The 57,152-nt window shown below is 54.3% G+C and carries 56 protein-coding genes and 2 pseudogenes (2 of these 58 running past the window's edge); 35 read left to right on the top strand and 23 right to left on the bottom strand.

The genetic code is table 11. The features are described from left to right. The 6 genes and pseudogenes from PYW49_RS04185 to PYW49_RS04160 all read left to right on the top strand — a co-directional run. Positions 1-74, top strand: partial view of a peptide ABC transporter substrate-binding protein gene (locus PYW49_RS04185; protein WP_320385769.1) — the 3' end only. 1,543 nt of this gene lie to the left of the window's left edge; only the last 74 of its 1,617 coding nucleotides appear in the window; its start codon lies beyond the left edge, outside the window; the stop codon is at positions 72-74. Between the two features lie 423 nt (positions 75-497). After that, complete coding sequence (locus PYW49_RS04180) at positions 498-734, top strand: peptidase associated/transthyretin-like domain-containing protein (RefSeq protein ID WP_320385768.1); 237 nt, start codon at positions 498-500, stop codon at positions 732-734. Positions 735-1,047: 313 nt separating this feature from the next. Continuing rightward, positions 1,048-1,539: a type VI secretion system contractile sheath small subunit gene (gene tssB / locus PYW49_RS04175; protein WP_320385767.1), complete on the top strand. Its 492-nt coding sequence runs from the start codon at positions 1,048-1,050 to the stop codon at positions 1,537-1,539. A gap of 36 nt (positions 1,540-1,575) precedes the next feature. After that, positions 1,576-1,968, top strand: a pseudogene (locus PYW49_RS04170) (type VI secretion system contractile sheath domain-containing protein); the annotation flags it as partial. Between the two features lie 22 nt (positions 1,969-1,990). Then, positions 1,991-2,719 (top strand): VasL domain-containing protein, encoded by a 729-nt coding sequence (locus PYW49_RS04165; RefSeq protein WP_320385766.1) that lies wholly within the window; start codon positions 1,991-1,993, stop codon positions 2,717-2,719. Positions 2,720-2,983: 264 nt separating this feature from the next. Continuing rightward, a complete protein-coding gene (locus tag PYW49_RS04160) occupies positions 2,984-3,463 on the top strand; it encodes a hypothetical protein (protein ID WP_320385765.1) in 480 nt (159 codons plus the stop codon). A gap of 66 nt (positions 3,464-3,529) precedes the next feature. Here the strand turns inward: PYW49_RS04160 and PYW49_RS04155 are convergent, their stop codons facing one another. From PYW49_RS04155 to PYW49_RS04140, 4 genes are all read right to left on the bottom strand, one after another. Next, a complete protein-coding gene (locus tag PYW49_RS04155) occupies positions 3,530-4,093 on the bottom strand; it encodes a DJ-1/PfpI family protein (RefSeq protein WP_134350778.1) in 564 nt (187 codons plus the stop codon). Positions 4,094-4,310: 217 nt separating this feature from the next. Beyond that, positions 4,311-4,451 carry an Ecr family regulatory small membrane protein gene (locus PYW49_RS04150; protein WP_166790970.1) on the bottom strand — a complete coding sequence of 47 codons (141 nt, stop codon included), beginning with the start codon at positions 4,449-4,451 and terminating at the stop codon, positions 4,311-4,313. A gap of 74 nt (positions 4,452-4,525) precedes the next feature. Continuing rightward, complete coding sequence (locus PYW49_RS04145) at positions 4,526-5,758, bottom strand: sensor domain-containing diguanylate cyclase (RefSeq protein ID WP_320385764.1); 1,233 nt, start codon at positions 5,756-5,758, stop codon at positions 4,526-4,528. A gap of 92 nt (positions 5,759-5,850) precedes the next feature. Next, positions 5,851-7,980: a putative bifunctional diguanylate cyclase/phosphodiesterase gene (locus PYW49_RS04140; protein ID WP_320385763.1), complete on the bottom strand. Its 2,130-nt coding sequence runs from the start codon at positions 7,978-7,980 to the stop codon at positions 5,851-5,853. A 455-nt stretch (positions 7,981-8,435) separates the two neighbouring features. Between PYW49_RS04140 and PYW49_RS04135 the strand changes: the two genes are divergently transcribed. The 4 genes from PYW49_RS04135 (at position 8,436) to dbpA (ending at position 12,575) form a co-directional block, all read left to right on the top strand. Beyond that, positions 8,436-9,578: a methyl-accepting chemotaxis protein gene (locus PYW49_RS04135; RefSeq protein ID WP_320385762.1), complete on the top strand. Its 1,143-nt coding sequence runs from the start codon at positions 8,436-8,438 to the stop codon at positions 9,576-9,578. 156 nt (positions 9,579-9,734) lie between these two features. Further along, positions 9,735-10,718 (top strand): zinc transporter ZntB, encoded by a 984-nt coding sequence (gene zntB, locus PYW49_RS04130; RefSeq protein WP_134350491.1) that lies wholly within the window; start codon positions 9,735-9,737, stop codon positions 10,716-10,718. A gap of 273 nt (positions 10,719-10,991) precedes the next feature. Continuing rightward, positions 10,992-11,174: a proline-rich small protein YnaL gene (gene ynaL, locus PYW49_RS04125; protein ID WP_134350777.1), complete on the top strand. Its 183-nt coding sequence runs from the start codon at positions 10,992-10,994 to the stop codon at positions 11,172-11,174. 27 nt (positions 11,175-11,201) lie between these two features. Beyond that, a complete protein-coding gene (gene dbpA / locus PYW49_RS04120) occupies positions 11,202-12,575 on the top strand; it encodes an ATP-dependent RNA helicase DbpA (RefSeq protein WP_320385761.1) in 1,374 nt (457 codons plus the stop codon). 42 nt (positions 12,576-12,617) lie between these two features. Here the strand turns inward: dbpA and ttcA are convergent, their stop codons facing one another. Both ttcA and PYW49_RS04110 read right to left on the bottom strand, forming a co-directional pair. Beyond that, complete coding sequence (gene ttcA / locus PYW49_RS04115; RefSeq protein WP_320385760.1) at positions 12,618-13,553, bottom strand: tRNA 2-thiocytidine(32) synthetase TtcA; 936 nt, start codon at positions 13,551-13,553, stop codon at positions 12,618-12,620. Between the two features lie 15 nt (positions 13,554-13,568). Next, a pseudogene (locus PYW49_RS04110) lies at positions 13,569-13,679 on the bottom strand (site-specific integrase); the annotation flags it as partial. Between the two features lie 94 nt (positions 13,680-13,773). On the opposite strand from PYW49_RS04110, the gene PYW49_RS04105 reads away from it, so the two are divergent. The 7 genes from PYW49_RS04105 to PYW49_RS04075 all read left to right on the top strand — a co-directional run bounded on the left by PYW49_RS04105 (position 13,774) and on the right by PYW49_RS04075 (position 17,298). Beyond that, positions 13,774-14,100, top strand: coding sequence for a hypothetical protein (locus PYW49_RS04105; protein WP_320385759.1), 327 nt, complete (start codon positions 13,774-13,776; stop codon positions 14,098-14,100). Between the two features lie 121 nt (positions 14,101-14,221). After that, complete coding sequence (locus PYW49_RS04100; protein ID WP_134350487.1) at positions 14,222-14,566, top strand: DUF1294 domain-containing protein; 345 nt, start codon at positions 14,222-14,224, stop codon at positions 14,564-14,566. A 122-nt stretch (positions 14,567-14,688) separates the two neighbouring features. Beyond that, positions 14,689-15,138 carry a hypothetical protein gene (locus PYW49_RS04095; RefSeq protein ID WP_320385758.1) on the top strand — a complete coding sequence of 150 codons (450 nt, stop codon included), beginning with the start codon at positions 14,689-14,691 and terminating at the stop codon, positions 15,136-15,138. 268 nt (positions 15,139-15,406) lie between these two features. After that, on the top strand, positions 15,407-16,438 hold the full coding sequence (locus PYW49_RS04090; RefSeq protein WP_134350485.1) for a methyltransferase: 1,032 nt from the start codon (positions 15,407-15,409) through the stop codon (positions 16,436-16,438). A gap of 90 nt (positions 16,439-16,528) precedes the next feature. Then, entirely contained in the window at positions 16,529-16,726 is a 198-nt protein-coding gene (locus PYW49_RS04085) for a hypothetical protein (protein ID WP_023312007.1), read from the top strand. A 3-nt stretch (positions 16,727-16,729) separates the two neighbouring features. Continuing rightward, positions 16,730-17,152 carry a GFA family protein gene (locus PYW49_RS04080; RefSeq protein WP_134350484.1) on the top strand — a complete coding sequence of 141 codons (423 nt, stop codon included), beginning with the start codon at positions 16,730-16,732 and terminating at the stop codon, positions 17,150-17,152. Positions 17,153-17,220: 68 nt separating this feature from the next. Further along, on the top strand, positions 17,221-17,298 hold the full coding sequence (locus PYW49_RS04075; RefSeq protein ID WP_223239581.1) for a hypothetical protein: 78 nt from the start codon (positions 17,221-17,223) through the stop codon (positions 17,296-17,298). Positions 17,299-17,635: 337 nt separating this feature from the next. Here the strand turns inward: PYW49_RS04075 and ompC are convergent, their stop codons facing one another. Beyond that, positions 17,636-18,745, bottom strand: a complete 1,110-nt coding sequence (ompC, locus tag PYW49_RS04070) for a porin OmpC (protein WP_134350483.1) — start codon at positions 18,743-18,745, stop codon at positions 17,636-17,638. A gap of 387 nt (positions 18,746-19,132) precedes the next feature. Continuing rightward, positions 19,133-22,657: a pyruvate:ferredoxin (flavodoxin) oxidoreductase gene (gene nifJ, locus PYW49_RS04065; protein WP_134350482.1), complete on the bottom strand. Its 3,525-nt coding sequence runs from the start codon at positions 22,655-22,657 to the stop codon at positions 19,133-19,135. Between the two features lie 271 nt (positions 22,658-22,928). Here nifJ and PYW49_RS04060 point away from each other — a divergent pair, with 271 nt between their 5' ends. Next, positions 22,929-23,195, top strand: coding sequence for a putative hemolysin (locus PYW49_RS04060; RefSeq protein ID WP_032658293.1), 267 nt, complete (start codon positions 22,929-22,931; stop codon positions 23,193-23,195). Here the strand turns inward: PYW49_RS04060 and hslJ are convergent, their stop codons facing one another. The 4 genes from hslJ to PYW49_RS04040 all read right to left on the bottom strand — a co-directional run bounded on the left by hslJ (position 23,196) and on the right by PYW49_RS04040 (position 26,299). Next, positions 23,196-23,633 carry a heat shock protein HslJ gene (gene hslJ / locus PYW49_RS04055; RefSeq protein WP_134350481.1) on the bottom strand — a complete coding sequence of 146 codons (438 nt, stop codon included), beginning with the start codon at positions 23,631-23,633 and terminating at the stop codon, positions 23,196-23,198. It lies immediately after the preceding gene. A 127-nt stretch (positions 23,634-23,760) separates the two neighbouring features. After that, a complete protein-coding gene (locus PYW49_RS04050) occupies positions 23,761-23,889 on the bottom strand; it encodes a DUF2474 domain-containing protein (RefSeq protein ID WP_045354196.1) in 129 nt (42 codons plus the stop codon). Beyond that, positions 23,889-24,899, bottom strand: coding sequence for a cytochrome d ubiquinol oxidase subunit II (gene cydB, locus PYW49_RS04045; protein WP_134350480.1), 1,011 nt, complete (start codon positions 24,897-24,899; stop codon positions 23,889-23,891). The genes PYW49_RS04050 and cydB overlap by 1 nt, the downstream gene beginning before the upstream one ends. Next, positions 24,899-26,299 carry a cytochrome ubiquinol oxidase subunit I gene (locus tag PYW49_RS04040; protein ID WP_134350479.1) on the bottom strand — a complete coding sequence of 467 codons (1,401 nt, stop codon included), beginning with the start codon at positions 26,297-26,299 and terminating at the stop codon, positions 24,899-24,901. Before PYW49_RS04040 ends, cydB begins: the two co-directional genes overlap by 1 nt. 392 nt (positions 26,300-26,691) lie before the next feature. Between PYW49_RS04040 and ymcF the strand changes: the two genes are divergently transcribed. The 7 genes from ymcF to patD all read left to right on the top strand — a co-directional run bounded on the left by ymcF (position 26,692) and on the right by patD (position 34,014). After that, positions 26,692-26,880 (top strand): cold shock small protein YmcF, encoded by a 189-nt coding sequence (gene ymcF, locus PYW49_RS04035; protein ID WP_320385757.1) that lies wholly within the window; start codon positions 26,692-26,694, stop codon positions 26,878-26,880. Positions 26,881-26,962: 82 nt separating this feature from the next. Continuing rightward, complete coding sequence (locus PYW49_RS04030; RefSeq protein WP_134350477.1) at positions 26,963-28,372, top strand: aminotransferase-like domain-containing protein; 1,410 nt, start codon at positions 26,963-26,965, stop codon at positions 28,370-28,372. A gap of 274 nt (positions 28,373-28,646) precedes the next feature. Beyond that, positions 28,647-29,792 (top strand): putative ABC transporter substrate-binding protein YdcS, encoded by a 1,146-nt coding sequence (ydcS, locus tag PYW49_RS04025; protein WP_320385756.1) that lies wholly within the window; start codon positions 28,647-28,649, stop codon positions 29,790-29,792. A gap of 17 nt (positions 29,793-29,809) precedes the next feature. After that, positions 29,810-30,823: an ABC transporter ATP-binding protein gene (locus PYW49_RS04020; RefSeq protein WP_134350475.1), complete on the top strand. Its 1,014-nt coding sequence runs from the start codon at positions 29,810-29,812 to the stop codon at positions 30,821-30,823. A 7-nt stretch (positions 30,824-30,830) separates the two neighbouring features. After that, positions 30,831-31,769 (top strand): ABC transporter permease, encoded by a 939-nt coding sequence (locus PYW49_RS04015; RefSeq protein WP_407057601.1) that lies wholly within the window; start codon positions 30,831-30,833, stop codon positions 31,767-31,769. Further along, positions 31,759-32,565 carry an ABC transporter permease gene (locus PYW49_RS04010; protein WP_008501291.1) on the top strand — a complete coding sequence of 269 codons (807 nt, stop codon included), beginning with the start codon at positions 31,759-31,761 and terminating at the stop codon, positions 32,563-32,565. Before PYW49_RS04015 ends, PYW49_RS04010 begins: the two co-directional genes overlap by 11 nt. 24 nt (positions 32,566-32,589) lie before the next feature. Then, positions 32,590-34,014, top strand: a complete 1,425-nt coding sequence (patD, locus tag PYW49_RS04005) for an aminobutyraldehyde dehydrogenase (protein ID WP_320385754.1) — start codon at positions 32,590-32,592, stop codon at positions 34,012-34,014. Positions 34,015-34,051: 37 nt separating this feature from the next. Here the strand turns inward: patD and PYW49_RS04000 are convergent, their stop codons facing one another. Genes PYW49_RS04000 through PYW49_RS03990 form a run of 3 tightly spaced genes read right to left on the bottom strand, consistent with a single transcriptional unit; the run spans position 34,052 to position 34,946 of the window. Next, a complete protein-coding gene (locus PYW49_RS04000; protein WP_320385753.1) occupies positions 34,052-34,234 on the bottom strand; it encodes a DUF1869 domain-containing protein in 183 nt (60 codons plus the stop codon). Between the two features lie 4 nt (positions 34,235-34,238). Beyond that, complete coding sequence (locus tag PYW49_RS03995) at positions 34,239-34,592, bottom strand: DUF1971 domain-containing protein (RefSeq protein WP_134350471.1); 354 nt, start codon at positions 34,590-34,592, stop codon at positions 34,239-34,241. Positions 34,593-34,619: 27 nt separating this feature from the next. Continuing rightward, a complete protein-coding gene (locus tag PYW49_RS03990) occupies positions 34,620-34,946 on the bottom strand; it encodes a DUF1971 domain-containing protein (RefSeq protein ID WP_063956740.1) in 327 nt (108 codons plus the stop codon). 244 nt (positions 34,947-35,190) lie between these two features. Here PYW49_RS03990 and PYW49_RS03985 point away from each other — a divergent pair, with 244 nt between their 5' ends. Both PYW49_RS03985 and PYW49_RS03980 read left to right on the top strand, forming a co-directional pair. Further along, on the top strand, positions 35,191-35,364 hold the full coding sequence (locus tag PYW49_RS03985) for a GhoT/OrtT family toxin (RefSeq protein WP_003856960.1): 174 nt from the start codon (positions 35,191-35,193) through the stop codon (positions 35,362-35,364). 86 nt (positions 35,365-35,450) lie between these two features. After that, on the top strand, positions 35,451-36,206 hold the full coding sequence (locus PYW49_RS03980; RefSeq protein ID WP_320385752.1) for an alpha/beta fold hydrolase: 756 nt from the start codon (positions 35,451-35,453) through the stop codon (positions 36,204-36,206). A gap of 96 nt (positions 36,207-36,302) precedes the next feature. Here the strand turns inward: PYW49_RS03980 and PYW49_RS03975 are convergent, their stop codons facing one another. Genes PYW49_RS03975 through PYW49_RS03965 form a run of 3 tightly spaced genes read right to left on the bottom strand, consistent with a single transcriptional unit; the run spans position 36,303 to position 42,803 of the window. Continuing rightward, positions 36,303-38,480, bottom strand: coding sequence for a virulence factor SrfC family protein (locus PYW49_RS03975; RefSeq protein ID WP_320385751.1), 2,178 nt, complete (start codon positions 38,478-38,480; stop codon positions 36,303-36,305). Then, the gene (locus PYW49_RS03970) at positions 38,477-41,458 is read right to left on the bottom strand and encodes a virulence factor SrfB (RefSeq protein ID WP_320385749.1); all 2,982 of its coding nucleotides are present in this window, start codon (positions 41,456-41,458) and stop codon (positions 38,477-38,479) included. The genes PYW49_RS03975 and PYW49_RS03970 overlap by 4 nt, the downstream gene beginning before the upstream one ends. 4 nt (positions 41,459-41,462) lie before the next feature. After that, positions 41,463-42,803, bottom strand: coding sequence for an SrfA family protein (locus PYW49_RS03965; RefSeq protein WP_320385748.1), 1,341 nt, complete (start codon positions 42,801-42,803; stop codon positions 41,463-41,465). 283 nt (positions 42,804-43,086) lie between these two features. Between PYW49_RS03965 and PYW49_RS03960 the strand changes: the two genes are divergently transcribed. Further along, the gene (locus tag PYW49_RS03960) at positions 43,087-44,685 is read left to right on the top strand and encodes an ABC transporter substrate-binding protein (RefSeq protein ID WP_320385747.1); all 1,599 of its coding nucleotides are present in this window, start codon (positions 43,087-43,089) and stop codon (positions 44,683-44,685) included. A gap of 96 nt (positions 44,686-44,781) precedes the next feature. After that, the gene (locus PYW49_RS03955) at positions 44,782-45,015 is read left to right on the top strand and encodes a YdcY family protein (protein ID WP_134350465.1); all 234 of its coding nucleotides are present in this window, start codon (positions 44,782-44,784) and stop codon (positions 45,013-45,015) included. A 3-nt stretch (positions 45,016-45,018) separates the two neighbouring features. Here PYW49_RS03955 and PYW49_RS03950 read toward each other — a convergent pair whose 3' ends face one another. Then, a complete protein-coding gene (locus PYW49_RS03950) occupies positions 45,019-45,468 on the bottom strand; it encodes a DMT family transporter (protein ID WP_134350464.1) in 450 nt (149 codons plus the stop codon). Then, the gene (locus PYW49_RS03945; RefSeq protein ID WP_320385746.1) at positions 45,465-45,983 is read right to left on the bottom strand and encodes a GNAT family N-acetyltransferase; all 519 of its coding nucleotides are present in this window, start codon (positions 45,981-45,983) and stop codon (positions 45,465-45,467) included. Before PYW49_RS03945 ends, PYW49_RS03950 begins: the two co-directional genes overlap by 4 nt. 146 nt (positions 45,984-46,129) lie before the next feature. On the opposite strand from PYW49_RS03945, the gene PYW49_RS03940 reads away from it, so the two are divergent. The 3 genes from PYW49_RS03940 (at position 46,130) to PYW49_RS03930 (ending at position 48,734) form a co-directional block, all read left to right on the top strand. Beyond that, complete coding sequence (locus PYW49_RS03940; protein ID WP_008501301.1) at positions 46,130-46,705, top strand: helix-turn-helix domain-containing protein; 576 nt, start codon at positions 46,130-46,132, stop codon at positions 46,703-46,705. Positions 46,706-46,770: 65 nt separating this feature from the next. Further along, positions 46,771-47,811: an NADP-dependent oxidoreductase gene (locus PYW49_RS03935; protein WP_320385745.1), complete on the top strand. Its 1,041-nt coding sequence runs from the start codon at positions 46,771-46,773 to the stop codon at positions 47,809-47,811. A gap of 254 nt (positions 47,812-48,065) precedes the next feature. After that, positions 48,066-48,734 (top strand): GntR family transcriptional regulator, encoded by a 669-nt coding sequence (locus PYW49_RS03930; protein WP_320385744.1) that lies wholly within the window; start codon positions 48,066-48,068, stop codon positions 48,732-48,734. Positions 48,735-48,853: 119 nt separating this feature from the next. On the opposite strand, the gene pqqU is transcribed toward PYW49_RS03930, so the two are convergent. Further along, entirely contained in the window at positions 48,854-50,968 is a 2,115-nt protein-coding gene (gene pqqU / locus PYW49_RS03925) for a TonB-dependent receptor PqqU (protein ID WP_320385743.1), read from the bottom strand. A 243-nt stretch (positions 50,969-51,211) separates the two neighbouring features. Between pqqU and yncE the strand changes: the two genes are divergently transcribed. After that, on the top strand, positions 51,212-52,273 hold the full coding sequence (yncE, locus tag PYW49_RS03920) for a 7-bladed beta-propeller protein YncE (RefSeq protein ID WP_320385742.1): 1,062 nt from the start codon (positions 51,212-51,214) through the stop codon (positions 52,271-52,273). A gap of 91 nt (positions 52,274-52,364) precedes the next feature. Here yncE and ansP read toward each other — a convergent pair whose 3' ends face one another. Then, the gene (ansP, locus tag PYW49_RS03915) at positions 52,365-53,861 is read right to left on the bottom strand and encodes an L-asparagine permease (protein ID WP_320385741.1); all 1,497 of its coding nucleotides are present in this window, start codon (positions 53,859-53,861) and stop codon (positions 52,365-52,367) included. Positions 53,862-54,296: 435 nt separating this feature from the next. Then, entirely contained in the window at positions 54,297-55,832 is a 1,536-nt protein-coding gene (locus tag PYW49_RS03910; protein WP_320385740.1) for a methyl-accepting chemotaxis protein, read from the bottom strand. Positions 55,833-56,177: 345 nt separating this feature from the next. Between PYW49_RS03910 and PYW49_RS03905 the strand changes: the two genes are divergently transcribed. Then, positions 56,178-56,717 carry an AAA family ATPase gene (locus PYW49_RS03905; RefSeq protein ID WP_134350456.1) on the top strand — a complete coding sequence of 180 codons (540 nt, stop codon included), beginning with the start codon at positions 56,178-56,180 and terminating at the stop codon, positions 56,715-56,717. 110 nt (positions 56,718-56,827) lie between these two features. Then, positions 56,828-57,152 carry the 5' end (the start) of an LLM class flavin-dependent oxidoreductase gene (locus tag PYW49_RS03900; protein ID WP_320385739.1) on the top strand. The gene runs 677 nt beyond the window's last position, so 325 of the gene's 1,002 nt are visible here — the first part of the coding sequence; its start codon is at positions 56,828-56,830; its stop codon lies beyond the right edge, outside the window.

Here is a 57,152-nt window from a genome sequence, read left to right as displayed (position 1 = left end):
GGGTGAAAGGTTATCCTATTAATAACCCGGAAGACGTGGCGTATAGCCGGACAATGTATATTGAGAAGCACTGACGGGTACTGGCCACCCGCTAATGCCTGCAACCATCGCTAAACCCACAACTGGCGCGGCTTACAGCGCCAGTTATTCCTTCTGAATAGCTCCCGCTACAGTTTGTCTGAACGACTAATACCAGGCTTAAACCTCTGAAAGCCAGAGAGAATAACAGACCGTGGTGGCCTGTATGTTCTGGTAACGACTGCAGGCTCAGTGACATTTCGGTACGATTACCGAATCAATTTCATGATTGTACAAATAATATATATATGACGAAAATTTATTACGACGTAAAAAATAACTCCCATGAATAAATTCTAAAAATCAGTGTCGTTAGTGTCGAATAGCTTGATAGATGGCTGGTCTCTTTGTTACGGTACCCTTTACAGGGATTATGAACTTACTTCCAATAAATTAAAAAAATACTCAAGGTATAGAAAATGAGATCTCATGTTGTTGAGGGAATGGTCAGTAAAATAGAAAAAATCGCTGAAGATGTTGGACTAACCGAAGATGAATACATGCTAGCGTTAGCTTTTTCGATGTCGATATTGATGGAACACAAAGGCAGTAATCTAATGAATATAGATATAAATGAACTGACGCTGCTTGTTGGTTTGAGGAAAAATAGTGCAGGTAACCCACCAACAAAAGAAGGCAATAGCCCAGTACATTAACTTTGCAGGCCGATATCTCTGCTTTCACGTATTGATATATCAATAAAATGAATGCATTCAGGTCTGAAGTTGCGATTTTCATTAGCGATAGATATTTAATTTTTATTTATGTAAAAAAATAGTTACCGCTTTTTGTTGTTAGTTAGGGTGTCGTCTCACTCATTGTTCATGTTTAGTTTAAAATTCTTAAGAAAAGTCCAGTAATGGACTATTGATCTAAATTGTTGATCATTAGTGGCATTTTGTACTAACATGCTTTTGTAAAGAAATGTCGTTCACTTAACAATCATTCCTTAAAAGGAAAGGGATCACTATGGCCGATACGTTCCAGAACGAGGTGCCCAAGGCACGCATTAATTTAAAGCTTGCATTACACACAGGTGGTGCGCAGAAGAAAGTTGAATTACCGCTTAAGCTACTCACCGTCGGTGATTTCAGTAATGGAAAAGAAGACCGTCCATTATCTGAAAGAGAGAAAATCAACGTCAATAAAAATAACTTCAATAGCGTACTTTCGGAATTTAACCCGGAAGTGAATCTGACGGTTCCGAATACGATGGCCGATGATGATTCGGAAGAGAGCGTGAAACTGAATTTCTCTGATATTAAAGATTTCGAGCCTGAACAGGTGGCCCGCCAGATCCCTCAACTCCGCGCCATGCTGGCCATGCGTAATTTATTACGCGACCTCAAATCCAATCTCCTTGATAACGCCACTTTCAGAAAAGAGCTTGAGAAAATTCTCAGAGATCCGGCGCTGTCTCAGGAGTTACGCGACGAAATGAGTGCCCTGGCCCCGAAATAAAACCCGGGTGCGTCTTTTAATGGATTAAACGAGAGAATGCAGATGTCTGTTAATACTGAAAATGGCTCCGCACAGGGGCAGACCACCGTACTGGAAAAAGAGAGCGTCTACGCCTCCCTGTTTGACAAAATTAACCTGACCCCGGCATCCAGCCTGGGTGATATTAATGCGTTTCTGGACGATGCCGCGATGGCGGACGCCACGGCGGGCGAGCGCCTGACGGCGGCGATGCAGGTGTTTATGGACTGCATCCGTAAATCCGGCCAGCCCGTGGAAAAACTCGACAAGACCCTGATTGACCACCATATCGCCGAACTGGATTTCCAGATCAGCCGTCAGCTGGATGCAGTGATGCACCACTCTGAGTTCCAGAAGGTGGAATCCCTGTGGCGTGGCCTGAAGCAACTGGTGGATAACACCGACTACCGCAGCCCGCCCCAGTGAAGAGTATGTGAAACGGGTGTATGTCGTGCAGCCGGAGCCACCGGCAACGTTACCGGCTGTGACAGAACACGTCGCCCGGCCCCTGAAGCCGTTTGCCGCCGGCATGCTGACGATGCTGGTTGCGTGCGGCGCTGCGGTAGGGGGATGGCAGGTGACGCACCGGCCGGACCCGGTGCAAGTGCAGTTTGCCGCCACGCTTGCCCCGTTGCCCGCCGCCTTGTCTGCAAAACAGTTACAGTCGCTGCGGCAGATGCTGCCGTCAGCGGAAACGGGGCTGAAACAGACGCAACAGCAGCTGGCGAGGATTACGCAGTCGTCACCGGACCGGGCAATCCGCTACGCCGACAGCCTGGTGCAGCAGGCGCTGACCCTGTGGCCGGAAGAGGCGAAACCGCTGGCACAACAGTGGCAGCAGCAGCTGGCCGCCGCCGCGCTCCCGCCCGAAAACCTCAGCGGCTGGCATCAGGGAATGACACAGCTGCAGCAACTGGCAAACCGGCTTAACGCGCTGGATGAGCAGCGGGGGAAGTACATGACGGTCAGCGAGCTGAAATCAGCGGTGTTTACCATGATGCAGTTATTTAACAGTGCCGTGCCGGCAGAGGAGCAGCTGCGACAGCTGTCAGAACTGCCACAGAACCAGCCCTGGCCTGCCGCGCAGCAGAGCCAGACGGAGCAGCACCTGCAGCAGCTGACGGCCCGCTATGCTCTTCTGAAGCAAAAAACGGCGCAATAATCCGGGTATACTCAGGTGCCATTTTTCCCCTGATTAAGACTGCCATACGGAACTGTACCTGATGAACCTTTCCCGCTACCCGATGGGCTGTTCGTCCAGCAACAAAACCTGCAGACCCTGGCGCGAGGAAGAAAAGGGCATCGGAGCCGTCAGTCGGTAAAGAAGGTGAGGGAGCGGCTGAGAAAAAGAAAGAGACTGGCCGGGCAGTGCCTGTCGCGTTGAATCCGGCTTAACAGAATGTGAAAAGATAACAGGGACGACAACGTGTCAGCCAGAGAACGATTTTTCAGGAAAGTGCAGCAGAATATCACCCGTATCCCGTCCGGCAAGAAAACGGCGGAAGCCGAAATTCAGGTATTCCGGCAGCGGATGGATGACCTCGCGCAACAGGTCAGCCAGTGGCTTACGGGGTCAGGGATTGAGGTCATCCTGTCGACGAAACATATCCACGACCTGAGCACGCCGGGCTACAGCCTGAACAGCGGCATCTGCCGTTATGACATCACCACTGTCCTGCTGCAGAACGGCGAGCGCAGCGTCAGCATCGTGCCGGAGCAGCTCTGCCGCGGTACGGAAATGGGATGTGTGACCCTGCGAATTAATGTATCCGGCGTCGCTCAGGTGTATTACTTGAGCATGGCGCCGGAAAGCGGCTGGTTTATCCGCAGTGAACATCAGGGTGCGAAAGAGAATGTCATCATGACGGAAGAGCGTTTTTTCCAGGCGGTCGACAGGCTGGCCTAAGCCCCCCTGTGGGGCTTCGGCGCGATATCGCGCCCGCTTAGGCTGAGCTGGCGGGAGCAGGTATCGCTATTCTAACAGCGCATTAAACTTTGCCAGCCACTGTGGATGCGCGGGCCAGGCGGGAGCCGTCACCAGGTTGCCGTCTACGTGTGCCTGATCGATGCCGATGCTGGCGTAGTGTCCGCCGCTGAGGCGGACCTCTGGCGCACAGGCCGGGTAGGCGCTACAGGTTCGTCCTTTCAGTATGCCCGCGGCAGCGAGCAGCTGTGGGCCGTGGCACACCGCGGCAATCGGTTTACGCGCGGCGTCAAATGCCTGTACCAGCTTTAACACGTCCTCATTTAACCGCAGATACTCGGGCGCTCTCCCGCCGGGGATGAGCAGCGCATCGTAGTCCTGCTCCTTTACGGCGGAGAAGTCGGCGTTGAGGATAAAACGGTGGCCGGGTTTTTCGCTGTAGGTCTGGGCGCCGTCAAAATCATGGATCGCCGTCATAATGTAGTCGCCCTTCGGTTTGTCAGGGCAGACCGCATCCACCTGGTGGCCTACCATCTGTAACGCCTGAAAAGGCACCATCGTTTCGTAATCTTCGGCGTAATCGCCAACCAGCATCAGGATCTTCTTGCTCATCATTCCTCACCTTTATCAATAACGATGATTAAGATATAGCCTGGCGTGGCTGAATTGCCGGAAATAAAAAAGCCCGTCAGAGCACGGGCAACATAAGCAAGTGAATAAGTGATTCGTTATCAACGTTGTTGGAGGATAACGCCGCGTATCTTACGCGGCTGTCAGGCATGCAGGTACCTGACAAATTCGGTAGGTGAAACAATAAATTAAACGTGCGTTAGGGCGCATCAAAAGTGGGGTAAAGGCTATTTTCAAGAAACTCGACCAGATACCAGACTTCACCGCTAAAGATAAACCAGAAGCCAAATATAATAAGAAGCAAAATAATTATGGTGAGTATTATTTCTGTTTTTCCCATTGCAGACTTTACCCACCTGACATCAATTTACTCAAGGCAGGCATTGTATCCGGGCTTTGCCAGATACACCAGTTTCATGCTGCAAGCACTTTATTGCGTCCGTCATTTTTAGCGCGATAAAGCGCATCGTCGACACGCTTAAACAGCTCATCAATACTCTCCCCCTGATTATGCCGTGCCACGCCAATGCTGACGGTAAAGCGAGGCAAGCCAGGAATAGTGATACGGGCAACTGCCGCACGAATCGACTCGGCAATCTGCAATGCGGTGTCGAGGGAGGTATGCGGCAGCAGGATGACGAACTCTTCGCCACCCCAGCGGAACACCAGGTCGTCTTTCCGGCTACAGGCTTCGAGCGTTCGGGAGAGGGCGATAAGCACCTCATCGCCTTTAAGATGACCGAACAGGTCATTGATGTTCTTGAAATGATCGGTGTCCACCAGCAGCAGGCTAAACTGCTGTTGTGCCGGAAGATGATTCAGGTTGCTTTGATCGGTAATGGTGTAGAACTGGCGACGGTTGAGCAGTCCTGTCATGGAGTCACGTAACGCAGCATGTTCCAGCTCCTGCTCCAGCCTTTTTTGCTCGGTGATATCGTGGATGATGCACAGCATCAGCTTGTCACCGTAGATCTCAATGGGCCCTGCGTACGTCTGGACATGGCGGGTGGAGCCATCGGCAAGTCGATGAACAAAGTTGAGCGGCTTATGGCCACCGGGCAGCGCGGCAATCGCAGTCATAATGGGCATGACATCTCGCCCCAGGGTGTTTATTTCCCAGGTATGTTTACTGCACATATCATCATGCGAATAACCATAAAAGTTGAGCGCGGCCAGGTTAGCATCGACGATATGGCCATCGCGTGCAGGATCGATTAACAACATGGGGGCGCTGTTGGTCTGAAAAAAACGCGCGTAAAACCCCTGTTTTGTCCGCCGGTAGTTTGCGGAGCGGCTGGCCTTTAATCCTGAGAGTATTTGCGGGTTGAGCCCCTCGATGACAATCACATCGCCCCAGGGAGCGTAGTGGGTAAGCGAGAGACGACAGCTTAACGGCGTGTCGTTTCCATCCCGGCTGATTGTCCAGATTTCGACGATCTCCTGCTCTGTTTTCAGTTCAGGTACATACATCGCCAGGAGAGTTTGCGCATTTGCGGAATAGATGCCTTTGCGCAGCGCATCGAGCGTTTTATCCCCCATAACCTGCGTAGCGGATACATTCGCAAAAATAACCTGTTCCGACACGGGTGAGATGAGCCACACGGGTGTTTTAATTACATTCAACGCATCAAAACAAGGTTGCGACATAGGCGTTTCCTGTTCATCGGCACCCTGTGCCTGACAATCATGACCGAATGGACTCGCGTGTACTCTTTTGAAACATACTCTACTTGACCCCGTCAGGCATGATTTTTTTGTGAAATAAATGCGGGGTCCGTTTGAATTTTAGTAATGGGTATAATTTGCTTGTCTGAGTTTTTCTGCAGAAGCAGCCACGGTACCTGTTCGGCGGGTAATGGACGGGAGAAAAGGTAACCCTGCAGGTAGTCGCAGCCGAGACGGGTAAGGACCGCCTGCTGTTCTTCCGTTTCGATCCCTTCTGCCACCACATTCATCTCCATGGTTCGCGCAATACTCATAATGGTTTCGACCAGCTTGTAGCTTTTTTCATTCTCCAGCATCGACGTGACAAAGCTTCTGTCAATCTTGAGTTCTTTTGCCGGGAGGACGCTCAGCATCAGCAGGTTGGAATAGCCCGTGCCAAAATCATCAATCGAGACGGTGATCCCCGCACGATTGAACGCATCGAGCAGCTCAATGCTGCGGTCGAGATTTTTAAGTGCAGTGCTCTCCGTTACCTCAAGGATCAGCCTGGAAGGCGACAAGCTATATTTTTCCAGCATCGACGAGACGATATGGAAGATGTCCGGCTGTTCGAACTGGACGGGGGATAAGTTGAGCGACAGCGTCCACTGGCTGAAGCCTTGTTCAGTCCAGAAATGAAGCTGTCGGCACGCCGCTTCAATGGCCCAGTTACCCACCGGAATGATCAAGCCTGTTTGTTCCAGCGAAGGGATAAACAGATTAGGCAGTAAAACGCCTTGCTCGGGATGCCGCCAGCGCAGAAGGGCCTCAAAGCCATGAATAGTCTTATCTTCCGCATGCAAGGTTGGCTGGTACCACAGTTCAAACTGATCGCGCTCAAGCGCCTGAGAGAGTTCCTGTAGAAAACCGGGTTTAGCCGGGACTGCAGTTGACATCTCGGTTCTGTAAACCGCCCAGCCGTTGCGGCCCTCTTCTTTAACGTGATGTAACGCTGCATCCGCCTTGAGTTTCAGCTCATGCAGCGTTTCGCCATCCTGAGGATAGAGGCTGACACCCGCACTGATTGTCGTGCTCAGCGTATGTCCGCAGAGCGAAAGCGGACGTCGCATATCGTCGAGCAGCGAGGTAAGCAGGGCGTTGAGTTTGTCGTCGTCACATTCAGGCACCAGCAGGATAAAGGCGTCTCCGCCCAGCCTTGCCAGGGTCATCTCACGCGTGAGCCGGGCCGTGATGCGCTGCGCAACGGTGATTAATAGCTCATCCCCGACGCTGTGACCCCAGGTATCGTTAACACGCTTGAAGTGATCGACATTCAGGAAAATGACGGCAAATGGCTTATTACTCAGCAGCGCGCTGCGCAGACAATCCTGCATGCGGATATCCATCTGGTGGCGGTTTGCTAGCCCGGTGAGCGCGTCAAAGCGCGCCTGTAGCTCAAGCTGGCGGTTGAGCTGCCGCAGGTTATCCGTCAGCCGGCCGGTACGCCAGTGAGAATCGATAAGCGAAATAATTAACATCACGCCGAGCAGGCAGAGCGTGGTGACCGACACCCAGATGGATAACCCCAGCTCGCCGATACCGCCGGGGAGAGTATGCGACATTTCCTGAAACTGAGCGGCACTCATGCCGGTATAGTGCATCGCACAAATGGCCGCGCCCATGATGAAGGCCGCAAGAAGGCGATCGATAAAGACACCTTTGTGTTTATCACGCAGACGGAAAGCGAGCCACAGTGCCGTGCCGGAGGCAATGATGGCAATGACCACGGACAACGCCACAATGCGACGATCCCATATGATGCTGCCATCCAGCATCAGGGCAGCCATACCGGTGTAGTGCATAGAGACCACCCCAGCGCTCAGGAGCGCCGTGGCAAGGATCAGTCGTAAGGGAGAGAGTTTTTTGCCCGTGACGGCAATATTAATGGCCGTGGTCGAGGCAACCACCGCGACGCCCAGTGAGGTAAGGGTTAACCAAAGGTCGTAGCTCATCATCATTGGCATTTGCATGGACAGCATGCCGATAAAGTGCATCGACCAAATGCCGATGCCCAGCGTGACCCCTCCGGCAATGCGCCAGAACAGGGCAGCCTTGCGGCTGGAAAGGGGGATTTTTCCGGCGCTGTCCAGCGCCACAAAGGAGGCAATAAAAGCCACCAGATAAGATATAGCGATCAACACAGGGTCCCACGATATATTGAGCATTATGCAATCCCACGCCTCAGAGGGTTACCGATTTCGCCTGCCGGCACATCTTAATCTGGCAACGAACATGCGCATTCAAACAATATTAGTTATTTATCGTGAAAAATGACCAGTCATATTAATACTCTACAACTCATTAAGAATATAAAATATATTCCATTTGTTAACGTATTAAGCATTGCTAAACAAAACGAATAATAGTAGCAAAGCACCTTAAATATGAGGGCGATCGTGTCGTCTCACCGCAGGGAATGGTATCGCTTAACATGGCTGGAGACCAGTATCGCAGCATGCCGAGAAGAACATTTTCACTAATACGCTTTTTTTCTCTGACTTAAGACAAATCTCAGGTTGCTAACGGCGAAACAAAAAACCAGCGTCGTTTGCGAGGAAAAACTTCTGAGCCAATGCTATAAGTTTTAATGCCGACCAAAATATAAAATGTGGGTATCATTATGCTAAGAAATATTAGTGTCAGGACCTTTATTATCGGGTTCCTGTTATCTCTTTTTTTGGTAAATGCAGGTGTCGTTGTTCTATTTTCCAGCAATCCCTCTCTCTTTATTTCCCTTAACGTAATCAACTTCGTTGCGCTATTTTTGCTGTGGGTCTACATGACGAAGTATCTTGTGACGCCGATCAATACGGTGAAGAAAAGTATTGAAGAGGTGACAGAGGGCAACCTGGGTGTGTCTATTCCTGAGTTTGGCAATAACTGTGCGGGTCGACTCATCCCAGGGATCAATAGCCTTTCCGGCAACATCGCGACGCTGGTACGCGAGATCAGGGCGTCATCGCAAACAGCTATGACATTATCGGATCAACTCTCGCAACGTAGCGCACAGCTTTCGGTGAAAACCGAGCAGCAGTCTGCGTCTTTAGTGCAAACCGCAGCCAGCATGGAACAAATGGCGGCAAGCACCAAAAACAATGCCGATAACACCCGTCTGGCGAGCGAGCAGGCCAATGTGGCGACGCTGCAGGCGCGCAAGGGCGGGGAGCTGATGGGGCTGGTTGCCACCAATATGCAGTCCATTACTGAATGCGCACAGCAGATGACGGAGATTATTTCGCTGATCGACGGCATTGCATTCCAGACGAATATCCTGGCGCTCAACGCGGCCGTTGAGGCGGCGAGGGCGGGAGATCATGGAAAAGGTTTTTCTGTGGTCGCGGAAGAGGTCAGAAACCTGGCGCACCGCAGCGCAGAGGCGGCGAAGAACATCAAAACGCTGATTGAAGTGACCAGCAGTAACGTTACGCAGGGCGTTACCGTTGTGTCACAGGCGGAAAAGAATATGCATGAAATCGTGACGGGCTCGGGGAACGTCAGCCGGTTAATGGACGACATTTCCGCGTCAACGTCAGAGCAGGAGAAAGGCATTTCTCAGATCACGCTGGCGCTCTCGGAGCTCGAGCGGGTCACGCAAAGTAACGTGGCGATGGCAGAGGAACTTAATGGCTCCTCTGATGTGCTGCGTAATCAGGTGATTGAGCTGCAGGCCCGAACGCGTAATTTCAGACTTGACCCGGGCTCTACTTCTTCATTACCTGGCGGTTCGCCATCCTTCCTTCATCGGCCAGAACACTCTCTCTGATTGAACCTCAAAGCCTGGCGTGCCAGGCTTTTTTCTCGCCTCTCGTGAGCATGTACAATTCCTGAGCGATTTCAGCGCGATGGGAAACATAGTTGTTGCTTAAGCCCTGATGAAAGCTAGACTGACACCGAAAGAGCTAAAAAAGGTGGAGGCGCTGTGGAAAGCATTAAAGGATCTGAACTTAACGTTCCTGACGCAGTTTTTGCGTGGGTGCTGGACGGTCGCGGCGGTGCACGACCGCTGGAAGACAATGATGTGATCGATAATGCGCATCCCTGCTGGCTACATCTGAACTATACCCACACGGACAGCGCTGACTGGCTGGCCTCGACTCCGCTCTTGCCTAATAACGTGCGCGATGCGCTGGCGGGTGAAAGCCTGCGACCCCGCGTGAGCCGAATGGGTGACGGTACGCTGATCACCCTGCGATGCATTAACGGCAGCACGGATGAGCGTCCGGACCAGCTGGTTGCGATGCGTGTCTATATGGACGATGGGCTGATTGTTTCAACCCGGCAGCGTAAAGTCCTGGCGCTGGATGACATCGTGAACGATCTGAAAGAGGGCACCGGGCCAATCGACTGCGGCAGCTGGCTGGTGGACGTGTGTGACGCGCTTACCGATCACGCGAGTGAGTTTATTGAAGAACTGCACGACAAAATCATCGACCTGGAAGATAACCTGCTCGATCAGCAGATCCCGCCGCGCGGTTTTCTGGCCTTACTGCGTAAGCAGCTCATTGTGATGCGCCGCTATATGACGCCGCAGCGCGACGTGTACGCGCGTCTGGCCAGCGAAAGGCTCGCCTGGATGAATGACGATCAGCGACGCAGAATGCAGGATATCGCCGACAGACTGGGTCGCGGGCTGGATGAAATTGATTCCTGTATTGCCAGGACGGCGGTGATGGCGGACGAAATCGCGCAGGTGATGCAGGAGTCGCTGGCGAGAAGAACCTACACCATGTCCCTGATGGCGATGGTATTTTTGCCGAGCACGTTTCTTACCGGGTTGTTTGGCGTGAACCTGGGCGGAATTCCAGGTGGGGCGTATCGCTACGGCTTTACCGCATTTTGCGTCATGTTAGTTGTTTTGATTGGTGGTGTTGCATGGTGGTTGCATCGTAGTAAATGGCTGTAAATTTACGCTTTTTTCACCTTTCACTGAGATCAAAACGCTCTTTTAATTGAGCGAAGTCAATAAACCTCTACCCCGTAAGGTGCAATATTACTCCCGCAGGTGAATGCAACGTCAAGCGATGGGCGTTGCGCTCCATATTGTCTTACTTCCTTTTTTGAATTACTGCATAGCACAATTGATTCGTACGACGCCGACTTCATAGTCGGCTTTTTTTTGCCTCCTGATTCTCAGCGTCTACCCTAAAAGGGACGACAGCAAATTCTGGAGGGAATGATGAGCATCCTTAACGCTCTGCTACTGCCACTATGGCGTCAATCCGATCCCATCCCCACCGATCCGGTGCCGATGCCCGATCCCATCCCGCGTCCTCAGCCGATGCCCGACCCGCCGCCTGATGAAGAACCGATTAAATTGTCGCATCGGACCGCGAGATCTGCGAGGATACGCGCCATCTGACTGCAAAGATGACCACGAGAGACTACTGTGACCGCTTTTTCTACCCTGAATGTTCTGCCCACCGCCCAACTCGATAACCTCAACGAGTTGGGATACCTCACGATGACGCCTGTTCAGGCGGCCGCCTTGCCCGCCATTCTTGAGGGCCGTGATGTACGCGTACAGGCGAAAACGGGCAGTGGGAAAACGGCGGCGTTTGGCCTTGGTCTGTTGCAGCATATCGATGCGGCGCTTTTTCAGACCCAGTCTCTGGTGCTGTGCCCGACCCGCGAGCTGGCGGACCAGGTCGCGGGCGAACTGCGTCGCCTGGCGCGTTTTCTGCCTAATACCAAAATTTTAACCCTCTGCGGCGGACAGCCGTTCGGCGCGCAGCGTGATTCGCTCCAGCATGCGCCGCACATTATTGTCGCGACGCCGGGCCGCCTGCTGGATCACTTGCAAAAAGGCACCGTCTCGCTGGATGCGCTACAAACGCTGGTGATGGATGAGGCAGACCGGATGCTGGATATGGGCTTCAGCGATGCAATTGACGAGGTGATCCGTTTCGCACCGGCCGATCGCCAGACGCTGCTGTTCTCTGCGACCTGGCCGGAAGCCATCGCCGCCATCAGCGGGCGCGTGCAGAAAAATCCGCTTACCATTGAAATCGACAGCGTAGATGCGCTGCCAGCAATCGAACAGCAGTTTTTTGAAACCTCGCAGCAGGGAAAAATTGCGCTCCTGCAGAAGCTGCTGAGCCAGCATCAGCCCGCGTCCTGCGTGGTGTTCTGTAACACGAAGAAAGACTGCCAGTCGGTTTGTGATGCCCTGAATGCCGCCGGACAGAGCGCATTGTCGCTGCATGGCGATCTGGAACAGCGCGATCGCGATCAGACGCTGGTCCGTTTCGCCAACGGCAGCGCCCGCGTTCTGGTTGCAACCGACGTTGCCGCGCGCGGCCTGGATATTAAATCGCTTGAGCTGGTTGTGAACTATGAGCTGGCATGGGATCCTGAGGTCCACGTCCACCGTATTGGCCGTACCGCGCGCGCCGGAAACAGCGGCCTGGCCATCAGCTTCTGCGCGCCGGAAGAGGCGCAGCGCGCCAACATTCTCTCTGAGATGCTGCAGATTAAACTGAACTGGATGAATGCCCCTGTCGGCGTCAGCCTGGTGCCGCTGGAGGCTGAAATGGCGACGCTGTGTATCGATGGCGGTAAAAAAGCCAAGATGCGCCCTGGTGATGTATTAGGTGCGCTGACCGGGGATATAGGTCTGGACGGGGCGGATATCGGTAAGATTGCGGTCCACCCGGCGCATGTCTATGTGGCGGTTCGCCAGGCGGTTGCCCATAAGGCATGGAAGCAGCTGCAAAACGGGAAAATCAAAGGTAAAACCTGCCGCGTACGTCTGCTGAAATAAGGAATGGCGCGTCTCAGAAGGTCCTTCTGAGACGCTAATCGCTTACTTCACTTCAAGCACGTTCAGACGCAACTCTTCAAACTGATTGTCATCTTCTTCCGGCTGCCAGCCTGCAGGCTGCATGGGGATATCTTCCCGGTCAAACGCCAGGTCACCGCCGTTCACCACGTCTGATTCGTGGTTGATTCCTTTGAAGTCGAACAGCTCAACATCCGCGAGATGTGAAGGGACAACGTTCTGCATCGCGCTAAACATGGTTTCGATACGACCCGGATAACGCTTATCCCAGTCGCGCAGCATGTCGCCAATCACCTGACGCTGCAGGTTTGGCTGAGAGCCGCAGAGGTTACATGGAATGATCGGGAACCCTTTAGCCTGAGAGAAACGCTCAATGTCTTTTTCGCGGCAGTAGGCAAGAGGGCGGATCACGATGTGTTTGCCGTCATCGCTCATCAGTTTAGGGGGCATGCCCTTCATCTTGCCGCCGTAGAACATATTGAGGAACAGCGTTTGCAGGATATCGTCGCGATGGTGGCCCAGCGCAATTTTGGTCGCACCCAGCTCCGTCGCGGTACGATACAGAATGCCGCGGCGCAGACGAGAGCAAAGAGAGCAGGTGGTTTTCCCTTCCGGGATTTTCTCTTTCACAATACCGTAGGTATTTTCTTCTACGATTTTGTACTCAACGCCCAGATTTTCGAGGTATTCCGGCAGAATGTGCTCCGGGAAGCCCGGCTGTTTCTGGTCAAGGTTGACCGCCACCAGGGAAAACTTCACCGGTGCGCTTTGCTGAAGATTACGCAGGATTTCCAGCATGGTGTAGCTGTCTTTACCCCCTGACAGGCAAACCATGATGCGGTCGCCTTCTTCAATCATGTTGAAGTCTGCAATGGCTTCGCCCACGTTACGGCGCAGTCGCTTTTGCAGTTTGTTCAGGTTGTATTGCTCTTTTTTGTTAATCTCTTGATTCTGTTGCATTGAGTACTACCTTCGGAGCCAGCTGGTGCAAAAATTTGTCTGCCGCGTATGGTACGGATTCCGGCGACGAATACCAGCACGTTTTACAGCGGCGTTAAATCTGACGCAGACGCCCGATAATGAGTAGTCGGCTTACTGTTCTCCCTGGCGCACAGAGGCGTATGAAAACAAAGGGTTGCCTGTATTGACCGTGTGAATATATCCTGATGGTGTTATCTGTGTGGTGAATTTGCTGCCTGCAGCCAGACGCGTGACTTTTTATAACAAAGAAAAGTCACCGGGACACAACCGGCACCACGCTTTTTCTGTAACTTTTATCCCATTGGAAGGGGTTAACGTGTTCAAGCTTAATTTATCTCTACTGGCGGTTTTGGTGCTGTCAGGCTGTAGTTCCGATCTTGTTCTCAGTCCACCTAAGCAACCTGAATACAAGTCAATGCCTGAAATAACCCAGTCTGTGACGCCATCACAACAGCGTGCAATCATGGCTGGCGAGCGGCCAGACTGGTCAGAAAGAACGCCGGTCAACACAATAAAGCGATATTAATAAACACTTATTTACCAGGGCTGCCATTCGGCGGCCATTTTTCCCCTTGTTTTGAGAGGTGCACAGATGCAACCTGTTTTATGTGTCTTCGAAAACCGCTTATTAACCCGTGGCTAGTGTTATGACCCTCAATCGCTTTTGTTATTTACTGTTGATTTTCGCTGCGCTCGGTAGTCTTCTTACCTCGCATCCTTTGGCCATGTGGTTTCTGCTGATTAATGTGCTCACGATGAGCATGTATGGCGCCGATAAAATGGCTGCGCGTAAAGGTTTACGCAGGGTTCCGGAAGCTACTTTGCTGGTGTTTGGCGCGACAGGCGGCTGGCCAGGCGCTATTGTGGGCCAGCAACTCTTTCGCCATAAAACCCAAAAGCAACCTTTTAAAACATACTTTTTCATCAGCGTCGTCGCCAGCACCGCTGTGATGGCGGCTGTTTATGCTTTCTTGCCTTTTTCTCCTTTATGACTATATCGCACGTCGCTAATTAATCCTCCACCACTGCCAATAGTAGTAGGACTATTCTTAAGGGGTTGCTGTTTTTTGCACAATCTGAATAATACGTGCAACAACACGGACGACAACATCCCATGAAAATAGAATCTATTACACTGGCAGTGTTGGTGGCCTTTTCTGCGCCTGCCTGGTCCGCTTTTCAGGAGCGGGAATATAATACCTGGTATATGAAAAATGCCGTTCTTTATGATATGACGCAGACCTCTGAAGGTTTTCCTGTCATGGTAAGCGTCTCTCAGCCAGGAAGAAAATCCGCTAATTTGCTGGTGTCATATATTACTGAAGGGCGTTGTGGTGAGAATAACCTGCCGCTTAATGTGAATGGTAAAGTGCTGCCCGCCAAATATTACTGTGTTCAGGTTGGGCAGAACAGAATTGAACATTTTTCGGTAGTGGATGCGGACAGCGTCAATGGCATGGTGACGCATTTGAAATCAGATTTCACTCTTCTGCTGCAAAACGATATCAAGATTTGGGCTGCAAATATCAAAACGCCGAAATACGGATTGGCGCCAAGATTCTAAATATGAAAAGCCTGTCTTACGACAGGCTTTTTTGGATGCAAAAATAATTATTTTTAAAATGATATTTTCAGCATGTTATTAATCAATGTGAAGAGTAAGTGGCCGTGCTTTTTTACGTATTTAAATGTGCTGTATGCTAAACGGTACAAAAGAACATAAATGAACGTTGCTGAATGTTCATTATATTATGGATAAAACTCACTACCAGACTTACGCTTGCTAACAGCTTTTAGTTGTTCAACATATCTTTATTGGTAAGGAGCAGCAAATGTCACAACGTAATAGTCTGGATTTACTCAGCCGCAAAGAAGGAATGTATTTGCTAGAGCAAAGCATGGGGTTTGTCTGGCAAGCGGCACTCCGGGCGGTCGCGGTATTGGGTGTCGCAGACCTTTTGGTCGAAGGGAAAAAATCCGTTACGCAACTGGCGAAGGAGCTTAATGTCGACGGCGACTATCTTCATCGAATCATGCGTTTATTGTCTTCTCGTGGGGTTTTCAACGAATTAGCCGAAGCTGAATACGGTCTTAGCCATTCAGCACAATTCCTGTGCTCTGATCATGAATTTTCCTTGCGTGCGGCGGTGCTCATGCTGACAGACCAAACATTCTGGCAGCCAGCAGCTAAAATGGATGAGATATTGCAAGGAAAACCTGTTTTTAATGAATTGTTTGGCAAGCCTTTTTACGACTACTGGCAGCATGACGAGAGTGTAGCTGATAGCAACATCTTTCATGCCGGTATGGCCTCTATGTCATCCGTGGAGAATGAAGTCATTGCAGATAGCTATTCGTTCCCTCAAAACGCTGTCGTTGCCGATATCGCCGGTGGCCTGGGGAATTTGTTGCTGGCTGTTTTACGTCGAAATCCGACTTTAACAGGGATCCTGTTTGATCAAAAAGACGTGCTTAAGCGGAATCGACTGCACCTTTTGAATGATAATCGTCGATGGGAGACCGTCGAAGGAAGTTTTTTTGAAGCCTGTCCTGCAGCGGACATTTATCTACTTAAATATATTTTGATGGACTGGCCTGATGAGAAGGCCGTTCAGATACTTCAATGCTGTAGACATGCAATGAAAGAAAACTCCCGACTATTAATTTTTGAGCCGCTTATTAAAGAAGAAAAAAATGAGCAGGGACGATTTGAAATCGATCTTCTTCTGTTAACAAGCTTTGATGGAGGGCGGGCAAGAACAGAGTCTGAGTATCAGGTCTTGTTTGAACAGGCGAATCTTAAATTGAAAAAAATAATAGACACCCGTTCGTATCTGTCGATTTTAGAAGTCGTAGCTGTTTGAATTGCTTTAATGATATTCGCAGAGCCTATGTCCGTCATTCCGTTTGACCGTATTCCTGCTACTCTTGTTGATTGTACCAGGAGCATGAATATGAAAAACAAAGATGAACAGACAGGATTAGTGGGGCTGGCGATTGGGGCGGCCGTTATTGGGCTGGTTTCAGCGCAGAAACCGATCCATCGCAACAGCATTGTTGATGAACTGGTCAGGCTCGGCAGGCAAAAAGGCGATGGCGTAGAAGATGAGGTTTTCGTTAAAGCCGCCGAGCTGGTCAGAAAAGGGGTATAGCCAATGGCCGAAAGACGAAATGCGAAGTGCCATTGCGGCGCGGTGGCTTTTATCGTTGAGCTAACGGATGGCCTGAACACCGCTCGGCGCTGCAGCTGTTCCTTTTGTCGAATGCGGGGGGCGGTTGTCGTCTCTGCACCGCTGTCGGGGATTACGGTGACCAAAGGTGAGGATAAGCTCACCGAGTACCGTTTTAACACAGGAACGGCTCGACACTTTTTCTGCTCGGTGTGCGGGATTTATACGTTCCATCAGCGGCGTTCTAATCCGAATGAATACGGTGTGAATGTCGCCTGTTTTGAAAACTTATCTCCTTTTGATTTCCCTGAGGTAACGGTAATGGACGGCGTTAACCATCCCACGGATGGGAGGAGTGGGGTGTTTGGCTATCTCTCTTTTCGTGAGAAAGGGGCGAATCAGACCTGATTACCGCCTGGCCACTCTTTAATCAGCCTGGCTATAGTGGAGAGTGGTTAACTGAAACAGGAGAAATTATGCTCTGTGTTGAAAAAGACGATCCGCGTGAGGCACCTGAATCAGGGGACAAAAAGCCTCAACCCGTGAAAAAATAACGTTGCGCATACGTTTACCCGCCACCGGCACTGCTGGTGGCTTTTTATTTCACAGGAACAATGTTAACTGCCATCCAGATGGTTTAACAGAGCGCCGAGATGCCCAACAATATCACCAAAATCAAAAATTAACGCCATCCACAGTACGGCTAAAAGGGTAAGTACAGCAAGGGATACACGACCAAACAACGCTGTTATCCTTAGTGACGAAAGGGCTATCGCCGCAGTTTAAACAGCTTTCTCTCAACTTACCCTCAACCACACGACTCCAGCATCTCTTTTTTGTGACGAACTTCAAAAAATGAGTGAGCCCGCATCATGATGCGGGCTCTGACCATCAGAACTGGTAAACCAGGCCTAACGCTACGACATCATCTGTGCTGATGCCGTTATTTTTGTAGAAGCTGTCATCTTCATCCAGCAGGTTGATTTTATAATCAACGTAGGTGGACATATTTTTGTTGAAGTAGTAAGTCGCGCCGATGTCAGCGTATTTAACCAGATCCTGGTCGCCCTGACCGTTGCCAAGGTCCTTACCTTTTGATTGCAGGTAGGAAAGGGACGGACGCAGGCCAAAGTCGAACTGGTACTGCGCGGTCACTTCGAAGTTCTGGGTTTTGTTCGCCACGGCGTCGGTGTTATCACCATACGGTGTCATATTGCGGGTTTCAGAATACATTGCCGCCAGATAGATGTTATTGGCGTCGTATTTCAGGCCGGCTGTCCACGCATCCGCTTTGTCACCACCCGCAGTGGTATTCATGACCTGCTCATTGGTGCGGTCAGAAGAGGTGTACGCGGCACCTGCAGTAATCCCCATGCCAAAGTCATAGGTGGTAGAAATACCGAAGCCGTCACCGTTCTCGTGACGCGTGTCGCGGCCGTTGTTGGTGCCTTCCTGGTTGTTGCTGGCGTCTTCATTTTTGCCCTGATACTGCAGCGCAAAGTTCAGGCCCTGTACCAGACCATAGAAGTCGGTGTTACGGTAGGTTGCCACGCCATTGGCGCGGCCGGTCATGAAGTTGTCGGCTTTGGTGTAGGAGTCGCCACCAAACTCCGGCAACATATCGGTCCAGCCTTCCACGTCGTACAGGACACCGTAGTTACGACCGTAATCGAAGGAGCCATAGTCACCCACTTTTACGCCGGCGAAGGCCAGACGCGTCCAGGACTGATTATCAGACCCTTCGGTGTTATTAGCCTGAACGTTGTATTCCCACTGCGCATAGCCGGTCATTGTGTTGTTGATCTGAGTTTCACCCTTGAAACCCAGACGCATGTAGGTTTGATCGCCGTCAGCGCCTTTATCATCAGAGAAGTAGTGCAGACCATCCACTTTTCCGTACAGATCTAATTTGTTACCGTCTTTATTATAAATTTCTGCCGCATGCGCAGCGCCAGCCATTAACAGAGCCGGAATCATCAGAGCCAGTACTTTTCTTTGCATTGTGATATTCCTTTGCAGTTGTTTTTATTTAATTACCTGTTGAACTTCCTGAATGAGAAAGTTGTCTCATGCTAAATCACTCCTGTGTAAGAGTAATAAAATATAATTGTTACGAACTAAGTAAAATCTAAACTGAATAAATCAACAGAAATGGTCATTAGTTTGATGAATGATTTAAAACTAAGTATATTAAATTAAAATTATTAATCAGGGGTTAATTACGTTAATCTCAGCGGCGTTATATGCCATTAAGATTATTTATCCATAATTCGTATGAATGTTATTCGGGAAACTAAAGAGATATTCATTGATTATCTGGAACCGCCCGGTGTGAAGACACCGGGCTTTTTTTGTGGCAAAAAATGCCCGGCAAGCCGGGCAGGGGAACTAGTCGCTAGTCGATTTCTCGGCTTTACCCGCCATCTGTGCCAGGAAATCATAGCGTTTTTGCAAATCGGCCGCCGCGTCTTTCCACAGCTGTTCAGCCACTTCCGGCTGCTGCGCGTTTAGGCGACGGAAGCGCTGCTCCTGCATTAACGTCTCGGCCAGGGCATCTGATGGCGGACGCGAATCCAGCGCCAGCGGTAATTTACCCTCATCCGCACGGCGCGGATCGAACCGGTACAACGGCCAGAAGCCGGTAGCCGTCAGCTGTCGCATCTGATCGTGGCTGAGCGCCAGGTCGTAGCCATGCTCTTCGCAAGGACTGTAGGCAATGATCAGCGACGGGCCAGGATACGCTTCCGCTTCCTGAATCGCTTTCACCGTCTGGTTAAGCTGCGCACCCAGCGAGATTTGCGCGACGTAGACGTGACCGTACATCATCATGCTCACACCGAGATCTTTGCGTGCCTTGCGCTTACCGTGTTCACCAAATTTCGTAACAGCGCCTAACGGCGTGGCTTTTGACGCCTGCCCGCCGGTATTGGAATAACACTGCGTATCCAGAACCAGGATATTGACATTTTCGGTCAGGCTCAACACGTGATCCAGCCCGCCGAAGCCAATGTCGTAGGCCCAGCCGTCGCCGCCAATCAGCCAGATCGATTTTTCGACCAGGGCGTCCGCGTCGGTCAGCAATTGTTCAGCACCCGCCACGCCCTGAAGCGCCTGACGCAGCTCAGCAACCTGCTCACGACGTACCTCTGGCGTTGCGTCCGCGTGAAGGGCGTCATTGAGCTCAGCAGGGATCTGCCCGGCAAACTGTTCCAGCAGGCGCATTACGCGCGTCCGGTGCTGGTCGACGGTCAGGCGGAAGCCCAGACCAAATTCGGCGTTATCCTCGAACAGCGAGTTTGCCCAGGCCGGACCGCGACCATTGGCGTCGGTAGTGTAGGGGGTAGAAGGCAGATTGCCGCCATAAATTGAGGAGCAGCCGGTTGCGTTGGCAATCAACATCCGGTCACCGTACAGCTGGGTAAGCAGCTTGATATACGGCGTTTCACCGCACCCTGAACAGGCGCCGGAGTACTCAAACAGCGGTGTGATCAGCTGTGACGTACGAATATCAATACGTTCCAGTTTGCTGCGATCGATTTCCGGCAAACTCAGGAAGAAGTCATAATTGACCTTCTCCTCTTCTACGTGCTCCAGACGCGACATCATATTGATGGCCTTAATCTCCGGATCCTGCCTGTCTTTCGCCGGACAGACTTCGACGCACAGGTTACAGCCGGTGCAATCCTCCGGCGCAACCTGCAGAACGTATTTCTGTCCGCGCATATCGCGGGATTTCACATCCAGCGAATGCAGGCTGGCCGGTGCGGCTTCCATCTCTTCCGGCGAAACCACTTTGGCACGAATGGCAGAGTGCGGGCAGGCCGCCACGCAGTGGTTGCACTGGGTACACAGCTCTTCTTTCCAGATGGGGATCGCTTCGGCGATGTTACGTTTTTCCCAGCGGGTGGTGCCCATCGGCCATGTCCCATCCGGCGGTAGCGCAGAAACGGGCAGGGCGTCACCCAGACCGGCCAGCATCGCCGCCGTCACGGTCTTCACGAAATCAGGCGCCTCATCGGATACCACCGGAGGGCGGTTCGGGCTTGTGCCATTGACAGGCTGCAGCGGCACCTCGAACAGTGACTCGCGCGCCAGCGCCAGCGCCTGCCAGTTGCGCTCGACCAGTTCCTGACCCTTGCTGCTATAGCTTTTGGCAATCGCGCCCTGCAGTTCCACCAGCGCGCTGTCGCCCGGCAGGATGCTGGTCAGATGGAAGAAAGCCATTTGCATAACGGTATTGATACGCGCGGCCAGACCACATTCGCGGGCTATTTTCGCAGCGTTGACCACATAGAAACGGGCTTTTTTCTGGTTCAGCACCGCCTGAACTTCCTGCGGCAGGCGTGCCCAGACTTCATCTGCGCTGTATGGGGTATTGAGGAGGAAAATACCGCCGGGTTTCAGGCGCTCAGCCATCTGATATTTATCGATAAACTGCAGCTGGTGGCAGCCAACAAAGTCAGCCTGAGAAATAAGATAGGCAGAGCGGATAGGCTGTTCGCTGACGCGCAGGTGGGAAACGGTCAGGCCGCCTGCTTTTTTCGAGTCATAGACGAAGTAACCCTGGGCGTACCACGGCGTTGAGTTGCCGATGATTTTGATGTTGTTTTTGGTCGCGGAGACGCTACCGTCGCTGCCCAGACCATAGAACAGCGCCTCAAGTTTAGCAGTCGAGGGCAGGGTGTTTTCCGGCAGGACCAGGGACAGGTTGGTGACATCATCATAGATGCCGACGGTAAAGCGCGGCTTGGGCTTCGCCTCGCTTAGCTCGTTAAATACCGCCAGCACGCAGTCCGGCCCAAACTCTTTGGAGGACAAACCATAGCGTCCCCCGATGGTGCGCGGCAGCGTTTCACGTTCACCGTTATTAAAGGCTTCTGCCAGGGCGGTCATCACATCCAGATACAGAGGTTCCGCCTGCGCGCCCGGCTCTTTGGTACGGTCAAGCACCGCCACCGCGCGGGCGCTTTCAGGCAGAGCGGAAAGCAGATGTTTAGCCGAGAACGGACGATAGAGACGCACTTTAAGCACGCCGACCTTTTCTCCGCGCGTCAGCAGTTCGTCAACCACCTCTTCACAGGTTCCAATGGCTGAACCCATCAGCACAATCACCCGTTCAGCCTGCGGATGGCCGTAGTATTCAAACGGCTTATATTCACGGCCAGTCGCGGCGGCAAAGTCGTTCATCGCCTGTTCAACATGGTCATAAACCGCGTTGTACCACGGGTTCGTGGCCTCGCGGGACTGGAAATAGGTATCCGGATTGGCCGACGTTCCGCGAATAACCGGGTGTTCCGGGTTAAGGGCCCGGGCGCGATGAGCGTCGATCTCCGCCTGCGGCAGCAGGTTCAGGATTGTATCGTCAGCCAGCGGGACGATTTTATTGATTTCGTGAGAGGTGCGGAAACCATCAAAGAAGTGAATAAACGGAACCCGGCTTTTGAGCGTGGCGATATGCGAAATTAAGGCAAAGTCCTGGGCTTCCTGAACGCTGCTGGCGCACAGCATTGCGCAGCCGGTCTGGCGCACGGCCATCACGTCAGAGTGATCGCCAAAGATGGAGAGCGCGTGGGTGGCAACGGTACGCGCAGCAACGTGCAGAACAAAGGGAGTCAGTTGACCCGCGAGTTTGTACAACGTAGGGATCATTAACAACAATCCCTGAGAAGAGGTAAACGACGTGGAAAGCGCGCCTGTCTGAAGCGCGCCATGTACCGTGGCAATCGCACCGGCTTCAGATTGCATTTCAACCACTCTCGGGACATCGCCCCAGACGTTTTTTAACCCGTTACCCGCCCAGGCGTCCGCCTGCTCAGCCATGGTAGAGCTCGGCGTAATCGGGTAGATGGCGATAACTTCACTGGTGCGAAACGCGACTGAGGCAACTGCACCATTACCGTCAATAGTTTGCATAGGACAACACCCTTACATTGCGCAAAAAATAGGGGTCTGTATTACGGCGACAAACCCTGAATATTATCTGTGTATTCTAGCAAACGGGGGATTTTACGATTTTCGCTTTTGTGTCCTCGGTATTCTCGCCATCAATGAGTAGATCAAACTTTTGGCGAAAAAATTGCGAGAAATTGTTTCTGGAGCGCATAAATACGCACTTCCGCTCTCGACGACACGGGATGTGATGCCTATTATGCATAGGTTTCGCATTATTCACGGGGGAGAGAGCATGCGCTCAGCATTTTTGGTAGGGTGTGCCGCATTATTGTTGTCGGCATGTAGCAGTGAACCAGTCCAGCAGGCAACGGCAGCCCACGTGGCGCCGGGAATGAAAGCGGCAATGTCCAGTTCAGGTCAGGCCAACTGCGCGATGATTGGCGGTTCGTTGTCTGTTGCCCGTCAGCTCGATGGTTCTGCTATCGGGATGTGCGCCTTGCCAAACGGCAAACGCTGCAGTGAACAGTCACTTGCCGTTGGAAGCTGCGGTAACTACTGATTATTCTGCGCGCTTAAACATCAGCGTTTTATCGGCTGTCGCCAGCGTTAACTGGTCTTCTGTCAGGTCGACCTGCGCTCCGTTGCGCAGCATATCGCCGATGGCCTGATCCAGCTCATTCAGCTGCGGCTCAGTACAGAGTTTGCGCGTCATGGCCAGCGTTTTCACCTTTAGCTCGCCTTCGGACAATTTCCCCTGTCCGTTGAAGCGGTTGCACATCGCACCAGATACGCTGATGTTATTAACCAGGCTGATATCTGGCAGGGCGCTAAAGCTGATCTCAGGTTGCGCTGTCGCGGTCTTCACGGCCTTACCGTTCACATTTTCCAGCACAAAGCGGTGGTTTTTCAGTTGCTCCGGCTGTACGGAGGCTTTGCCCGGATTAACGCAGCCGGTAAGGACAAGACTAATAACGCTTAACGCAATGAGCTTTTTCATTTTTCTTCTCAAACTATAAATACTGTGAATCTTTTTCCAGTGTAACGATACTCCGCGGTTCGTTAATGGGGTTTATCTGAAAGTGCGGGGAGAGGTGCCGGGCAACGCAGCGGATGCCCGGGTGACGTTAATGAGATTTAAACCCTGCCGCCGTCATCAGCATACGGAAGAGCATGCTGACAGCAGCCAGCGCCAGCACGCTGCCGCCCCAGATAACGGCCAGCCAGAGTAATCTTTTCCAGACAGGTTGTTGCATCAGTGATAACCCTCCCCATGCTGAACTTTGCCGCGAAATACGTAGTAGCTCCAGAAGGTGTAGACCAGAATAACGGGAATGATCAACAGCGCGCCCACCAGCATAAAGCCCTGGCTTTGCGGCGGCGCGGCGGCCTGCCACAGGGTGATCGACGGCGGAATAATATGCGGCCAGATGCTGATCCCAAGCCCGCTAAAGCCGAGGAATATCAGCCCCAGCGTCAGGATAAACGGTCGGCTATGGCTGTCGGGATTGTTCAGGCAGCGCCACTGATACAGGCTAAAAATCACCACCAGGGCCGGGACAGGCAGCAGATAAAACAGATTCGGCAGCGTAAACCAGCGCGCAGCGATGGCCGGGTGTGCCAGCGGTGTCCAGAGGCTGATCGCCGCAATAAACGCCAGCAGTACGAGTAACAGCGTTTTCGATACCTCGCGCATCCGCTGCTGCAGCGCGTTTTCGCTTTTCATCACCAGCCACGTAGAGCCTAACAGCGCATAGGCCACCACCAGGCCCGCGCCGCAAAACAGGTTAAACGCGGTAAACCAGTCAAAGGGCCCGCCGGTATAGGCCCGGCCGGTAACGGTAAAGCCGTTAATGACGGCCCCCACCGTCACACCCTGGGTAAACGTCGCCAGAATGGAACCGCCAATAAACGCCTTATCCCAGAAAGGACGGTGCGCCGGCGTGGCTTTAAAGCGAAACTCAAATGCCACGCCACGGAAAATAAGTCCGATCAGCATTAATGTCAGCGGAATGGTGAGGGCATCAACGATGACCGCATAGGCCAGCGGGAATGCGCCGAAGAGGGCGGCTCCGCCAAGCACCAGCCAGGTTTCATTTCCGTCCCAGACCGGCGCAACGCTATTGACCATCACGTCGCGATCGTCGGCGTTTTGCGTTGCCGGGAACAAAATACCTATCCCCAGATCAAAACCGTCCATCACGATATACATCAGCGTGGCGAAGACGATGATGACAAACCAGATAATGGAAAGATCGATACCCATTATGGCAGCTCCTTATGTTCAGCGGTGACGGCAGAAAGCGGGCGCGCCGGACGTCCGTCGGACTCGGTGGCGAAAGATTCATGCGGCTGCGGGCCTTTTCGGATGAGGCGCACCATATAGCTGTAACCCACGCCGAATACCGAGGTGTAAACGACGAAGAAGGCCAGCAGGCTCACGCTCATATGCAGATCGCCATGGGCAGAAACCGCATCTTTCGTTCGCTGAAGTCCGTAGACTACCCACGGCTGGCGGCCCACTTCGGTGGTGACCCATCCGGCCAGGATAGCAATCAGCCCGGTTGGCCCCATCAGCAGTGCAAACCACAGGAAAGGGCGGGAAGAATAAACGCGCTTTTTATAGCGCAGCCAGAGTGCCGTCACGCCAAGCAGCAGCATCAGCATGCCCAGGCCCGCCATAATGCGGAATGACCAGAAGACGATGGTGGAATTCGGACGGTCCTCCTTTGGAAACTCTTTGAGTGCCGGAACCTGTTTTTCCAGGCTGTGCGTCAGGATAAGGCTCCCCAGCGCCGGGATCTCCAGCCCAAAGCGGGTGCGCTCCTGTTCCATATCCGGCCAGCCAAACAGCAGCAGCGGGGTAGGCTCACCCGGCGGATTTTCCCAGTGCCCTTCAATGGCGGCAATTTTCGCAGGCTGGTGCTTTAAGGTGTTCAGCCCGTGCATATCGCCCACCATGGCCTGGATAGGCGCGACTATCAGCGTCATCCACAGCGCCATTGAGAACATTGCGCGGATGGCGGGGGTATTATTGCCGCGCAGCAGATGCCATGCCGCGGATGCGCCCACAAACAGGGCGCTACTCAGGAACGCGGCTATCGACATATGCAGCAGGCGGTAAGGGAAGGAGGGGTTAAACACCACCGCGAACCAGTCCACGGGTACAACCTGACCGTTGACGATCTCATAGCCCTGCGGGGTCTGCATCCAGCTGTTCGAGGAGAGGATCCAGAAGGTGGAGATAATGGTGCCCAGCGCCACCATGCAGGTGGCGAAGAAGTGCAGTCCCGGCCCGACTTTATTCCAGCCGAACAGCATCACGCCGAGGAACCCGGCTTCGAGGAAGAAGGCGGTAAGCACTTCATAGGTCAGCAGCGGGCCGGTAATGCTGCCCGCAAACTGCGAAAAACCACTCCAGTTGGTGCCAAACTGGTAGGCCATCACCAGCCCGGAGACCACGCCCATGCCAAAGTTGACGGCAAAAATCTTCGACCAGAAATGGTACAGTGAGCGCCAGACCGGATTTTTTGTTTTCAGCCACAGTCCTTCGAGCACGGCAAGATAGCTGGCGAGACCAATGGTGATTGCCGGGAAAATAATGTGAAAGGATACGGTAAACGCAAACTGTATCCGTGCAAGGTGAAAAGCATCTAAACCAAACATGCACAGCCTCAATGTCAAACGGTGTGCTGTTATGGTATAGGGGCGAAGATCAGACTATCAGACGCAGAAAAGTGATTTTTAACCATAACAGTTGATTGAAAGTCGATGCTTTAGGCATCTGATATACTTCGCGGTTAGGGAATAAAAACAATCTTTTTATGAATTTTACGCATTAAACTGCTTGCCTTGTCGTCTGAGCCGTGCGTTAATGGTCTTCTGGTTTTGAGTCCAAATAAATATCTGACGTAGTTTTATAAAGCAGTTCTCATCACGTTGTGCCTCTCCGCAGCCTCTCTTGGGTCTTTATCTACTTTCCGATTAGTTTTTGTTTAAAACCATTATTGCCCAATCGGCCCATTAGTAATTTACGTTTTACGTTTCAGGAGAATCCTATGACTTCTTATATCCATTTTCGCTGCCCATGCTGTCATGGCTCGCAGTACCGTACCTCAGTCTTTGATATGTCTGAGAAAAACCCACTCGGCGCGAAATGCATTTTTTGCAAATCGTCGATGATCACGCTCGACTACCTGGCCGCTGCGCGTCAGGCGCAAAGCCACATCACCGAGTACCGTAAGTAATTCATTTTCAAAACTATAACAGTTAGCTAAATCTTCTCTTTTTCTCCTGCTGATATACACTGTCAGTCATAAGGAGAATCTGATGAAAAAATACCAGCGTCTGGCGCAACAAATTATCTCGCAGATTGAGCTTGGCGTATGGCTGCCGGGCGATAAGCTGCCTTCCCTGCGAGAGCAGGTGGCGAGCAGCGGCATGAGTTTTATGACCGTTGGCCACGCGTATCAGATGCTGGAAAGTCAGGGGCGCATTGTCGCCAGACCGCAGTCGGGCTATTACGTTGCCTCGCGCCCGACCGCACAACAGCCTGCGCCACCCGCCCAGGTGATGCGTGACGAAGCGGTGGATATCAACACCTACATCTTCGAGGTCTTACAGGCCAGCCGCGACCCCTCCGTTGTCCCTTTTGCTTCCGCATTTCCCGACCCCCGACTTTTCCCGCTTCAGCAGCTCAACCGCTCGCTGGCGAACGTCAGCAAAACCGCGACGGCGATGAGCGTGATTGAAAATCTGCCGCCGGGTAACGTCGATCTCCGCCACGCCATTGCCCGCCGCTACGCGCAGCAGGGAATGAATATCTCTCCCGAAGAGATCGTGATCACCGCAGGCGCGCTCGAAGCGCTCAATCTCAGTCTGCAGGCGGTAACCGAGCCCGGTGACTGGGTTATTGTCGAAAACCCCTGTTTCTACGGCGCGCTGCAGGCGCTGGAACGCCTGAAGCTCAAAGCCTTGTCGATTGCGACGGACGTCCGCGAGGGGATTGATCTCAACGCCCTGGAACAGGCGCTGAATGAGTACCCGGTAAAAGCCTGCTGGGTCATGACCAACAGCCAAAACCCGCTTGGCTTCACGCTGAGCGCGGAGAAAAAAGCGCAGCTTGTCGCGCTGTTAACGCAGCACAACGTCCCGCTGATTGAAGATGACGTCTACAGCGAGCTCTATTTTGGGCGTGAAAAGCCGCTCCCGGCGAAAGCCTGGGATCGTCAGGACATGACGCTGCACTGCTCGTCCTTTTCAAAATGTCTGGTGGCCGGTTTTCGCATCGGCTGGGTCGCGGCGGGAAAACACGCGCGGCGCATTCAGCAACTGCAGCTGATGAGCACGCTCTCAACCAGCTCTCCCATGCAGCTGGCGCTGGTGGATTACCTGGCGACCAAACGCTACGACGCCCATCTGCGCCGCCTGCGACGGACGCTGGCCGAGCGAAAACAACAGGCCTGGCAGTCACTTCTGCGCCATATGCCTGCTGGCGTCAAAATTCACCATAACGACAGCGGCTACTTTTTATGGCTGGAGCTTCCGGCGCAGCTGGATGCGGGACTTCTGAGCGAAAAGGCCCTAATGCACCACATCAGCATTGCCCCCGGAAAGATGTTTTCCACTTCTGACGCGTGGACACCGTTCTTTCGTTTTAATACGTCCTGGGCCTGGGGAGAGCGGGAAGAACAGGCGGTCATTCAGTTAGGGAAATTAATTAGCAGCATGCTGGAATAAATTTCCTCGCCCCTCCATTAAATAATCATTTCTTATCCTGATGACGGCACTGTAAATAATTCGCGGTGCCGTATCATAGGAAATCTGCATACCGTCTCTCGCCGCTAACTCCTTGTCTATAATCCAGTTAACGGGGAATGCGCCCTCGGTCACACCTTGATGAAATTTCCTTAAGCCGCACGGTGCGGCGCATTTGCGCGGTCTACGTTTAATAAGGGAGATATTTTTACGGCACGGCTGCCGCTAAATTTCATTGCGACAGGAGTAAATTCTTATGAGCAAAAAATTTGCCCGCAGCAGCCTGTGTGCGCTCGGCATGACTATCATGACAGCGCAAGCCGCAGAACCGCCGAAAGCCATTGGCGACGGGGAAGGACGGCTGGATATTATTGCCTGGCCGGGATACATCGAGCGGGGGCAGACGGATAAAAACTATGACTGGGTCACCCAGTTTGAAAAAGAGACCGGTTGCGCGGTCAACGTCAAAACGGCGGCGACATCTGATGAAATGGTGAGCCTGATGGCGAAAGGGGGATACGATCTGGTCACTGCGTCAGGTGATGCGTCGCTCCGCCTGATCATGGGTAAACGCGTTCAGCCGATTAACCCCGATCTCATTCCCAACTGGAAAACCCTCGACGCTCGGATGGTGAAAGGGGAATGGTTTAACATCGGGGGTAAAGTCTACGGCACGCCGTACCAGTGGGGACCAAACCTGCTGATGTACAACACCAAAACCTTCCCGACGCCGCCGGACAGCTGGAGCGTGGTCTTTACCAAACAGGATCTGCCTGACGGTAAAACCAATCAGGGACGCGTCCAGGCCTATGACGGCCCGATTTACATCGCCGATGCGGCGCTGTTTGTCAAAGCCACTCAACCTCAGCTGGGGATCAAAGACCCGTACCAGCTCACCGAAAAACAGTATGCCGCCGTGCTCAAGGTGCTTCGCGATCAGCATGCCCTGATCCACCGCTACTGGCACGACACTACCGTTCAGATGAGCGACTTCAAAAATGAAGGCGTCGTCGCCTCCAGCGCCTGGCCGTATCAGGCAAATGCCCTGAAGGCCGAAAACCAGCCTGTTGCTACTGTCTTCCCGAAAGAAGGGGTAACCGGCTGGGCGGATACCACCATGCTGCATGCGCAGGCAAAACACCCGATGTGCGCCTACAAGTGGATGAACTGGTCGCTAACGCCGAAAGTGCAGGGCGATCTGGCCGCATGGTTTGGCTCGCTGCCCGTCGTGCCGGAAGGGTGTAAGGCCAGCACGCTGCTGGGAGATAAAGGCTGCGAAACTAACGGGTATAACGAGTTCGACAAAATCATGTTCTGGAAAACCCCCATTGCAGAAGGCGGAAAATTTGTGCCTTACAGCCGCTGGACGCAGGATTACATCGCCATCATGGGTGGCCGTTAATCGCCCGGGAGCAGAACATGACGTACGCGGTAGAGTTTAATAATGTTTCCCGCCTGTACGGCGACGTGCGGGCGGTGGATGGGGTCACCATTGCGATCCGTGACGGAGAATTTTTCTCCATGCTGGGGCCTTCGGGCTCCGGCAAAACCACCTGCCTGCGTCTGATCGCCGGTTTTGAACAACTGTCAGGCGGCACGATCTCAATCTTCGGCAAAGAGGCGAGCGAACTGCCGCCCTGGGAGCGGGACGTGAACACCGTGTTCCAGGACTACGCGCTGTTCCCGCATATGTCGATCCTCGATAATGTCGCTTACGGGCTGATGGTAAAAGGCATAGATAAGAAAAAACGCCATGCGCAGGCCCGCGATGCGCTGGAAAAAGTGGGCCTGAGCTTTGCCGTCGCCCGCAAACCTTCGCAACTTTCCGGCGGCCAGCGTCAGCGCGTTGCCATCGCCCGGGCGCTGGTCAATGAGCCGCGCGTGCTGCTGCTGGACGAGCCCTTAGGTGCGCTCGATCTCAAACTGCGTGAACAGATGCAGTTCGAGCTGAAGAAACTTCAGCAGGAACTCGGCATCACCTTTATTTTCGTCACCCACGATCAGGGCGAAGCCCTTTCCATGTCAGACCGGGTGGCGGTGTTCAATAATGGACGCATCGAGCAGGTGGATACCCCGCGCGATCTCTACATGCGCCCGCGCACGCCGTTTGTCGCCGGTTTTGTCGGCACGTCCAACGTCTTTGATGCAGGCCTTGCGCAGAAAATATGCGGCATGGAGGGCTCCTATTCTTTGCGTCCGGAACATATTCGTCTTAACGAGAGCGGTGAAGTTCAGGTTCAGGGATGCGTGCAGGCCGTTCAGTATCAGGGGGCCGCCACGCGTCTGGAGCTAAAACTCGCTGACGGCGCAAAACTGCTGGTAAGCCAGGCTAATCTCAGTGACGCCTCGCCGCTGAGCGGCATTGCGCCGGGGCAGGTTGTCATGGCGTCGTGGTCGCGCGACGCCATGATCCGCCTTCACGAGGAGAGGTGAAATGGATATGAGCGTTGCGCATCCTCCCGCCTCTCGCACCCGCCTGAGCCGCATGACGGCACTGTTCTGGCGCAAGCCATCGCTCGGGCTGTTCCTGCTTCTGCTTGCGCCGCTGATGTGGTTTGGCATCGTCTATTTAGGATCGCTGCTGACTCTGCTGTGGCAGGGGTTTTACACCTTTGATGATTTCACCATGGCGGTCACGCCGGACCTGACCCTGGCGAACATTCAGGCGCTCTTTAACCCGGCAAACTACGACATTATCCTGCGCACGCTAACCATGGCGATTGCGGTGACCCTTGCCAGCGCCATCCTGGCGTTCCCGATGGCCTGGTACATGGCGCGATACACCCACGGCAAGTGGAAAGCGTTCTTCTATATCGCCGTTATGCTGCCGATGTGGGCGAGCTACATCGTCAAAGCCTATGCCTGGACGCTGCTGCTGGCGAAGGACGGCGTGGCGCAATGGTTTCTCAGCCATATGGGGCTGGAGCCGATCCTGACCTCGCTCCTTACGCTCCCGGCGATTGGCGGCAACACCTTGTCCACCTCCGGGCTGGGACGGTTTCTGGTCTTCGTTTATATCTGGCTGCCGTTTATGATCCTGCCCGTCCAGGCGGCGCTGGAGCGTCTGCCGGCTTCTTTACTGCAGGCCTCAGCCGACCTCGGCGCGCGTCCCCGCCAGACTTTTCGCTACGTCGTTCTGCCGCTGGCGATCCCGGGCATTGCAGCGGGCTCGATATTCACCTTTTCCCTGACGCTGGGGGATTTTATTGTTCCCCAGCTGGTGGGGCCGCCGGGCTATTTCATCGGCAATATGGTCTATTCCCAGCAGGGGGCTATCGGCAATATGCCGATGGCCGCCGCGTTCACGCTGGTTCCCATCGTGCTGATTTCTCTCTATCTGGCGTTCGTGAAGCGTCTGGGAGCATTCGATGCACTCTGAACGCGCACCGCTGTTCCTGAAAGTGGCAGCGTGGGGAGGGGTTATCTTCCTGCACTTCCCGCTGCTGATTATCGCAACCTATGCCTTTAACACCGAAGACGCCGCCTTCAGTTTTCCGCCGCAGGGGCTGACGCTGAAGTGGTTTAGCGTGGCGGCGGGGCGTGGAGATATCATTGAATCCGTGACGTTGTCACTTCAAATTGCTGCGCTCTCCACCGCGATAGCCCTTGTGCTTGGCACGCTTGCTGCAGCGGCGCTGTGGCGAAGCGAGTTTTTTGGCAAGAATGCGATCTCACTGTTGCTGCTATTGCCGATTGCGTTACCGGGGATCATCACCGGCCTGGCGCTGCTGACCGCATTCAAAACCATCAACCTTGAGCCGGGTTTTTTCACCATCGTGGTGGGACACGCCACGTTTTGTGTGGTGGTGGTGTTTAACAACGTGATTGCCCGGTTCAGACGCACCTCCTGGAGCCTGGTGGAAGCGTCGATGGATCTCGGGGCTGACGGGTGGCAAACCTTCCGCTATGTCGTGCTGCCCAATCTGGGTTCAGCGCTGCTGGCCGGGGGAATGCTGGCGTTTGCCCTGTCGTTTGACGAGATAATCGTTACAACGTTTACGGCGGGACACGAGCGTACGTTACCGCTGTGGCTGCTCAACCAGCTCGGGCGTCCGCGCGACGTGCCGGTCACAAACGTCGTTGCACTGCTGGTGATGCTGGTGACAACCATCCCCATTCTGGGAGCCTGGTGGCTAACCCGCGACGGCGAGAACATTGCCGGCAGCGGGAAATAACATTGATTTCAACAGGACAATGCTATGCAAACACATCTGCTGATAAAGGGTGAACTGGTTGCCGGAGAAGGCGAGAAACAGCCGGTTTATAATCCGGCCACTGGAGAGGTACTGCTTGAAATTGCTGAAGCGTCACTGGCTCAGGTCAACGCGGCGGTAGAGGCCGCTGACCGGGCTTTCATCGACTGGGGGCAGACCACGCCCAAAACGCGCGCTGAGTGCCTGTTGAAGCTGGCTGACGCCATCGAGGCGCAGGGTGAAGAGTTTGCCCGGCTTGAGTCTCTCAACTGCGGCAAGCCGCTGCACTGTGCCCTCGGGGACGAAATTCCGGCGGTGGTCGATGTTTTCCGCTTCTTTGCCGGGGCAGCCCGCTGCCTGAACGGGCTGGCCGCCGGTGAGTATCTTGATGGCCACACGTCAATGATCCGCCGTGACCCGGTGGGCGTGGTTGCTTCTATCGCGCCGTGGAACTACCCGCTGATGATGGCCGCGTGGAAGCTCGCCCCCGCGCTGGCAGCCGGTAACTGCGTGGTGATCAAACCCTCCGAAATTACGCCGCTGACGGCGCTGAAGCTGGCGGAGCTGGCAAAGGACATCTTCCCGGCGGGTGTGCTGAACGTACTGTTTGGCCGCGGCAAGACGGTAGGCGATCCGCTGACCGGGCATGAAAAAGTCCGCATGGTCTCGCTGACCGGTTCGATTGCGACCGGGGAACATATCATCGGCCATACGGCGTCCTCCATTAAACGCACCCACATGGAGCTGGGTGGAAAAGCGCCGGTTATCGTGTTTGATGATGCCGACCTGGATGCGGTTGTCGAAGGCGTGCGGACGTTTGGTTTCTACAATGCCGGGCAGGACTGCACGGCGGCCTGCCGTATTTATGCCCAGAAGGGAATTTATGCTGCGCTTGTGGAAAAACTGGGCGCAGCGGTAGCCAGCCTCAAAATGGGTGCCCCGGAGGATGGGGATACCGAACTGGGACCGCTCAGCTCGGCGGCCCATCTTTCACGCGTCTGTCAGGCTGTCGACGAGGCGAAAGCGCTCGGCCATATCCGCGTGGTGACGGGCGGGAGCAAAAAAGAGGGGGCAGGTTACTACTTCCAGCCAACCCTGCTGGCAGGGGCAAAACAGAATGATGCCATCGTTCAGCGCGAGGTGTTTGGCCCGGTGGTGAGCGTCACCGAGTTTGACGACGAGGCGCAGGTGCTGGCCTGGGCGAACGATTCGCAGTACGGCCTGGCCTCGTCGGTCTGGACGAAAGACGTGGGCCGCGCCCATCGTCTGAGCGCGCGCCTGCAGTACGGCTGCACCTGGGTGAATACCCATTTTATGCTGGTGAGCGAAATGCCGCACGGCGGCATGAAATTATCCGGCTACGGAAAGGATATGTCGGTGTACGGGCTCGAGGATTATACGGTTGTCCGGCATGTGATGATAAAACACTAAGAATCATGCCCGGCGGCCAGTATCGCCGGGCGTTTTCTTACCAGCCACAAACCTCGTGCTCATTTTCCGTATCATAAGCGCGAACGGTATTCACCAGATCTTTCACCATGTCTGCGGCGACGTCCGGGATGAGCAACTCCATTGGGGCGTCTGTTTCATACTCCACCGAGACGCCGTTGCTGTTGTTGGTCACGGTCACGGTGTACGTTGCTTTACCCACGCTATTACTCCTTATGTGTATTAACCACTTTTCCGATACCTGCGCCCTGAAGCGTAACGTCAGGATCGGCAAAAAAGTCGATATTGAAATACGTATCGTCGGTCAATAACTCAATGCGGTGCCATTTTTGCGGCGGTGAGATGCCAAACGATCCGGCCTCGATCACCAGTTCCAGATCCGGTTCTGTCGCATCTGCATCCGGGAAGCCAAAATAGCGCACAGTGCCCTGCATCACGGACAAACGGCCGTAGACGCTGGCTTTAGTATTATGATGGGTGAAAAGGGCTTTTGGCGCCGTGTCTTTGTTCCAGAATGGCGTGGAGCGGGTATGAACAAAATTCTCAGGAATACGTAGCATGATGGTTTCCTCGTAAGTAAAAGCCGTTTAAAGCGACCTCAGTACCTCGGGTTCGACGAAAAAGTCGATGTTGAATAGCGTGTCATCGGACATCACTTCGATGTGATGCCATTTCTCAGGCGGAAAAACGCCGAAGTGGCCGGCCTTGATAATCAATGTGCTGTCGGGCTCAGGGGTCAGTTCATCGGCATAGCCTAAGTAGCGCACGGCACCCTGCATCACGGTCAGGCGAGGATAGACGCCCGGACGGGTACCGGTGTCGAGATGACGCTGAAAGATCCCGGCAGGAGCGGTATTTTTATTCCAGAAAGGGGTGGAGCGGGTATGAATACAACTCGGCGGAATGCGCAGCATATTGCCTCCCATGAATGTCTGCCTTAATTAGACGCCTTTTCAGGATACAAAATTTATCAAAAAGTGCATTTAATATGCATGTTATCAATAAAGGTTATTGTCCGCTCTCCCAATTTGTTACGCAGAATACTCAGTTGTTATTAGCCTTAATATTTAAGTGGTTATTATGTAATGAAAAAACTTGATCTGTATCAACATATGACGCATATTGCGTGCGGTTATTTTTTCGGCTCTGGTATTAAGAATGACGTTGTATCAAAAGATGTTGGTTTTTTACGCAATCATGGCTTCCATCTGCGCATTAATTACCTGGTTTCTCTCCAAAGACCGCAAACGTATCCGCCTGCTCAGCGCTTTTCTGGTGGGATCAACCTGGCCAATGAGCTTTCCCGTTGCGCTTCTGATCTCGCTTTTCTGAAGCACGCTTCCCGTTTTAGAAGATGAATATAGCATTCCTGATGTGATAACTGTATAAATACACAGTGAGTCATAAAAGGAGTGCTTATGAACAGTTTTTACTCGCAGCAGGCTGGCTGCACCGTGCGCTGGCATGATTTGCCCGGCACCGGCGATCCCGTGGTGTTCATTCACGGGCTGGGCTGCGCCGCTTCCTATGAATACCCCCGCGTCGTTCGTGATCCTCTTTTTGGTGCGCGCAGAGCGATTCTTATCGATTTGCCCGGCAGCGGCTACAGCGATAAACCTCTCCACTACAGCTACCGAACCAGTGACCAGGCCCGTGTCGTCGTGGAACTGATTAACCATCTCAAACTCGATACCTTCTGGCTCTATGGTCACAGCATGGGCGGCAGCATTGCTATCGAAACGGCGGGGCTGCTGGCCACGCGCGTTAAGGGACTGATGGTGTCAGAACCTAATTTTCACGCGGGCGGGGGCATGTTCAGCCGCTCTATTGCGGCACAAACCGAGCAACAGTTTCTGGAGCAGGGTTATGACGCCATGCTGCGGGCAGAAACCACGGCGTGGGCGGGGTGCCTGCAGAGCAATGCCCCTTATGCCGTCTGGCGCGGTGCATCGAGTCTGGTGGAAGGCGTTGAGCCAGAATGGGAGGCACAGTTCCTGTCACTCCCTTGCCCGGTGACGTTGATTTTCGGCGAGCTGTCGCTGCCTGATGACGATGTGGATAATCTGCAGCAGAAGGGCGTTGCGGTGAAAATCATCCCTGCGGCAGGGCACTCAATGTCCTGGGAAAACCCCTCTGCACTGGCGAAGACGCTAGCCGGATGTATGGTGGTGTGATAATGGCCCGCACTGCTGCGGGCCAAATATCAGGATGTAGGCCGGGTAAGCGCAGCGCCACCCGGCAAGAAAAGCGGCTACATTGTTAATCAGCGTTCAGCGCAATAACGCGTGTAAGGCCTGACGCGCGCCAGGCTGGATATCATGCGGATGCTGGTAATCAGTGTTCTCTATCGCGCGGCTATAGAGCGCGACCAGCCAGTCATACACGTATGCGGTGGCCGCATGCACAGGCTGTTCCCCCAGGCGCGTCAGGCGAGGCTCGGCGCTGCTGACCACTGGCGTAACGAAGATGGCCTGCCCCTTGCGGATGCGGCTGGCAGGACGCGTCGCCACGGGCGTCTGGTCGTAACCCAGCCAGCCAATGAAGTTACCCATTACGGCATGCAGTTGTGCAGCGCTGCTTTTATCCGCTTCGACAATACGCTGAAGCTGTTGAGGCAGATCCAGCCGGTAGCTGGTGACCACCAGAACATCCGCGATTTGCTGTAACACCGCGGGTTCCAGCCCAAGACGGGCGGCCATGGCCTCGCTTCGGCTCCACTGACGCAGATGATTTATCCATACTCTGTGTGCCAGGCGCGCTTTGTCTTTTGTCTTGAACAAACCGGCGCTTTCCTGTGCGCTATCGGCAAACAGGTCAATGCTATCCGTAAATAGCCCGTTAACCTGTTCCTCGCGCGGCTGCTGAACGGCCAGTAGTGTTTCAAAGGCTTTTAGCGGCGGCAACAGGCCATCAAGCAGCTCACCGTGGCGGGCGGCGCTGCTTTGCAGCGTGCGCACCATGTTTTCTGCCTGAGCGCGTCGGGTACCCGGCTCCTCAACTATTGGTGCCAGGTAACTTTTCATCAGCGAACAGAGCTCCTGGTGCAGCGCGTTTTTCAGCGTGCTGAGACGCTTCTGTCGCTGCGCGGGTAGCGTGGCCTGAGATAACCACTCGATGACGCGCTGCATGCTGTGGCTGTCCAGCGCCTGCAGCGTGCCCCAGCGTAAACCCGGTTTCCCGAGCAGATGCTGTACGGCTTCATCAAGATTCTGCCGGGTGGTAAAGCGAGCATCATGGGGGGTAATTGCCCACACCAGACCCGGCAGAGCAGAGTCTTCAGCAGGCTGCGTCTCTTTGACCCAGTTCATTAACGCTTTTGCTTTTTTGGCCGTCTGTCCGTGCTCCGCCGTCGCATTACAAATGACCAGCACATCCGGCTGCAGCTGTTGACGATAGTGCTCAAGCAGCCACTGGGATTTCGCCTGGCGCAACGGGTCGGCCCGGTTATCTTCAAAAACCGGGATATCAACGATATCGACGTTATCGAGCGCGCCATTCTCAACCGGCAGCACCAGCTCGCGGGTCAGGAAGGCAAGCACATCGACGGGGATGCTGATGGCGTTGAGCATTTCACCGTTATTCAGCGGATGAAGCAGCGTCTCCTGCGCATCCTGAAGGGCTGGCGTGCCGTCGTGCGTCAGGAACCCTTCACCCGGCAGCCCAAAGCTGTCTACCAGCAGGCTAAGCGGGGCGGCAAGCTCGCGGGCGTGGCTGGTCTGATGCAGCACATGGGCCAGGTTTAACCATTGCTGGGTCAGCTCCTGCTGCTCGCCCCACAGCAGCGACCAGACGCTGGCCCGCGTGCTGAGATCGAGTGAAGGCACCAGCTGGGCAAACTCATGCCACAGGGCATCATCAATTTGCTGTTTGGCGGCGGGTACCGTGCTCTGCCAGAAGCGGGCGATGGCCCCCACTTCCTGAGCCGTGATGCCGGGCACGCCCTGCGGCTGGCGCAGGCCGCGCCATTTCTCCAGACGCGTCTCAATGACCGCCTTATCCACCGCGCGCATCTGCGGATGCAGCGTCGTGCGGGCAATAAACAGCTGCACCAGCTCGGCCTCGGTGACCAGGCTCAGGCGCAGCGGGAACGCTTCATCAGCCACCTCCGGGTTTTCCCGGGTGAAGCGGACGGCCATGTTGGTCAGGGCATGTCCCGGATTGATATGCGAAAAATAGTCAAAGGTACGCTGGCCCGGCGTCACGTTCAGGCGTCCGTTACCGCTGCCGCACAAAGACAACAGCAGGTGCGCTTTCGCGCTCTGTGAATGGCCGTAAAGCCCGATGCTGCTCTGGCGGGTCATGGCGCGTTCAATGGCCTGCTCCCGCGCCCGCGCCGCGTTGATGCGAGCAAGCAGGGCGTCGGCATCGTTATCCAGCACAGGGGCGTTCAGGCGCGTCTCATTAATCCACCCGATTAATGCCTGAGTGGTGGTCGTCGTCGCTGTCATTTCAGGTATACGCTCCCGCTGTCGATCCAGTAGTGGCTGCCGCTGTGTCGGCGATCGGCCAGAGTATTCAGTTTGAAGGTTAATGCGTCAGGTGCCACCGGCGTGCCGTCCTGCAGCCAGGCATCGCTCAGCTCGAAGGCCTCAGGACCTTCCTGCTTGCTGCCGCCGCAGAGTTTGAGCCGCACGTTCAGCACGCCGTCGCCGGCAATCGCTTTCGCCAGTTCAGCCGAGTTAATGCTGAGCGTGTAGAGCGGTGTGGCGGGCCAGCGCGCGTTCGCCAGCTGGCGGAAGCCGAGGGTGACGTTACCGCGCAGCGGGAAGTGCAGACGCGCGTCGAGCTTCGCGCCAGGCTTATCGAGATCGATATCCTGATACCAGACGTTTTCCTCGCGCAGGGTGTTGACGGTGTTATCCAGCACGCCCAGATAGCGCACGGTTGAATACGCGCCAATGTCCGCGGCTTTAAAGTTGAAGCGCGGCAGGCGCAGGTCGAGCGCCAGGCTGCAGAGCATGGCCCCCACGGCGGCCGTCGATTTCGGGTTGCCAATGCGCCCCTGCTGGCTGAACGGATACCACTCGTGCACCTGGTATTTATCCAGCCAGACGATGCGGTTGACCGGCACCGGCTGCAGATGGCGAATGAGCGCCTGAACGCCGGGCAGACAGCCAGGGCGACCGGTGATCAGCAAAATATCGCAGCTGTAATGGGATATCGCCTCGCACACCGCGTGAAGCGGTGAGGCCAGCGTAAACTGTCCGGCCAGCATTGCATCCTGCATTTCGCGGAAATTCACATGCAGCGGCACGGCGAAGAGGTCAAAAGCGTCTGAACCCGCAGGCAGGGCATGATCGATCGCCTGCTGCAGGTAATTCATCACGTTGCGGGTCGGTTTCTGCGCCAGGAGATCGCCAAAGGTGGCATGCAGACCGGCCAGCGGATCGTCAACGTCGCTGGACTCCCACGCGGCAAGAATGGCATGGCCAATCGGCATGAAGAGCTGAAGCGCCGTTTGCTGGCGGAGTACGGCCTGGGTATCAATGCGCCCGGAGTCGCCGAACAGCGAGGCCATCAGCAGCGAGGCGTCCGCAATGCCGGATTTCTGCAGCTGCGTTTGCAGGGCAGGCAACACATAGCGCTGGATCACGTCCAGAAGCGTATCGTCGCCCGCGACTTTAAAGCCTTCGCGGAACAGCAGCTGCGGGGTGATTTTGACGTTATTCCCGGAGCCGTCATCCAGCTGATAATGGGTGATCGCCATATCCGTTGTGCCGCCGCCGATGTCGATGGAGGCGACGCGCAGTGCGCGGCCCGGCTGGCTACCCGGCTCAGGCTCGCGGTCCGGGCGGGCCAGGGAGGCGAAGAAGGCTTCCGTCTGGCCGCCAAAACGGGATATCGCTTCGTTATACAGCCAGACCAGTTGACCACAGCTGGCTTCATCCCACTCCATCTGTATTTCAGGCACCGGCACCACGCTTTTATCCTGCTGTTTGCGGGTGACAAAATCCTCATCCTGCGGGTGCCAGCCCATCGCTTTCCAGACAATGGCGATAGCTTCGAACATGCGGCGACGGAAAATCTCGCGCTCCTGCTTTGGCATGGCGGAGGGCAGCGTCAGGATCAGGGTGCGCAGCTGGCGTGGAGACGCGGGGAAGCCCAGACGCAGGCGCGTGGCGACGCTGTTGATCTGCCCCAGGGCCTGAGCCAGTAGCTCGCACAGCATGTGCGTCATCAGCGTGCTGCGGCTGTACTGCGGCGAGAAGACCGGCAGCCGCTCGTCCTGCGGCAGCGTGAAGAGCGGCTCTCCGTCATCGTTCATCAGGTTCATCAGCGGAAACGCGGTGGCAAGCGGTTCACGCTGGTTTTTGCTGTTCATCTGGCTAAAGCGCCAGTCCTGTACCACCGGCGTTTCATCCCACAGATAGCGACGCGGGCTGGAGATGCCGCTGTTACCTTCGGTCCCCAGACGCTGCATCGCCAGCTTGCGGGCTTCATCACCGACACGAACAATCGACGGCCAGACAAACGCATCTTCGCGGCCGCTTTCAACCGAGAAGTGCTGCTTGCCAAAACGCGCTTCCGAAAACTCGAGACGGCTGGTGAACAGTGGCTCATTCAGGAACTGCGGCTCGCTTAACGAGCGCACCTGCAGCTCAGCGGTCTGGCGCAGCCCATCGTTCGCATCGCCGTGGTCTTCAATAATGACGCCGCAGGTGTGGGTATTGCCCACGTCGAGGATCAGGTCAACCGGAATGGCAGGCGTGCTGAGCGTATGGGTAACAAATTTCACTTCCGGCACGGTGAGCTGCTCACCGAGCATGGTCAGCAGGTTGAGCCAGTGGGCCTGATATTCAAAACTGCGCATCGCCTGCTGCAGGTCGCGTTCTGAGCGGTTTTCAACGCCGTCGGCATACTGGGTAAACGCCTCGCGCAGCCAGCCGTCAATCCAGGTCTGGTCGAGGAAACTTTCAACTTCATTGTCTCGCCAGGCCAGCGCGAAGCGGGTGCCGTTCAGAATGTCGTTTTCCACCGGGGACAGGGCGGACGTGGCATGTTCAGCAATCTGGCTGTCAAGCGCAAGGGTCACGCGGTGCGTATTGCCAGCCGTGTCGGGGGTATCAAGCTTGCGCACCTGAACGCGGGCCCAGTTATCCGGGCCTTCAACAAAGGTCCGCGGCGGGTTGAAGCGCAGGAACGGAACCGGAAGCCAGACGCCATCGAGCACCGCCAGCGACTGATGCAGCGGAATGGTGGTTTCCGGTTTGACCACTTCAGGCTGGCCGCCGTTCATTCCCGGCACGGTATAGCGCCCGTTAACCAGGTCGAAATCGAGTCGCAAAAGCGGGCCGTTCGCGGTTTTACGTACGAAGCGTCCGTGGCTGGCGGTGTCCTGTGGCGTCAGACCGAAATCAAGGAACTGCACGCCGCTGTTAGCGATAAGCGTGACGCTTTGTTTATAGTCGCAAAGATTTACCAGCATAGAATCAGGCACCTGCTTTCTTGAACGTCAGTGGGACGACGGTATTTGCGTCATAACGGGCGCGACATTCTGCGATATCGCTGGTGCCTGCTTTACAGGCAATCTCCGGCATCGGGTAGCGGGAACCGTCGGTGCAGCGGGCATGACCGCGACTCTTAATCATCAGCTCGCCATTGCTGTGCAGCCCGGAGAACACTTCCACGCGGCAGACAACGTTGTCGCCGTGGACAACGCGGGCGAAGCCTTTATTGTTCTGGATCTGGTAGCGCAGCGACGGCGGCTTGCCGGTCACCGGATCTTTCACATCGAGGATGGCGCGCCAGGTTCCATTCAGGAAACGCGTGGATCCCGCTTTCACCTGATTCGCTTCCATCACCATGGCATCTTTCGGGATGGCGACAATTACCACCGGAGCAGGCTGTGGTGCCGGAGCCGGTTCTTTTTCTTTGCTCGCTACGACTTCTGCCTGATGCAGCGGTAAGTTCATGGCCAGCGGCTCAACCGCTTTGATCGGCTTTGGCGCAATCTCCACGGGCTGAGGGACGGGTACCGGCGCGGGCTCTGCGGAAGGCGCCTGTTTTGGCCACAGCAGCGGTGCGGCAATGGCGGCGACAATCACGGCGGCAACCGGCAGCGTCCACAGGGGGATACGGCGCTTTTTCGCGACAATTGCCGGGGCCGGTTCCTGAACGGGTTGCGCAACGACGGGAGCTGGTTCGGGTTCATACAGATCCTCCGGCGTAATGCGCACCACCGTGGAAGGGGCGACCAGCGGCTCGTCAGCGTGCTCAAAGGTCATCACCGGTTCAGGTTCTGGCTCGGGTTCCGGATCCTCAATGACAACGGGGGCAGGCTCGGGGATCAGCGATTCACGCAGGCAGTCGAGAACATCGTCGCGCGCATTTTCATTCAGGTTTACAAACCCCCAGAAGCTGATGACCGGCTTTCCGTCCACCAGGAAGAGGAAGTTTTCCCCCGGGAACTGAAACGCCTTCGACAGCAGAGAGCCAAAAAGCTGTTGCGCGGTTTTGGGCGACTGCAGGCATTTCTTGCTTAGCGACTCGACGCTGGCTAGCGTGTTCTCCAGGTAGCGCAGGGCGCGATAGCGGTCATCTTCATCGGCCGCTTTCCAGCTCGTTACGCTCCCTTCAACAGGGGAATACCAGTCCACGCGGTCGCCGCTGTCGTTGACCTGAGGAATAGCCAGACAGTCGACAATGGCCTGTTGTTTGCGCAACCGGAGCGCTTCCCGGATTTGTAACGCTGATTCAAAAACGGCTTGTCCGCCGCCGCCAACGGCCTGAAAGTCATCCAGATTACCGGTACGTAAAAGAGTTTTTGCCACGATTTGATCCCATATACTTCTTCACACCGTTACTTTAACGAAATAGGGCGTCAAACAAACGGAGGAAGAGACGCTAAAAGGGCCGATTTCTTGCGGCATAGAAAGTGACGGTTGTGCTTGACGGATAATGGCACTTAAGGCAAATCATCATTTTGGGGGCTGGCTGTAAAACCAGCAAAAAACGCGGCTTTAGAATAACCTGATAGTGTTTCGTTATTTGCCAGGTCATAACGCCTGTGCTGTTATTACGGTTCTATATAATAAAACTGTCAGGGTTATAACCATGTCTACAGGGAAAACACTGCTCGCCCTCGCGCTGAGCGCGCTTTTACCAGCCGGTGCCGCATGGGCGGCAAACAACGACACCCTTATTTACTGTTCTGAAGCGTCCCCCGAGTCGTTCAACCCGCAAATTGCCAGCTCTGGCCCATCTTTTGTGGCCAGCTCACAGGTGCTATATAACCGCCTGATCAATTTCGACCCGGTGAAAAACACCCCGGTCCCGTCGCTGGCGGAGTCCTGGATGATTTCACCGGACGGCAAGACGTATACCTTTACCCTGCGCAAAGGGGTGAAGTTCAACAGCAACAAATACTTCAAACCGACGCGCGATTTTAACGCCGATGACGTTATTTTCTCGGTCATGCGTCAGAAAGACCCTAAACACCCGTACCACAACGTTTCGCAGGGCAACTACGAATACTTCAACGATGTCGGCCTCGATAAGCTGATTCAGGACGTTAAAAAGGTTGATGATTACCACGTTCAGTTCACCCTCAGCGAGCCCAACGCCGCGTTCCTGGCCGACTGGGGGATGGATTTCGCCTCCATTCTTTCCGCTGAATACGCCGACGCGATGCTGAAAAAGGGCACGCCTGAGAACGTTGATACCTGGCCGATTAGTACCGGACCTTATGTACTCCAGCAGTACAAAGTGGATTCGTTGATTCGCTATGTCGCTAACCCGAACTACTGGGACGGCGCGGTTCCAACGAAGCATCTCATCTTCTCCATCACGCCAAATGTGGAAACCCGTCTGGCGAAGCTGCAGACCAACGAATGCCAGATTATTCCCGCGCCATCCCCGGTGCAGTTCGATGTTATCAAGAACAATAAAGACCTGACGCTGCACTCAGTAGATGCGCTGAACGTGGGTTATCTGGCGTTCAACACCGAGAAAAAACCGTTTGATAACGTGCTGGTGCGCCAGGCGCTTAACTACGCGACCGACAAAAAGGCTATTGTTAATGCGGTCTTTATGGGATCGGGTACGGTGGCAAAATCGCCGATCCCGCCAAATATGCTGGGCTTTAATAAAGATTTGAAGGACTACAGCTACGATCCTGAAAAAGCGAAAGCGCTGCTGAAGCAGGCCGGGCTGGAGAAGGGCGCGGAAGTCACGCTGTGGTCAATGCCGGTTCAGCGTCCGTATAATCCTAACTCGCGTCGTATCGCGGAGATGATTCAGAGCGACTGGGCCAAAGTTGGCGTGAAGGCCAAAATTGTCTCCTACGAGTGGGGCGAATACCTCTCCGGAATGCGTAAAGGCGAACATGACTCCGCGCTGTTTGGCTGGATGTCCGATAACGGCGATCCGGACAACTTTGCCGATGTGCTGCTGGGCTGCAACAGCATTAAAACCGGTTCAAACGCCGCGCGCTGGTGTGATAAGGGTTATGATGGTCTGGTGCAAAAAGCGAAGCTGACCAGCAACCCGGCTGAGCGTGCGAAACTCTACGGCCAGGCGCAGGAGATTTTCTACCAGCAGGCGCCTTGGATCGCGCTGGCAAACGGCAAAACGTTCTATGCGACCCGCAGCAACGTAACCGGGTACAGCGTGAGCCTGATGGGCAGCGATTTCTCGAAAGCGAAGCTGAACTGATCTTATGCCCGGTGGCGCTGCGCTTACCGGGCCTACGGTTCCCCCTGTAGGCCGGGTAAGGCGTAGCCGCCACCCGGCAATTCTCAAGGAGTGACAATGTCACATTTAAATGAAGTTATCGCCCGTGTGGATGCCGCGATTGACGAGGGCGTCATCACCCACATGAATGAACTGCTGATTGAACTGAGCGATGACGCTGAGCTGAGCCGCGATGAACGCTACATCCAGCAGCAGCGCCTGCGGACCGCGATTTCGCACCACGGTAAGCAGCATAAAGAAGAGATGGACGCGCGCCACGAACAGTTGACCAAAGGTGGCTCAATCCTCTAGCGATCAAAACTGGCGTCGCGCCACCAGCCAGGCACCGACGACCAGCATCACCGCGCCGCATACCGGGCCGATCAAAGCGCGCAGCGGAATACCATTACTTCTCAGCACGTCCATCACCAGCCCGCCGATGAGCTGGCTTGCCACCAGCACGGCGATGGTCGTCGCCGCGCCAACGTTCTGATACCCACTGATACTGGCAAACACGAAAAACGACCCCAGCAGCCCCGGGATAAGCGTCCACCAGCGTATTGTTGCGCCCAGCTCGCTAAACCCGGCGAGGCCCTGTTTCAGCAGCAGTATGCTGACAAACAGCACAATGCCCACCAGGGAATTCAGCAGCATCGCGATAAGAATAGTGGAGGAGGACTGGGTGATGCGCACCATTAAGGTGTTTTGCACCACCAGACCGATCCCCGCTGCCACCAGAAACGCCAGCGTCAGTGACTGATTCATGGGATGGCGTCCGGGTCGCTGCGCTCGTCCAGCTGCAGCTGCATAAACGTTAAGTCCAGCCAGCGGCCAAATTTGGTTCCAACCTGCGGCATTTGCCCCGTTGTCACAAAACCGAGCGTTTCATGGAGATGAATCGAGGCCTGGTTTTGCGCTTCAATTCCCGCCACCATGACATGTTTGCCGATCTGACGAGCTTCGATGATCAACGCCTTCATCAACGTGCGGCCAATGCCTTTGCCCTGATGAGCCGGGTGGACATAGACTGAATGCTCTACCGTATGGCGAAAACCATCGAAGGCGCGCCAGTCGCCGAAAGAGGCGTAACCGGTGATTGCGCCGTCTTCTTCACTCACCAGAACCGGGTAACCCGCGAGCGTGCGCGCCTCAAACCAGGCGATTCGGTTGTCGGTATCAACGGTTTTATCGTTCCAGATGGCGGCAGTATGAAGCACCGCGTGGTTGTAGATCTCTCCTATCGCTGCGCAGTCTTCTTTGCAGGCGTGACGAACGATCATGATTAAACCTCTGTGTTGTTCACTATAGTATTACGTTGTAGCTACGATATTACACAACTGCATCACCCGATCGCTACGGCATAAGCCATATTTTTTTGTTATCAAAAGCCCATTGAAATGCCGTTCATACACTATAGTATGACGTCATGAACACCATAACAGACACAATGAATCAACGGATTAGCGCAAGAATTCGCCTTGAACGCGAGTCTCGCGGCTGGTCCCTGAGCGAGCTTGCTGACCGGGCAGGCGTCTCCCGCGCCATGATCCACAAGATAGAGCGCGGGGACAGTAGCCCGACAGCCACCTTGCTTGCCCGCCTGTCAGGGGCGTTTGGCATCAGCATGTCCACGCTGATTGCCCGGGCCGAGATGCAGGAAGGCAAGCTGCTGCGCCTGGCAAACCAGCCCGTCTGGCGCGACCCGCAGACGCACTACCTCCGCCGCCATGTTTCTCCCCGCACCGATTTGCCCATCGACCTTGTTCAGGTTGAACTGCCTGCGGGCAGCGATGTTCCGATGCCTGCCTCTTCTTATGCGCTGGCACGTCAGCTTATCTGGCTGCAGTCCGGTGAGCTGGTGTTTCAGGAGGGCGATACGCGCCACGAGATGCACGCCGGAGACTGTCTCGAGCTGGGGCCGCCAAATGACTGCCGGTTCATCAACGAAACGAATGAAACCTGTATCTATCTGGTTGTACGGCTTAACCAGTCTGGCTCGTAATGCTAATGCGATAACGCCGATCGTGAGCCAGGCTGTAATGACATTTGTACCAGAAGGAGATCCCGATGAATCAATCTGTTTCGCAAAATCGCCGCTGGGTACTGGCCTCTCGTCCACAGGGTGCGCCGGTTGCGGAAAATTTTCGTCTGGAAACGCAGCCTGTTCCAGCACCTGTTGAGGGGCAGCTTTTGCTTCGTACCGTCTGGCTGTCGCTGGACCCTTACATGCGGGGCCGCATGAGCGATGCGCCATCCTATTCGCCTCCGGTAGAGCTGGGTGCGGTGATGGTGGGGGGCACGGTCAGCCGCGTTGAGCAATCCCGTCATCCCGATTTCAAACCGGGTGAGTGGGTGCTGGGCTACAGCGGCTGGCAGGAGTATGAACTTTCAGACGGCAGCGGCCTGGTGAAGCTCGGCGAAAATCCGTCTCATCCTTCCTGGGCGCTGGGTATTCTGGGCATGCCGGGCTTTACTGCCTATATGGGGCTGCTGGATATCGGGCAACCCAAAGCGGGTGAAACGCTGGTGGTTGCCGCGGCAACGGGCCCGGTGGGCGCGACCGTTGGGCAGATCGGCAAAATCAAAGGTTGCCGGGTGGTCGGCGTCGCCGGTGGTGCTGAAAAATGCCGCCATGCCGTTGAGGTTCTCGGGTTTGACCTGTGTCTGGACCACCATGCGGCGGATTTTGCCGAACAGCTGAAACACGCCTGCCCGAAAGGAATTGACGTTTATTATGAAAACGTCGGCGGAAAAGTATTTGATGCCGTTCTGCCGCTGCTGAATACCTCCGCCCGCGTGCCGGTTTGTGGTCTGGTGAGCGGCTACAATGCGACGGGCCTGCCTGAAGGGCCGGATCGCCTGCCGCTCCTGATGGCGACCATTCTGAAGAAACGCATTCGTATGCAGGGCTTTATTATCGGCCAGGACTACGGGCACCGCATTGAAGAGTTCCAGGAAGAGATGGGGCGCTGGGTGCGGGAAGGTAAAATTCACTATCGTGAACAGGTCACGGACGGGCTGGAGAACGCGCCTGAGGCGCTGATTGGCCTGCTTGAAGGGCGTAACTTCGGCAAAGTCGTGATTCGCGTCGCGAGTGACAATAAATAAACAGTACTATGGCGGGGTTTCCCGCCATATTTATTTGTGAAGATACGATATATTGTCTTTAATTAATGGACATGGCATTTCGCGCCCTCATCACGGATGAGCGCGAAACCGATAAAAAACAAACTTTGCTTTTTTTGATGTTTTTATGTACTTCCCACCACCAGGCATGACGATACAGGATATATCGGACCAGCGTCGTTTTATTAAAACTGGCGTTTAAAAATAGCATTAAGTTTTAGCTACAGGAATTGAACATGCTTGATTTGGATCACTTAGAAAAAGCCCAAAGGATCAGTCTTACCATGCAAGTTGAACTCAGTTTGAAAGGAGCGTTAATTACAGGCTCACTCAAACCTGGGGCACGACTGATTACGAAAGAGATCGCCGATAAATTAGGGACCAGTATTACCCCGGTTCGCGAGGCGCTTTTGCGCCTGGTGTCATCAGGGGCGTTACACGCCACGCCAGCGCAGGCATTTCTGGTTCCGGAGGTGACGCTGGAGCGGTATAACGAGATTAACGCCATCCGAAAACAACTTGAGCCGATGGCGGTCGCCGCCGCGTGCCAGAATATGTCAGACGGCAAGCTGGAGGCATTGCGCAAAATGTCAGAGGTATTCCATGAAGCCATGCGCAACGGAAACGTTCAGCAGGCGCTTCATGCGAATCGCGTCTTCCGGTTTACGCTGTATCAGTATGCGGAAATGCCCACGCTTAACGCGTTAATTGAACAACTCTGGGTGCGCATCGGGCCTTGTATGAACTATCTGCACCAGGAGCTTAACGACATCAAATCGTCGACATATCACTATGACGAACTCCTTTCCGCCCTTGAGCGAAGAGATGTTGATGCCTGCCAGAAGGCAATTGATCGGTTGATTGATGAAGCGAATTCTCTTTTACAGCGACAATATTTTAACTAAGAGATTATTTAACAGAGCGACTATATACCGCACCTAATTATTTATCTGGTGAATAACTCCTGATGGTTTAATGCCATCAGGAGGGTTATTTTCTTTATAAAATAAACTTTTGTTTTTGCTTACTCGAAGCGATAAGAGACCGACAGCCCGACGCCGTAGTTACGGCCAGGTGCAGGTTCGTAATAACGCCCGTTGGATTCGTTGACAATAACTGAGCCGACGTACTCTTTGTCGAACAGGTTATCGACGCGACCAAAGACGTCCATGCCCCAGTTGCCATAGTTGAATTTATACCCGGTATTCAGCCCGACCACGGTATACGACGGGGCTTTCGCCGTATTCTCGTCGTCGGCCATGATATCGCTCATATAGCGCACGTCTGAGCCCGCGTACCAGCCTTCTTCAGGCTGCCAGCCAAACGAGGCGTAACCCATGTTGCGGGCGATGCCCGGCATACGGTTACCGTTGCAGTCTGCGTCGCCGCATACGTTGGTGCGATAGGTAGCGTCCAGATACGTCCACGCCAGCTTCAGCTTCCAGTTCTCAGCAAACTGCTGGTCGAGGGAGACTTCCACCCCCTGACGACGGGTTTTACCGGCATTTTTATAGCTGGTACGCCCGCCGGAACTGGCATCTACCACGATCTCATCATCCGTATCGGTGCGGAACAGGGCTGCGGTCAGCAGACCATTGCCGATGCGGGTTTTGCTGCCCACTTCATAGGTGTTGTTGGTGGACGGCTTCAGGCCCATATTCAAACCGCCCTGGTTGTCGGCACGGTAGGAGAGTTCATTGATGGTTGGCGTTTCAAAGCCACGCCCTGCGGCGGCGTACAGGTTCCACGCGTCCGTCACGGCATACTTCACGGAACCGGCCGGGAGCCATTTGTGATAGCTTGCGTCGCCGCTGTCATCGCCATTGCCCGGCGTAACGTAACGATCGTTGGAATCGAACCAGACCGAGCTGTAGCGCACCCCCGCATCCACCGACAGTTTCTGCGTCAGCTGCCAGCTCGTTTGCAGATAAGGATCGACGTTCCACATCAGGTTACGTTCGTTTCGACGTTTGTCACCTTTTACGCCGTAATCCGGCACGCCGTTGTTCATCACGAAGTTCTCGTATCCGCGACGATCTTCGCTCAGGTTTTCGTAGTTCAGACCGGTGGTAAAGGTGACCGGCACCAGCAGCTCGCCACGGTGCGTCCAGCGGGTATCAATGCCCTGATAATGGCGCTGCATATCAATCACCCCGCCGGAGTGGGAGGGTTTCAGCTGCGGCTGGTAGGGAATCGACTGGTACTGTGTCATTTCACGCTCACCGGCGTACATCATCACGCTGAGATCGTCCTGCGCGCTGAGCTGGCGGTCGTAGCGCAGACCGGCCTGGGTCTGTTTGATGGTCTTACGCGTGTTGTACTGATCGCCACGCGGAGACTGGCGCGGGTTGTCCCGCCACTCCTGATAGTCCAGTCCGCCCGGGTCGTTGGCCTTCATGTCCACGCTGTTAAAGATAAGCGTCAGCTTGCTGACGTCATCAATCCGCACGCCCAGTTTGGCGTTGGCAAGGTTCTTACGCGCGCCGCTATGGTCGCGAAAACCTTTGGTGGTGAAGCGGGTGGTAGAAACGGTGTAATCCACATCGCCCGCGTGGGTACCATCACCCATCGCGCCGGTGGCTTTCATGCCGTAGCGCCAGGTCCCGTAACTGCCGTAATAGCTGCTGGCTTCAATGGTCGGCGGCTGCTGCCCGGTCTGGGTAATGATGTTAATCACGCCGCCAGAGGCGTTGCCGTACAGGGCAGAGAAGGGACCGCGCAGCACTTCGACGCTCTCCACGCTGGAGAGATCGATGTTGGAGGTCTGGCCCTGTCCGTCCGGCATGGTGGCCGGAATACCGTCGACGTACATACGGATACCGCGCACGCCGAAGGTTGAGCGGGCACCAAACCCGCGCATCGACAGCTGGAGATCCTGGGCATAGTTCTGACGGTTCTGAATTTGCAGCCCCGGGACGCTGCCAAGGGATTCAGACAGGTTGATGCGAGGCGTGGCCTGGCGCATATCATCGCCATTAACGACGCTGACCGCTGCCGGGGTATCCAGTTCAGATACGGTTTGCGGCGTGGCGCTGACGATCATGGTTTGTTCTTCCGCGCTCATCGCGCTAAGCGGCGCAAAAATAACGGGAACCAGCAGCAGCGGGAGAGAAGCCTTACGGGCAGAAATGATTTTCATGAATAAAACCGGTTGTGGTGTATAAACGAACCAAATGGAACATGTCCATACATGTTAAAGGTTTTGTAAATGTTTTGAAAACTATAACCGCACATTGCGTTAATGAAAGGCGAAGCGGGAAAGAAAAACTCCACATTTCCTTCATTAATGATTATTATTCTCATTATCAAAAGGCGATGCCATGACGTTGCCTGCCGGAAGTGATGTCAGCAGAAAACCCTCTTTTTAAGAAAAGGAATTGTTATGTCTTTACGTCATCTGTGCTCGCCGCGTCTGAGCGTGTCGCTGCTGTCTGCCACTTTACTGTTTGCCGGATCGTTCCAGGTGCATGCCGCCGAAGAGGTGCTGCGCAAAGCGGTGGGTAAAGGGGCGTATGAAATGGCGGTGAGTCAGCAGGAGAATGCGCTGTGGGTGGCAACGTCGCAAAGCCGTAAAACCGACAAGGGTGGCGTTGTCTATCGTCTCGATCCGGTCACGCTGGACGTAACGCAGGCGATTCATAGCGATCTCAAACCCTTTGGTGCCACTCTTGACAGCGGGAGCCAGACGCTGTGGTTCGGTAACACCCTCAACGGCGCGGTAACGGCCATTGACGCAAAAACGGGTGACGTAAAAGGGCGACTGGTACTGGATGGACGTCAGCGTAGTGACACCGTCAAACCGCTGCAGCCGCGCCAGCTGGTGGCTGACGACAGCACCCACACCGTTTACATCACGGGCGTAGGGAAAGAGAGCGTGATTTGGGTAGTTGATGGCACAACGCTGAAGCTGAAAGAGACCATTATCAATACCGGTACGTACGGCACTGGCCTGGCGCTGGACGCGCAGGCGAAACGTCTCTATACCACGAATGCGGACGGCGAGCTGGTGACGATTGATACGGCCAGCAACAAAATTATCAGCCGTAAAAAGGTGCAGGATGACGGGAAAGAGCACTTCTACCTGAATCTGAGCCTCGACACTGCCGGTCAGCGCGCGTTCCTGACCGATTCAAAACAGCCGGAAGTATTGGTCGTGAGCCTGAAAGATGGCAGCGTGATCGAGAAAATCGCCGCGCCGGAATCACTGGCCGTCCTGTTTAACCCGGCCCGCAATGAAGCCTATGTGACGCACCGTGAAGCTGGAAAAGTGAGCGTGATTGACGCGAAATCGTATAAGGTCACCAAAACCTTCGACACGCCGGTCTTCCCGAACAGCCTGGCGCTCTCAGCGGATGGCAAAACCCTGTACGTGACGGTGAAACAAAAATCCACCCGCCAGCAGGAAGCCACCCAGCCTGACGATGTGATTCGTATCGTGCTCTAGTATGGGGTTGCCCGGTGGCGCTGCCGCCTGCCGGGCCTAAAAACCGTGAAATGTAGGCCGGGTAAGGCGAAGCCGCCACCCGGCTTTTTTATTAACGCGAGGTCTCTTCTACCAGCGGCGCGTCGTGCTTTTCATCATCAGGATGAACCGGCGCGGTACTGTGGATTTCGTGAACGCGTTTACGCACGCCAAACCAGCCGGCAATCAGCAGCACGGCCAGCAGCGGAATGGTCGCGATGGTGTAGGTGCCGTTCGGGTAGTCGAACGCCATCAGCACCAGCACGCTGAACAGGAAGAGCAGGGTGAGCCATGACGTCACCGGTGCACCCGGCATCTTGAAGCTCACATCAGCGGCTTTGCCCTCTTTAATGGCTTTGCGCAGACGCATCTGGCAGACCACGATAAAGGCCCAGGATGCGATAATGCCCAGCGCGGCAACGTTCAGCACGATCTCAAACACCCGGGACGGAACCAGATAGTTCAGGAACACGCCAAAGACATACACCACCAGCGTCGCCAGAATACCCGCGTAAGGAACCTGCTGCTTGCTCATCTTCGACATGAACTTCGGCGCAGAACCGCCCATGGACATGGAGCGCAGGATACGACCGGTAGAGTAAAGGCCGGAGTTCAGGCTGGAGAGCGCCGCCGTCAGCACCACGATATTCATGATACTGCCTACATAAGGTACGCCCAGCTTAGAGAAGAAGGTGACGAACGGACTTTGACCCGCCTGATAAGCGGTCCACGGCAGCAGCAGCACCAGCAGTACCACAGAACCCACGTAGAACAGACCGATACGCCAGATCACGCTGTTGATGGCTTTTGGCACCATCGTCTGCGGATCTTTACATTCGCCTGCCGCGGTACCCACCAGTTCGATGGAGGCAAAGGCGAACACGACGCCCTGAACCAGCACCAGCGCAGGCAGCAGACCGTGCGGGAAGAAGCCGCCGTTATCGGTTATCAGATGGAAGCCAGTGGCATTGCCATCCAGCGACTTACCGCTGCCGAGGAAGACGGTACCCACGACCAGGAACACCACGATGGCCAGCACTTTTACCAGCGCAAACCAGAACTCCATCTCCGCGAACCACTTCACGCCGATCATGTTCATGGTGCCGACAATCGCCAGCGCACCAAGCGCAAAGACCCACTGCGGCACATCGCCAAACGCGCCCCAGTAGTGCATATATAGCGCAACAGCGGTGATATCGACGATACCGGTCATCGCCCAGTTGACGAAGTACATCCAGCCCGCAACGTAGGCCGCTTTTTCACCAAGGAATTCACGGGCGTAAGAGACGAAGCTTCCGCTGGAAGGACGATGCAGTACCAGTTCGCCCAGCGCGCGTAGTATGAAGAAAGAGAAGATCCCGCACACCAGATAGACCAGGGCGAGAGCCGGGCCAGCCATCTGCAGACGTGCACCCGCACCTAAAAACAGACCCGTTCCGATAGCGCCGCCGATGGCGATCATTTGAACCTGACGGTTGCCCATCGCTTTGTGGTAGCCCTCTTCGTGGGAGTTCAACCAGCGACGTTTAGCAGCATGATGATCGGCTGCGCTTTTATTGCTTGTTTTCATTGAGTTACCTGTTTGCCTGTCTGAACCATTATCGTGATAGTCCTGCCTGGCAGAAAGCAATACAAACGATTGCGTCTGCGCAAACACATGTCGCCTTCCCAGTCATTCTGCGTATGGATAAGGCGAACATGGCGAGGCATCCTACCTGCAATTCATAAGCGACGCAAAATTTAACCGTGCCGAAAGTGATGTGCGTCGAAGGAAATCGTGTGGTCAGAGCAGACGGCGATCACAACACGCTGAATCATGGTGAGTTTTTAGACAAAACAATCGCGGGGTTGATTATTAAATCATCAGATTCGCTTAATAATTACAAGGTGGTAAAGATTTTGACTGCCGCAGAGCATCCGCCTGTAACCTGAAAGCGGTAACAGACTGGCGATGGCTCTGCGATAACTCACAAAAATAGACGCCAGGCTTCAAAAAACAGAACGGCTAACCGCCAAAAACGGCAATCGCCTGTTGCAGGCGCGTCGTGCGCTGCGTCAGGTGATTTGCGGCGTGAGTGACGTTATCCACCATTCCCGTATTGTTTTGGGTCATTGCGCCGATACGGGAGATGGATGCGTTAATGAGCGTCAGCGCCTGGGTTTGCTCCTGCGTGGCGTGGCCGATCTCCTTAATAAGGGAGGAGACCTGCAGAACGTTGTCGATCATGACCGTCAGCTGCGTTTCGGTCTGTTCCACCTTCTCCACGCCCGCGTTGACGCTGGAAACGTTTTTCTCAATCAGCGCTTTGATCTCTTTCGCCGCCGTCGCCGAGTGCTGCGCGAGATTGCGCACCTCAGCCGCCACCACGGCAAATCCGCGTCCGGCTTCACCGGCGCGTGCCGCTTCAACGGCAGCATTCAGCGCAAGAATATTGGTCTGAAAGGCAATACGATCGATAACGCTGATAATATCGACGATCTGGCTATTATCCTGCGATACGGACTGCATCATACCGATGGTCTCTTTCATCATCGCTTCACCGCAGCGGGCGCTGGCGCGGGTGCGATCCGCCATCTCGATGGCTTCTTTCGCGGTTTCCGCCGTCTGCTGCACCGCGCTGGCGATCTCTTCTACCGCTGATGCGGTTTGCTGCAGAAAGTCTGCAGTCTCTTCTGAACGCGTCTGCAGCGCTGCACCTTCTTTCGCGACCTGCTGGCTGATGGTGCTAATACCGCTGATTTGCGCCCCGACGTCGTCCACCAGCGAATTGAGGTTTAAACCAGACTGATTCACCAGGCGCATCATCAGCCCGACGTCATCGATCCTGTCAAAATGGTAATAGGTTGTTTTACGCCCTGAAACCACACGCTGCATCTGTTGCACGATGGATTTTACCGGCCGGGCGATCTGCGCATGAAGATAACAGGCGAGGGCAGAAAACAGCAGTACCAGACTGCCGGCCTGAACGCGACTATCAGAGAATAAATATACCGCCAGACAGGAGAGTAACGCTGTCGCCGCAATACCGAGATGGATTCGTTTGCCAGTGCTAAGACATTTAAAAAGCGACATAAAAGAAAATAAACCGCGTCGAACTAACAGTCCCTTATAAAAACGGTAATGTTTTAATTCGTTATTACGTACTTTCTCATACAGTTTTTCACTGGCCGCGATCTCTTCCCGTGAAGGAATATTTCGCACGGAAATATAGCCCGTCAGAGTTTCATCCTGCCAGACCGGCGTCACGTTAGCCCGTACCCAGTAGTGATCGCCATCATGACGACGGTTTTTCACCATCCCCGTCCAGGTTCCACCTTGTTGTAGGGTAAACCACATGTCCCCGAACGCCTCGGCAGGCATGTCGGGATGGCGGATGAGGTTATGCGGTTCACCCAGAAGATGCTCTTCTTTATATCCGCTGGCTTCAATAAAAGCGGAATTGGCATAAGTAATATGACTTTTTGTATCGGTGGTCGACATTAGCGTCGAACCATCGTTAAGCAAATACTCGTTTTGTGTAACGGGAGTGTTACGCCTCATGAGTAACTCCATGATGATGTGCAAGAATAAAAAAACACCCGGAAAACGCTCAGGTAAGATTAATGTGATTATTTTTATAACTGTCTGTTGCCTATTCTCCCTGAAATTTAGATTGTCCGAAATACCTGGTGTTCATTATTTTTAATTTGTTAATTCTATCGAATGTAATAAAAATGAAAATATTTTCAGGGGCGTTTTTTCGAATCACTGTAAATAAATGACATAAGCCAAACTGAAAGTGGGAGATCGCCTCCCCGGGAAAATTGCCATGCTGAAATAGCGTTTCGTTAACAGGATGAAAACGCTATTATTTGGTCAGTTTTTCGTTAACAGGATGAGGCTGAGGTGAAAATTAACGTCATCGGAACCAGCGGGAGTGGGAAAAGCACGCTGGCGAAGCAGATAGCGACCGAGCTGGCGATTCCCTATATCGAGATGGACAGGCTCTACTGGCGACCTGACTGGCAGGGAACGCCGGACGATGTGTTTCAGGAAAACCTGGAGCAGGCGCTGCATGCGTCGCCAGACTGGGTCCTTGACGGTAACTATAACCGCACGCGGCCTGTTAAATGGCGCAATGTCGACGTTGTGGTGTGGGTGGATTACGGGTTTACCCGCACCCTCTGGCAGGCCGTCACCAGGGCCATCAAACGGGCCTGGCATCAGCACGAACTCTGGCCCGGAACTGGGAACAAAGAGAGTTTCCGCCGCGCGTTCCTGAGCAAAGAGTCCATTATCATCTGGACAATCAAAACCTGGCGCAACAACCGCACGCGTTATGAAGCCGATCTGCAGGATCCGCGCTACGCACATATTCGCTTTGTCCGCATTACCCGCCGCGGGCAGGTGAAAACGCTGATTGCCTCCCTAAAGGCTTATTCTTAGCATGGTTTTATATATCTGATTTCCGGCAAACCAAATGTAAATTAATTGTTTCTCAGTGGTGAAATGCGCCTTTAATAATGTCGACATGTTAAGTCAAACGAGAACGCAACATGTCATGGCGAATCAGCATTCTGGATAAAAGCCCCATCGCTGAAAATGAAACGGCTGCCGATGCACTGGCGCGTACCCTGGCGCTGGCGCAGCAGGCAGAAAATCTGGGCTATCACCGCTTCTGGATTGCCGAACACCACAATACCCCACAGCTTGCCAGCCCCTCGCCGGAGCTGCTGATTGCCTGGATCCTCGGGCAAACCACACGAATTCGCGTTGGCTCCGGCGGCGTGATGCTCCAGCACTACAGCCCTTATAAAGTTGCCGAAAATTTCAACGTTCTGGCCGCGCTGGCCCCCGGTCGCGTGGATCTCGGCGTCGGAA

Origin of the sequence: Enterobacter chinensis (assembly GCF_034008295.1) — a bacterium.
Lineage (GTDB): Bacteria > Pseudomonadota > Gammaproteobacteria > Enterobacterales > Enterobacteriaceae > Enterobacter > Enterobacter chinensis.
The sequence above is the reverse complement of the archived record's forward strand: the minus strand, read 5'-3'. Positions and strand labels throughout refer to the sequence as shown.

Bases quoted from the DNA above. Each gene is read 5' to 3' on its own strand.
- PYW49_RS03955 (WP_134350465.1), top strand. From the start codon at position 44,782: ATGTCACATTTAAATGAAGTTATCGCCCGTGTGGATGCCGCGATTGAC.
- PYW49_RS04040 (WP_134350479.1), bottom strand. From the start codon at position 26,299: ATGTTTGGTTTAGATGCTTTTCACCTTGCACGGATACAGTTTGCGTTT.
- nifJ (WP_134350482.1), bottom strand. From the start codon at position 22,657: ATGCAAACTATTGACGGTAATGGTGCAGTTGCCTCAGTCGCGTTTCGC.
- yncE (WP_320385742.1), top strand. From the start codon at position 51,212: ATGTCTTTACGTCATCTGTGCTCGCCGCGTCTGAGCGTGTCGCTGCTG.
- ymcF (WP_320385757.1), top strand. From the start codon at position 26,692: ATGACTTCTTATATCCATTTTCGCTGCCCATGCTGTCATGGCTCGCAG.
- PYW49_RS04090 (WP_134350485.1), top strand. From the start codon at position 15,407: ATGTCACAACGTAATAGTCTGGATTTACTCAGCCGCAAAGAAGGAATG.
- PYW49_RS04155 (WP_134350778.1), bottom strand. From the start codon at position 4,093: ATGAGCAAGAAGATCCTGATGCTGGTTGGCGATTACGCCGAAGATTAC.
- PYW49_RS04140 (WP_320385763.1), bottom strand. From the start codon at position 7,980: ATGCTCAATATATCGTGGGACCCTGTGTTGATCGCTATATCTTATCTG.
- ttcA (WP_320385760.1), bottom strand. From the start codon at position 13,553: ATGCAACAGAATCAAGAGATTAACAAAAAAGAGCAATACAACCTGAAC.
- PYW49_RS04100 (WP_134350487.1), top strand. From the start codon at position 14,222: ATGACCCTCAATCGCTTTTGTTATTTACTGTTGATTTTCGCTGCGCTC.
- PYW49_RS04010 (WP_008501291.1), top strand. From the start codon at position 31,759: ATGCACTCTGAACGCGCACCGCTGTTCCTGAAAGTGGCAGCGTGGGGA.
- PYW49_RS04145 (WP_320385764.1), bottom strand. From the start codon at position 5,758: ATGTCGCAACCTTGTTTTGATGCGTTGAATGTAATTAAAACACCCGTG.
- PYW49_RS04050 (WP_045354196.1), bottom strand. From the start codon at position 23,889: ATGCAACAACCTGTCTGGAAAAGATTACTCTGGCTGGCCGTTATCTGG.
- PYW49_RS03980 (WP_320385752.1), top strand. From the start codon at position 35,451: ATGAACAGTTTTTACTCGCAGCAGGCTGGCTGCACCGTGCGCTGGCAT.
- PYW49_RS03945 (WP_320385746.1), bottom strand. From the start codon at position 45,983: ATGATCGTTCGTCACGCCTGCAAAGAAGACTGCGCAGCGATAGGAGAG.
- PYW49_RS03975 (WP_320385751.1), bottom strand. From the start codon at position 38,480: ATGACAGCGACGACGACCACCACTCAGGCATTAATCGGGTGGATTAAT.
- PYW49_RS04150 (WP_166790970.1), bottom strand. From the start codon at position 4,451: ATGGGAAAAACAGAAATAATACTCACCATAATTATTTTGCTTCTTATT.
- PYW49_RS04030 (WP_134350477.1), top strand. From the start codon at position 26,963: ATGAAAAAATACCAGCGTCTGGCGCAACAAATTATCTCGCAGATTGAG.
- PYW49_RS04095 (WP_320385758.1), top strand. From the start codon at position 14,689: ATGAAAATAGAATCTATTACACTGGCAGTGTTGGTGGCCTTTTCTGCG.
- PYW49_RS03950 (WP_134350464.1), bottom strand. From the start codon at position 45,468: ATGAATCAGTCACTGACGCTGGCGTTTCTGGTGGCAGCGGGGATCGGT.
- PYW49_RS04020 (WP_134350475.1), top strand. From the start codon at position 29,810: ATGACGTACGCGGTAGAGTTTAATAATGTTTCCCGCCTGTACGGCGAC.
- ynaL (WP_134350777.1), top strand. From the start codon at position 10,992: ATGAGCATCCTTAACGCTCTGCTACTGCCACTATGGCGTCAATCCGAT.
- PYW49_RS03930 (WP_320385744.1), top strand. From the start codon at position 48,066: ATGCTTGATTTGGATCACTTAGAAAAAGCCCAAAGGATCAGTCTTACC.
- PYW49_RS03910 (WP_320385740.1), bottom strand. From the start codon at position 55,832: ATGAGGCGTAACACTCCCGTTACACAAAACGAGTATTTGCTTAACGAT.
- ydcS (WP_320385756.1), top strand. From the start codon at position 28,647: ATGAGCAAAAAATTTGCCCGCAGCAGCCTGTGTGCGCTCGGCATGACT.
- ansP (WP_320385741.1), bottom strand. From the start codon at position 53,861: ATGAAAACAAGCAATAAAAGCGCAGCCGATCATCATGCTGCTAAACGT.
- PYW49_RS03970 (WP_320385749.1), bottom strand. From the start codon at position 41,458: ATGCTGGTAAATCTTTGCGACTATAAACAAAGCGTCACGCTTATCGCT.
- PYW49_RS04085 (WP_023312007.1), top strand. From the start codon at position 16,529: ATGAAAAACAAAGATGAACAGACAGGATTAGTGGGGCTGGCGATTGGG.
- PYW49_RS04015 (WP_407057601.1), top strand. From the start codon at position 30,831: ATGAGCGTTGCGCATCCTCCCGCCTCTCGCACCCGCCTGAGCCGCATG.
- PYW49_RS03995 (WP_134350471.1), bottom strand. From the start codon at position 34,592: ATGCTACGTATTCCTGAGAATTTTGTTCATACCCGCTCCACGCCATTC.
- PYW49_RS04075 (WP_223239581.1), top strand. From the start codon at position 17,221: ATGCTCTGTGTTGAAAAAGACGATCCGCGTGAGGCACCTGAATCAGGG.
- cydB (WP_134350480.1), bottom strand. From the start codon at position 24,899: ATGGGTATCGATCTTTCCATTATCTGGTTTGTCATCATCGTCTTCGCC.
- pqqU (WP_320385743.1), bottom strand. From the start codon at position 50,968: ATGAAAATCATTTCTGCCCGTAAGGCTTCTCTCCCGCTGCTGCTGGTT.
- patD (WP_320385754.1), top strand. From the start codon at position 32,590: ATGCAAACACATCTGCTGATAAAGGGTGAACTGGTTGCCGGAGAAGGC.
- PYW49_RS03960 (WP_320385747.1), top strand. From the start codon at position 43,087: ATGTCTACAGGGAAAACACTGCTCGCCCTCGCGCTGAGCGCGCTTTTA.
- PYW49_RS03940 (WP_008501301.1), top strand. From the start codon at position 46,130: ATGAACACCATAACAGACACAATGAATCAACGGATTAGCGCAAGAATT.
- PYW49_RS03935 (WP_320385745.1), top strand. From the start codon at position 46,771: ATGAATCAATCTGTTTCGCAAAATCGCCGCTGGGTACTGGCCTCTCGT.
- PYW49_RS03990 (WP_063956740.1), bottom strand. From the start codon at position 34,946: ATGCTGCGCATTCCGCCGAGTTGTATTCATACCCGCTCCACCCCTTTC.
- ompC (WP_134350483.1), bottom strand. From the start codon at position 18,745: ATGCAAAGAAAAGTACTGGCTCTGATGATTCCGGCTCTGTTAATGGCT.
- PYW49_RS04060 (WP_032658293.1), top strand. From the start codon at position 22,929: ATGCGCTCAGCATTTTTGGTAGGGTGTGCCGCATTATTGTTGTCGGCA.
- PYW49_RS04180 (WP_320385768.1), top strand. From the start codon at position 498: ATGAGATCTCATGTTGTTGAGGGAATGGTCAGTAAAATAGAAAAAATC.
- hslJ (WP_134350481.1), bottom strand. From the start codon at position 23,633: ATGAAAAAGCTCATTGCGTTAAGCGTTATTAGTCTTGTCCTTACCGGC.
- PYW49_RS04080 (WP_134350484.1), top strand. From the start codon at position 16,730: ATGGCCGAAAGACGAAATGCGAAGTGCCATTGCGGCGCGGTGGCTTTT.
- tssB (WP_320385767.1), top strand. From the start codon at position 1,048: ATGGCCGATACGTTCCAGAACGAGGTGCCCAAGGCACGCATTAATTTA.
- PYW49_RS04135 (WP_320385762.1), top strand. From the start codon at position 8,436: ATGCTAAGAAATATTAGTGTCAGGACCTTTATTATCGGGTTCCTGTTA.
- PYW49_RS03985 (WP_003856960.1), top strand. From the start codon at position 35,191: ATGACGTTGTATCAAAAGATGTTGGTTTTTTACGCAATCATGGCTTCC.